Origin of the sequence: Colwellia maritima (genome assembly GCF_022669015.1) — a bacterium.
Classification (GTDB): domain Bacteria; phylum Pseudomonadota; class Gammaproteobacteria; order Enterobacterales; family Alteromonadaceae; genus Colwellia; species Colwellia maritima.
Genome location: NZ_JAKKSL010000007.1, coordinates 1 through 57160 on the forward strand (window position 1 = coordinate 1; position 57160 = coordinate 57160).

Annotated in this window: 72 protein-coding genes; 48 read left to right on the forward strand and 24 right to left on the reverse strand. The window is 38.3% G+C overall.

What is annotated here, in order from left to right; all coding sequences use genetic code 11:
• Positions 1 to 18: 18 nt before the first annotated feature.
• The 7 genes from orn to L3081_RS24035 all read right to left on the reverse strand — a co-directional run bounded on the left by orn (position 19) and on the right by L3081_RS24035 (position 4442).
• Complete coding sequence (gene orn, locus L3081_RS24005) at positions 19 to 615, reverse strand: oligoribonuclease (protein ID WP_242288898.1); 597 nt, start codon at positions 613 to 615, stop codon at positions 19 to 21.
• A gap of 10 nt (positions 616 to 625) precedes the next feature.
• Positions 626 to 859: a hypothetical protein gene (locus L3081_RS24010; RefSeq protein WP_242288901.1), complete on the reverse strand. Its 234-nt coding sequence runs from the start codon at positions 857 to 859 to the stop codon at positions 626 to 628.
• Positions 860 to 1049: 190 nt separating this feature from the next.
• Positions 1050 to 1253 carry a hypothetical protein gene (locus tag L3081_RS24015; RefSeq protein ID WP_242288903.1) on the reverse strand — a complete coding sequence of 68 codons (204 nt, stop codon included), beginning with the start codon at positions 1251 to 1253 and terminating at the stop codon, positions 1050 to 1052.
• Positions 1254 to 1372: 119 nt separating this feature from the next.
• Positions 1373 to 1690, reverse strand: coding sequence for a hypothetical protein (locus L3081_RS24020; protein ID WP_242288905.1), 318 nt, complete (start codon positions 1688 to 1690; stop codon positions 1373 to 1375).
• Positions 1691 to 1766: 76 nt separating this feature from the next.
• Positions 1767 to 3149, reverse strand: coding sequence for a hypothetical protein (locus L3081_RS24025; RefSeq protein ID WP_242288907.1), 1383 nt, complete (start codon positions 3147 to 3149; stop codon positions 1767 to 1769).
• A gap of 178 nt (positions 3150 to 3327) precedes the next feature.
• Positions 3328 to 4017, reverse strand: a complete 690-nt coding sequence (locus L3081_RS24030; protein ID WP_242288909.1) for an HNH endonuclease family protein — start codon at positions 4015 to 4017, stop codon at positions 3328 to 3330.
• 62 nt (positions 4018 to 4079) lie between these two features.
• The gene (locus L3081_RS24035) at positions 4080 to 4442 is read right to left on the reverse strand and encodes a hypothetical protein (protein WP_242288911.1); all 363 of its coding nucleotides are present in this window, start codon (positions 4440 to 4442) and stop codon (positions 4080 to 4082) included.
• A gap of 1270 nt (positions 4443 to 5712) precedes the next feature.
• On the opposite strand from L3081_RS24035, the gene L3081_RS24040 reads away from it, so the two are divergent.
• The 3 genes from L3081_RS24040 to L3081_RS24050 are packed head-to-tail and all read left to right on the forward strand — an operon-like array spanning position 5713 to position 7191.
• Positions 5713 to 5997 (forward strand): hypothetical protein, encoded by a 285-nt coding sequence (locus L3081_RS24040; protein WP_242288913.1) that lies wholly within the window; start codon positions 5713 to 5715, stop codon positions 5995 to 5997.
• A 50-nt stretch (positions 5998 to 6047) separates the two neighbouring features.
• A complete protein-coding gene (locus tag L3081_RS24045) occupies positions 6048 to 6536 on the forward strand; it encodes a hypothetical protein (RefSeq protein ID WP_242288915.1) in 489 nt (162 codons plus the stop codon).
• Positions 6537 to 6582: 46 nt separating this feature from the next.
• Positions 6583 to 7191: a hypothetical protein gene (locus L3081_RS24050; protein ID WP_242288917.1), complete on the forward strand. Its 609-nt coding sequence runs from the start codon at positions 6583 to 6585 to the stop codon at positions 7189 to 7191.
• Between the two features lie 36 nt (positions 7192 to 7227).
• Here the strand turns inward: L3081_RS24050 and L3081_RS24055 are convergent, their stop codons facing one another.
• The gene (locus L3081_RS24055) at positions 7228 to 8400 is read right to left on the reverse strand and encodes a transposase (RefSeq protein WP_242288919.1); all 1173 of its coding nucleotides are present in this window, start codon (positions 8398 to 8400) and stop codon (positions 7228 to 7230) included.
• Between the two features lie 81 nt (positions 8401 to 8481).
• Between L3081_RS24055 and tnpA the strand changes: the two genes are divergently transcribed.
• The 9 genes from tnpA to L3081_RS24100 all read left to right on the forward strand — a co-directional run bounded on the left by tnpA (position 8482) and on the right by L3081_RS24100 (position 15032).
• Positions 8482 to 8886, forward strand: coding sequence for an IS200/IS605 family transposase (tnpA, locus tag L3081_RS24060; RefSeq protein WP_242289486.1), 405 nt, complete (start codon positions 8482 to 8484; stop codon positions 8884 to 8886).
• A gap of 161 nt (positions 8887 to 9047) precedes the next feature.
• Positions 9048 to 9794, forward strand: a complete 747-nt coding sequence (locus L3081_RS24065) for a DsbC family protein (protein ID WP_242288921.1) — start codon at positions 9048 to 9050, stop codon at positions 9792 to 9794.
• Between the two features lie 2 nt (positions 9795 to 9796).
• Entirely contained in the window at positions 9797 to 10237 is a 441-nt protein-coding gene (locus tag L3081_RS24070; RefSeq protein WP_242288923.1) for a disulfide isomerase DsbC N-terminal domain-containing protein, read from the forward strand.
• A gap of 80 nt (positions 10238 to 10317) precedes the next feature.
• Positions 10318 to 10587, forward strand: a complete 270-nt coding sequence (locus L3081_RS24075; RefSeq protein WP_242288925.1) for a thioredoxin domain-containing protein — start codon at positions 10318 to 10320, stop codon at positions 10585 to 10587.
• 9 nt (positions 10588 to 10596) lie between these two features.
• A complete protein-coding gene (locus L3081_RS24080; protein ID WP_242288927.1) occupies positions 10597 to 11268 on the forward strand; it encodes a TraV family lipoprotein in 672 nt (223 codons plus the stop codon).
• A 35-nt stretch (positions 11269 to 11303) separates the two neighbouring features.
• Complete coding sequence (locus L3081_RS24085; RefSeq protein ID WP_242288929.1) at positions 11304 to 12722, forward strand: TraC family protein; 1419 nt, start codon at positions 11304 to 11306, stop codon at positions 12720 to 12722.
• Positions 12697 to 13839 carry a TraG/VirB4 family ATPase gene (locus L3081_RS24090; protein WP_242288931.1) on the forward strand — a complete coding sequence of 381 codons (1143 nt, stop codon included), beginning with the start codon at positions 12697 to 12699 and terminating at the stop codon, positions 13837 to 13839. Before L3081_RS24085 ends, L3081_RS24090 begins: the two co-directional genes overlap by 26 nt.
• Before the next feature lie 15 nt (positions 13840 to 13854).
• Positions 13855 to 14619 carry an HDOD domain-containing protein gene (locus L3081_RS24095; protein WP_242288933.1) on the forward strand — a complete coding sequence of 255 codons (765 nt, stop codon included), beginning with the start codon at positions 13855 to 13857 and terminating at the stop codon, positions 14617 to 14619.
• A complete protein-coding gene (locus L3081_RS24100) occupies positions 14619 to 15032 on the forward strand; it encodes a hypothetical protein (protein WP_242288934.1) in 414 nt (137 codons plus the stop codon). The genes L3081_RS24095 and L3081_RS24100 overlap by 1 nt, the downstream gene beginning before the upstream one ends.
• Before the next feature lie 127 nt (positions 15033 to 15159).
• Here L3081_RS24100 and L3081_RS24105 read toward each other — a convergent pair whose 3' ends face one another.
• The 7 genes from L3081_RS24105 to L3081_RS24135 are packed head-to-tail and all read right to left on the reverse strand — an operon-like array spanning position 15160 to position 17969.
• Positions 15160 to 15351 (reverse strand): hypothetical protein, encoded by a 192-nt coding sequence (locus tag L3081_RS24105; RefSeq protein WP_242288936.1) that lies wholly within the window; start codon positions 15349 to 15351, stop codon positions 15160 to 15162.
• Positions 15348 to 15638: a hypothetical protein gene (locus L3081_RS24110; protein ID WP_242288938.1), complete on the reverse strand. Its 291-nt coding sequence runs from the start codon at positions 15636 to 15638 to the stop codon at positions 15348 to 15350. The genes L3081_RS24105 and L3081_RS24110 overlap by 4 nt, the downstream gene beginning before the upstream one ends.
• Positions 15632 to 16234, reverse strand: a complete 603-nt coding sequence (locus L3081_RS24115) for a hypothetical protein (RefSeq protein ID WP_242288940.1) — start codon at positions 16232 to 16234, stop codon at positions 15632 to 15634. The genes L3081_RS24110 and L3081_RS24115 overlap by 7 nt, the downstream gene beginning before the upstream one ends.
• A gap of 2 nt (positions 16235 to 16236) precedes the next feature.
• Entirely contained in the window at positions 16237 to 16563 is a 327-nt protein-coding gene (locus tag L3081_RS24120) for a hypothetical protein (RefSeq protein WP_242288942.1), read from the reverse strand.
• On the reverse strand, positions 16532 to 17182 hold the full coding sequence (locus L3081_RS24125; protein ID WP_242288943.1) for a hypothetical protein: 651 nt from the start codon (positions 17180 to 17182) through the stop codon (positions 16532 to 16534). The genes L3081_RS24120 and L3081_RS24125 overlap by 32 nt, the downstream gene beginning before the upstream one ends.
• Entirely contained in the window at positions 17179 to 17466 is a 288-nt protein-coding gene (locus L3081_RS24130; protein ID WP_242288944.1) for a hypothetical protein, read from the reverse strand. The genes L3081_RS24125 and L3081_RS24130 overlap by 4 nt, the downstream gene beginning before the upstream one ends.
• A complete protein-coding gene (locus L3081_RS24135) occupies positions 17463 to 17969 on the reverse strand; it encodes a recombinase RecT (protein WP_242288946.1) in 507 nt (168 codons plus the stop codon). The genes L3081_RS24130 and L3081_RS24135 overlap by 4 nt, the downstream gene beginning before the upstream one ends.
• A gap of 170 nt (positions 17970 to 18139) precedes the next feature.
• Here L3081_RS24135 and L3081_RS24140 point away from each other — a divergent pair, with 170 nt between their 5' ends.
• The 5 genes from L3081_RS24140 (at position 18140) to L3081_RS24160 (ending at position 21130) form a co-directional block, all read left to right on the forward strand.
• Entirely contained in the window at positions 18140 to 19234 is a 1095-nt protein-coding gene (locus tag L3081_RS24140; protein WP_242288947.1) for a PD-(D/E)XK nuclease-like domain-containing protein, read from the forward strand.
• Between the two features lie 84 nt (positions 19235 to 19318).
• Positions 19319 to 20062 (forward strand): LPP20 family lipoprotein, encoded by a 744-nt coding sequence (locus L3081_RS24145; RefSeq protein WP_242288949.1) that lies wholly within the window; start codon positions 19319 to 19321, stop codon positions 20060 to 20062.
• Between the two features lie 12 nt (positions 20063 to 20074).
• Complete coding sequence (locus L3081_RS24150; RefSeq protein WP_242288951.1) at positions 20075 to 20479, forward strand: metal-dependent hydrolase; 405 nt, start codon at positions 20075 to 20077, stop codon at positions 20477 to 20479.
• An 89-nt stretch (positions 20480 to 20568) separates the two neighbouring features.
• Positions 20569 to 20739, forward strand: a complete 171-nt coding sequence (locus L3081_RS24155) for a hypothetical protein (protein ID WP_242288953.1) — start codon at positions 20569 to 20571, stop codon at positions 20737 to 20739.
• A 13-nt stretch (positions 20740 to 20752) separates the two neighbouring features.
• Entirely contained in the window at positions 20753 to 21130 is a 378-nt protein-coding gene (locus tag L3081_RS24160; RefSeq protein WP_242288955.1) for a YbjN domain-containing protein, read from the forward strand.
• A 115-nt stretch (positions 21131 to 21245) separates the two neighbouring features.
• On the opposite strand, the gene L3081_RS24165 is transcribed toward L3081_RS24160, so the two are convergent.
• The 6 genes from L3081_RS24165 to L3081_RS24190 form a co-directional block, all read right to left on the reverse strand.
• The gene (locus tag L3081_RS24165; protein ID WP_242288956.1) at positions 21246 to 21869 is read right to left on the reverse strand and encodes a hypothetical protein; all 624 of its coding nucleotides are present in this window, start codon (positions 21867 to 21869) and stop codon (positions 21246 to 21248) included.
• Positions 21847 to 22074 carry a ParB N-terminal domain-containing protein gene (locus L3081_RS24170; RefSeq protein ID WP_242288958.1) on the reverse strand — a complete coding sequence of 76 codons (228 nt, stop codon included), beginning with the start codon at positions 22072 to 22074 and terminating at the stop codon, positions 21847 to 21849. The genes L3081_RS24165 and L3081_RS24170 overlap by 23 nt, the downstream gene beginning before the upstream one ends.
• 204 nt (positions 22075 to 22278) lie before the next feature.
• Positions 22279 to 23448, reverse strand: coding sequence for an AAA family ATPase (locus L3081_RS24175; RefSeq protein ID WP_242288959.1), 1170 nt, complete (start codon positions 23446 to 23448; stop codon positions 22279 to 22281).
• 261 nt (positions 23449 to 23709) lie between these two features.
• Positions 23710 to 24450, reverse strand: a complete 741-nt coding sequence (gene ssb / locus L3081_RS24180) for a single-stranded DNA-binding protein (RefSeq protein WP_274620745.1) — start codon at positions 24448 to 24450, stop codon at positions 23710 to 23712.
• Positions 24451 to 24533: 83 nt separating this feature from the next.
• On the reverse strand, positions 24534 to 25436 hold the full coding sequence (locus tag L3081_RS24185; protein ID WP_242288960.1) for a ribonuclease HI family protein: 903 nt from the start codon (positions 25434 to 25436) through the stop codon (positions 24534 to 24536).
• Between the two features lie 77 nt (positions 25437 to 25513).
• On the reverse strand, positions 25514 to 26017 hold the full coding sequence (locus L3081_RS24190; RefSeq protein WP_242288961.1) for a hypothetical protein: 504 nt from the start codon (positions 26015 to 26017) through the stop codon (positions 25514 to 25516).
• 145 nt (positions 26018 to 26162) lie between these two features.
• Between L3081_RS24190 and L3081_RS24195 the strand changes: the two genes are divergently transcribed.
• The 5 genes from L3081_RS24195 to L3081_RS24215 are packed head-to-tail and all read left to right on the forward strand — an operon-like array spanning position 26163 to position 29700.
• Positions 26163 to 26495, forward strand: a complete 333-nt coding sequence (locus L3081_RS24195; protein ID WP_242288962.1) for a hypothetical protein — start codon at positions 26163 to 26165, stop codon at positions 26493 to 26495.
• Positions 26495 to 26938, forward strand: coding sequence for a hypothetical protein (locus L3081_RS24200; RefSeq protein WP_242288964.1), 444 nt, complete (start codon positions 26495 to 26497; stop codon positions 26936 to 26938). Before L3081_RS24195 ends, L3081_RS24200 begins: the two co-directional genes overlap by 1 nt.
• A 59-nt stretch (positions 26939 to 26997) precedes the next feature.
• Positions 26998 to 27933 (forward strand): ATP-dependent DNA helicase RecG, encoded by a 936-nt coding sequence (locus L3081_RS24205; RefSeq protein WP_242288966.1) that lies wholly within the window; start codon positions 26998 to 27000, stop codon positions 27931 to 27933.
• Positions 27920 to 28927, forward strand: a complete 1008-nt coding sequence (locus L3081_RS24210) for a helicase-related protein (protein ID WP_242288968.1) — start codon at positions 27920 to 27922, stop codon at positions 28925 to 28927. Before L3081_RS24205 ends, L3081_RS24210 begins: the two co-directional genes overlap by 14 nt.
• Positions 28924 to 29700 carry a hypothetical protein gene (locus L3081_RS24215; RefSeq protein ID WP_242288970.1) on the forward strand — a complete coding sequence of 259 codons (777 nt, stop codon included), beginning with the start codon at positions 28924 to 28926 and terminating at the stop codon, positions 29698 to 29700. The genes L3081_RS24210 and L3081_RS24215 overlap by 4 nt, the downstream gene beginning before the upstream one ends.
• Positions 29701 to 29810: 110 nt before the next feature.
• Here L3081_RS24215 and L3081_RS24220 read toward each other — a convergent pair whose 3' ends face one another.
• Entirely contained in the window at positions 29811 to 30554 is a 744-nt protein-coding gene (locus L3081_RS24220; protein WP_242288972.1) for a hypothetical protein, read from the reverse strand.
• A 168-nt stretch (positions 30555 to 30722) separates the two neighbouring features.
• Between L3081_RS24220 and L3081_RS24225 the strand changes: the two genes are divergently transcribed.
• The 17 genes from L3081_RS24225 to traN all read left to right on the forward strand — a co-directional run bounded on the left by L3081_RS24225 (position 30723) and on the right by traN (position 46320).
• Complete coding sequence (locus L3081_RS24225) at positions 30723 to 31943, forward strand: hypothetical protein (RefSeq protein ID WP_242288974.1); 1221 nt, start codon at positions 30723 to 30725, stop codon at positions 31941 to 31943.
• A gap of 274 nt (positions 31944 to 32217) precedes the next feature.
• Positions 32218 to 32412 (forward strand): hypothetical protein, encoded by a 195-nt coding sequence (locus L3081_RS24230; protein ID WP_242288976.1) that lies wholly within the window; start codon positions 32218 to 32220, stop codon positions 32410 to 32412.
• On the forward strand, positions 32390 to 32608 hold the full coding sequence (locus tag L3081_RS24235) for a hypothetical protein (protein WP_242288978.1): 219 nt from the start codon (positions 32390 to 32392) through the stop codon (positions 32606 to 32608). The genes L3081_RS24230 and L3081_RS24235 overlap by 23 nt, the downstream gene beginning before the upstream one ends.
• 292 nt (positions 32609 to 32900) lie before the next feature.
• On the forward strand, positions 32901 to 33407 hold the full coding sequence (locus L3081_RS24240; RefSeq protein ID WP_242288980.1) for a hypothetical protein: 507 nt from the start codon (positions 32901 to 32903) through the stop codon (positions 33405 to 33407).
• Positions 33391 to 33657: a hypothetical protein gene (locus tag L3081_RS24245; protein WP_242288983.1), complete on the forward strand. Its 267-nt coding sequence runs from the start codon at positions 33391 to 33393 to the stop codon at positions 33655 to 33657. The genes L3081_RS24240 and L3081_RS24245 overlap by 17 nt, the downstream gene beginning before the upstream one ends.
• A gap of 56 nt (positions 33658 to 33713) precedes the next feature.
• Complete coding sequence (locus L3081_RS24250) at positions 33714 to 34013, forward strand: hypothetical protein (RefSeq protein WP_242288985.1); 300 nt, start codon at positions 33714 to 33716, stop codon at positions 34011 to 34013.
• Positions 33964 to 34905 (forward strand): hypothetical protein, encoded by a 942-nt coding sequence (locus tag L3081_RS24255; protein ID WP_242288987.1) that lies wholly within the window; start codon positions 33964 to 33966, stop codon positions 34903 to 34905. Before L3081_RS24250 ends, L3081_RS24255 begins: the two co-directional genes overlap by 50 nt.
• Before the next feature lie 108 nt (positions 34906 to 35013).
• Entirely contained in the window at positions 35014 to 38193 is a 3180-nt protein-coding gene (locus tag L3081_RS24260; protein ID WP_242288989.1) for a hypothetical protein, read from the forward strand.
• Positions 38147 to 39166 (forward strand): hypothetical protein, encoded by a 1020-nt coding sequence (locus L3081_RS24265; RefSeq protein WP_242288990.1) that lies wholly within the window; start codon positions 38147 to 38149, stop codon positions 39164 to 39166. The genes L3081_RS24260 and L3081_RS24265 overlap by 47 nt, the downstream gene beginning before the upstream one ends.
• Before the next feature lie 219 nt (positions 39167 to 39385).
• Positions 39386 to 39886 (forward strand): signal peptidase I, encoded by a 501-nt coding sequence (gene lepB, locus L3081_RS24270; RefSeq protein ID WP_242288992.1) that lies wholly within the window; start codon positions 39386 to 39388, stop codon positions 39884 to 39886.
• Positions 39873 to 41120, forward strand: a complete 1248-nt coding sequence (locus L3081_RS24275) for a TrbC family F-type conjugative pilus assembly protein (protein ID WP_242288994.1) — start codon at positions 39873 to 39875, stop codon at positions 41118 to 41120. The genes lepB and L3081_RS24275 overlap by 14 nt, the downstream gene beginning before the upstream one ends.
• 36 nt (positions 41121 to 41156) lie before the next feature.
• On the forward strand, positions 41157 to 41303 hold the full coding sequence (locus tag L3081_RS24280; RefSeq protein ID WP_242288996.1) for a hypothetical protein: 147 nt from the start codon (positions 41157 to 41159) through the stop codon (positions 41301 to 41303).
• On the forward strand, positions 41304 to 41489 hold the full coding sequence (locus L3081_RS24285; protein ID WP_242288998.1) for a hypothetical protein: 186 nt from the start codon (positions 41304 to 41306) through the stop codon (positions 41487 to 41489).
• A gap of 5 nt (positions 41490 to 41494) precedes the next feature.
• A complete protein-coding gene (locus L3081_RS24290) occupies positions 41495 to 42433 on the forward strand; it encodes a TraU family protein (RefSeq protein ID WP_242289000.1) in 939 nt (312 codons plus the stop codon).
• 5 nt (positions 42434 to 42438) lie between these two features.
• Positions 42439 to 43512 carry a hypothetical protein gene (locus L3081_RS24295; RefSeq protein ID WP_242289002.1) on the forward strand — a complete coding sequence of 358 codons (1074 nt, stop codon included), beginning with the start codon at positions 42439 to 42441 and terminating at the stop codon, positions 43510 to 43512.
• A 14-nt stretch (positions 43513 to 43526) separates the two neighbouring features.
• Positions 43527 to 45011, forward strand: a complete 1485-nt coding sequence (locus tag L3081_RS24300; RefSeq protein ID WP_242289004.1) for a hypothetical protein — start codon at positions 43527 to 43529, stop codon at positions 45009 to 45011.
• Complete coding sequence (gene traN, locus L3081_RS24305; RefSeq protein WP_242289006.1) at positions 44974 to 46320, forward strand: conjugal transfer protein TraN; 1347 nt, start codon at positions 44974 to 44976, stop codon at positions 46318 to 46320. The genes L3081_RS24300 and traN overlap by 38 nt, the downstream gene beginning before the upstream one ends.
• 120 nt (positions 46321 to 46440) lie before the next feature.
• Here the strand turns inward: traN and L3081_RS24310 are convergent, their stop codons facing one another.
• Both L3081_RS24310 and L3081_RS24315 read right to left on the reverse strand, forming a co-directional pair.
• On the reverse strand, positions 46441 to 47382 hold the full coding sequence (locus L3081_RS24310) for a hypothetical protein (protein WP_242289008.1): 942 nt from the start codon (positions 47380 to 47382) through the stop codon (positions 46441 to 46443).
• Complete coding sequence (locus L3081_RS24315) at positions 47382 to 49166, reverse strand: PKD domain-containing protein (protein ID WP_242289010.1); 1785 nt, start codon at positions 49164 to 49166, stop codon at positions 47382 to 47384. Before L3081_RS24315 ends, L3081_RS24310 begins: the two co-directional genes overlap by 1 nt.
• Positions 49167 to 49421: 255 nt before the next feature.
• On the opposite strand from L3081_RS24315, the gene L3081_RS24320 reads away from it, so the two are divergent.
• From L3081_RS24320 to L3081_RS24360, 9 genes are all read left to right on the forward strand, one after another.
• Positions 49422 to 50339, forward strand: a complete 918-nt coding sequence (locus L3081_RS24320; protein ID WP_242289011.1) for a UvrD-helicase domain-containing protein — start codon at positions 49422 to 49424, stop codon at positions 50337 to 50339.
• Between the two features lie 154 nt (positions 50340 to 50493).
• Positions 50494 to 50763 (forward strand): hypothetical protein, encoded by a 270-nt coding sequence (locus L3081_RS24325; protein WP_242289014.1) that lies wholly within the window; start codon positions 50494 to 50496, stop codon positions 50761 to 50763.
• The gene (locus tag L3081_RS24330; RefSeq protein ID WP_242289016.1) at positions 50726 to 51238 is read left to right on the forward strand and encodes a 3'-5' exonuclease; all 513 of its coding nucleotides are present in this window, start codon (positions 50726 to 50728) and stop codon (positions 51236 to 51238) included. The genes L3081_RS24325 and L3081_RS24330 overlap by 38 nt, the downstream gene beginning before the upstream one ends.
• A 677-nt stretch (positions 51239 to 51915) precedes the next feature.
• A complete protein-coding gene (locus tag L3081_RS24335; RefSeq protein WP_242289018.1) occupies positions 51916 to 52848 on the forward strand; it encodes a hypothetical protein in 933 nt (310 codons plus the stop codon).
• 267 nt (positions 52849 to 53115) lie between these two features.
• Entirely contained in the window at positions 53116 to 53286 is a 171-nt protein-coding gene (locus L3081_RS24340) for a hypothetical protein (protein ID WP_242289019.1), read from the forward strand.
• Positions 53287 to 53427: 141 nt separating this feature from the next.
• Positions 53428 to 53634 (forward strand): hypothetical protein, encoded by a 207-nt coding sequence (locus L3081_RS24345; RefSeq protein WP_242289022.1) that lies wholly within the window; start codon positions 53428 to 53430, stop codon positions 53632 to 53634.
• A 365-nt stretch (positions 53635 to 53999) separates the two neighbouring features.
• Complete coding sequence (locus L3081_RS24350; protein WP_242289024.1) at positions 54000 to 55046, forward strand: AAA family ATPase; 1047 nt, start codon at positions 54000 to 54002, stop codon at positions 55044 to 55046.
• A 62-nt stretch (positions 55047 to 55108) separates the two neighbouring features.
• On the forward strand, positions 55109 to 55606 hold the full coding sequence (locus tag L3081_RS24355; RefSeq protein ID WP_242289026.1) for a hypothetical protein: 498 nt from the start codon (positions 55109 to 55111) through the stop codon (positions 55604 to 55606).
• 106 nt (positions 55607 to 55712) lie between these two features.
• Entirely contained in the window at positions 55713 to 56930 is a 1218-nt protein-coding gene (locus L3081_RS24360) for a DUF3150 domain-containing protein (protein ID WP_242289028.1), read from the forward strand.
• Positions 56931 to 57160: the final 230 nt, after the last annotated feature.

The following is a 57160-nucleotide window of genomic DNA, read 5'->3' on the forward strand; positions in this document are numbered from 1 at the left end:
AAATAGTTACTTACCCCCCTACTTAAACAAAAACTCTTTATAAACACGTAATTCTGCAATGGTTTCTCGAATATCAGGTAGTGCTTTATGTTCCAGTTTTTTATGCGCTATTGCTTGTTCTTCAAGTTCAGGCTTCCACATTCTACACACCAAAGCCAAGCTTGATACGTCTATTTGACGGTAATGAAAATAGTCGTTAAGTTTAGGTGTTTGCGCCATCATAAAACTTCTATCAAACGACACGGACGAGCCACAAACAATACCGCCTGATTTTGCCTTACGGTTGTATTGCTGAACCCCGATTGATGACAAATCCGTAATTAACTTATCTTCGATGCTCGACAAATCGCTGTTTACAATTTTTCTTTGATCAATGACTCGCTGTAATAACCCCGTTTTTTCGTGCATATCTCGGGCGTAATGATCACAACGATTGAGCATGTCATCATTTTGGCTAATAACATAATGAAACGTACCCACTTCATTAAGCTCAGTGTCAGTGACTATGACAGCGACCTCAAAAATAGGTAGATACTCACTACCAAGCTCACCATTAAGCAACCGCCCGTTTAAGCCACCTGTTTCCAAGTCAATAAATATTAAATGATTTTCCATGCTTTGCCCTTTACCTTTTGTCAAAAAGCTTTTTTAATTCACTAACTTCGTCGCGCCTTTTGATTAACGATCTACGTTGACTTTCTAGGTAATTATTCCACTTACCCTCAGCAGCCGCATTTTCTTTTAGTTGTTTGTCTACCACGCCTGACAAGTTGTTTAGCGCATTAAAGACGGTTCTTGCTTGCGCCTTGGTCAAGCTATATGATGTTTGTGTTTCGTTATTAACTGTTTTTTCAGTCATAATATCTGTCACTCTCTGTTAATTAATTATGAGTTATCTACCTAAATTTAGTTATATCATCTCAATATATGGTTTCAGCGACAACCAAGTTTAAAATTGTTGCTTTCTATTAAGTTTGAGATTGATATCATTTAATTCTTTGAGTAATAAGCTCTCTTTCGTGCGGATCTGACTTAGCAGGATTTTTATTTTATCTTTGGCGTAGTATTGCACTATTACGCATACTGGTTGCATCTTCTTTTTTAAGTTTTTTAGTATATTTAACAAGTTTTTCTCTACTAACAGAAATTCCTATAATGCTGCATTGGTAGTGAATAGAATCAATATTCCCGTATTTATTTTTACGAATGATAGCGTAAAACGCATCTCTTTTTTGTTTGTTTAGTGATGCCATAATCACATCTATTGTTTAAATATTTTCGCATAATATACAACGACTGATAAAAAGATAGGCCCATTAGACAACCCAATAAACTGCGCCTAATTTTTTATAAAGTAGGCGCAGATAGGAGATTAATGGTATACGGACGGCGTTTCGTGTGAGTTCTTCATATTTGCGGGTAGTTTTCTAACAAGATATTTGTCTGCAAGTAACTTTAATTCTTCTTGAAGCTCTATTGCAGTTTGATGATTTTCTGGTGTTTGAGATTGACCCACATCAACCGACTTTTTAACCACCAAATTCGCTAATTCATAAGCTTTAGATAAGTCAAACAAAGCCCCACGAAAAGCAAAGTATGCAAGCGGATCATCATTCATTTTAGCTGTACTTGTTTCAGAGAGGATGCCGGCAAGTAGATCGACGATAGTATTTGAATTGTTTTTTGACATAATTATATTCTTATAAATTAGTTAAGTTGTTGCCATGTTATATCGGTGGCTCAATATAGCCATAAACTAAAATGAATCAATCATGCCCACTCGTTAAAAAATTCTGGTGACTAAGTACGGCACGACCATGAATGAGTAAATTCGATAAATATGCCAATTGCCCTTTTTGCTTATTCAACCATACGCGCTGTGAGGGAGTAGATTCGCGTTCAAGTGCTTTTATATGTTCACCTTTAATATCAGCATATTTATTCATAGCAGCAAGCTTTTCTTTAACTTCTTGTCTCGTTAAACCATCAAGCTCTAAAAAAGGGACTTTGTTAAGAGTACTGTTATCGCATGGGTTGTTTTTATTCCAAATAGCGACTGCGCCATGACCTCTTGCTTGCCAATTACTCCGCTCCAGTGCATTCTCACACTTAACACACTCGACAGTCCATCGTGTTGAATTGTTATTATGCTTGATAGGTTTTATTTGTGATCGGCCTTGGCATTTTGAACACGGGTTCATTGGAATGTTTGTTTGTACTTTAGAGTCAAAAATTATAGAAATATCTTTATGAAAGGGGTATTTTACAAGCTGTTTCATAATAGAATCAGAGGACACAGATGAAATTTCATTCGCAGTATCAGGGTAAAGCTCTTTTATACGTTTTACCGCACTTTCGGTTGCCTTTTGATTAAGCATACTCATTTCTTTACTCGATATAAGCTGACTAAGATGATCTATCAGATAGTCTTTACGTAAATCTTCAAGTACCGGCTTTCTCCTGGTTCTCACTTTGGCTTGTTGTAAGTTACCAATGAAATAGCCAATGGTATGCAAATATGAATGTAATGTGTCTCTAAGCTGAGAGGACATGGGGTTTTTCATAAATTCTTCTATTCTAAACTTTGCGTAATTCGCTTGGCCTTTTAAGCGTTTAATATCTAGTGCGCTTTCTGGATCATCACAATCAACCACCCCCATTAGAGCGGTTAAGCTGTCAGGGACAGTGTTTGGTTGAGTCATAATAGTTTGTCGGTATTCTTCTCCGCGATAAAATTTCCAACATTGCTCACTTGAAAGTCTAAACTTATTTTCTTCTTCGTACTGAAAAATGATTGGGTTTTTAGCAAAACGAGAAAAATCTTTGAGTGTTGTGTGCTCATCCAGACGTATGCAAATGCGTGTTCCAATACGACGAAATAATACAAGTGAGGTATAACCATCGCTTCGAGAATTAAAGCGCTTATCATCATCGTCGGACAATGAATGAATAACTATCCCTTCAGGGTAAACCACACTGAACTCATAATCAGTCGGTGACACAGAGTAAATCAAAAACTCTATACCTGTATCATCAAGTGATTGGTAAAGTTCCTTTTCACATGCTTGAGAGGCAAGTTCTATTTGGATTTGATCAGTGTGTTTAGCTATATACTTGACGCCGATTTCAATTATTTTCTTGTTACTCATGTTTTCCTACCTTTTAAAAAGGAAATTAATACATAGCATTAAACTATGTCAGTGATTGACCTCCCAAAAACATTAAAAAATCATTTTGCTTTAAAGAATTATACAACCATATATGTAAAAAGTGCTTGCCTTGTATGTGCGAAGCACTATTGACACGGGAGGCAAGCCGATTTCGAAATTATTTACTAATGCAAGCTTGCGCCATTTTTCTTACTGTTCGTTGTTCAGCAGAATTCATTACGATAGATGGGTATTTTATTAACACTTGTTGCCATCGAGCAAGATATTGACATCTATAACTATGATTAGGTGGTAACCAGTTAGCAGGACCTTTTGCCGACTTTTCTCTATTTAAAGAAGCGCTAACAGCAATTAAGTTTATCGGATCGTTTGCAAATAGTTCTTTCTTTGATTTAGACCAGTTAGCACCACCATGTTTGTAAGCGTAATTCAGTGGAACTATGTGGTCAATATCGAGATCTCTTGGATTGACATACAAATCACCAGAATAATCATCAAGCCACTTACCCGTAGAAACAAAGCAACCATCACGACTCATAGTGACAGTCCTGGGCACTGCTTGCCTAACAAGAGTTTCGTGTCTAGTGTTAATACAATCATTAGGGTTTTGCCCCTCATTCCAATGCTTCCAGTTATGTCGATTATAAGATTTATTGCTGAATGACTGTATTGCTCTAGTAGATGATAATTCAACATTAGACGCGTTAGCCATGTGCTTAGGCACTCGTGAGCCTGGCACAGACAAACACGACTCTAATGAAGCGTACTTATCGTAGTGTTTCATCATACTAAATGAATGAGAACTTTTGTCGTGGCATAAACCAAAGACGGCTGCGCCTAACTTCATAGGAAAGAGAAACACTAGAAAATAATGTTATGCTAATTAGCAAACTACTGATCAGTGTCGTTTTAATTGTTAGCATAATAAACTTCTTTTTGAATTTGCTTTTTAGAATGTAACTCAACGAATGATCTGGTTAATCGTCTACCAACACTTTTATCATTAAATGTCAGCATACCTTCCGGGGAGTTCACAATGATACCATCATGATCAAGTGCCAAATCAAATCCATTAACAAGCATAGCGTTGATTAATATACCCCAATCTTTAACGTTGCCAATTGGGTCAAATACTTCACCCGAGTCTTTGAGTATCACAACTTCGTTTTTGCTTCTCGCTTCGCATATAGCTAGGCCGAGTAGGTTAGCACACTCAATTGTTAACTCTTTATCGTTATAGAGCGTCTTTACGTTAAGCATTGATTTTGGCATTGAGCCTCCTTTTACATAAATAATAAGGTATAGATAGATAAGCGCCCTCATGAATCAACTATACAGATAAATACAATAAGGACTACAAACCAGTGAATGCTATTTTACCTGAGCAAATTATCAAGCGAGATATTAGAGAAGTATAAAAACGTTATCTAATTATTATTAAAACAAGGAAAATAAGGAAAATAAGGAAAATAATTGAATACAAAAAAGTAAATAACTTTTTTTTGATACTTTTAATCCTCTTTTGAAATAACCAAATAACTTGCAGCAATAACATACGAACTAAAGAACATAAGACCCAAATAACATACAGCAATAACATACGGCTTATGATTGTTCGAAACACAAGCCTGCAATCCTATGAATTTAAAGGGTAAAATTAGAAAATATCATATTGCACGAAAACACGCTCATTGCAAAAACAGTATCTTTTAGAAAAACTTGCAAAAGAAACAACATTACCCAGTGTAGGAAATCACAGGGTTGTTTAAAAAACGAACAACTCATATAAAAAGGATCTGTTCATTAAAAAAAGATCTTTTTTTTGTTATTTTTAATAAAAACGTTAACTCATTGAATTGTAATAATATAATTTATCAATTGTCAGTTATTACGAAAACGTGTTTTTACGATCCCACCAAAGCACCCTACTTCGATCAAAGTAACAAAAAAGAAGCTCAAGTAAATCAATTGCATTTAAAACAGTTGGTTACGATGAAGCTGTTATTTGATTTATAAGTTTTCGTAATAACCCCCCAGTTGGTAACAATATGTGCATAACCATGTATTAGCTGTGCATAACTTAAAAAAGGACCATTTTTTTCGTAATAACTGACAATTTCAAGGCTAAATTTTTCGTAATAACTGACAATTTTTTCGTAATAACTGGCAGTTTTTAGGTCAGTTTTCGTAATAACCGACATTTTTTCAATATAATAATCATGTAAAACAATGAGATACGCGTATAGAAAGTATTAAGATCTTTAAAATCAAGATCAAAAGATCTAAAAGTTAATAACTTAGAGATTGAATAAATAGAAGATTTTCGCTTTGTTGCGAATTTAAAAAAAGTGATTACAATGACATCCATCAATTCACTGAGCTAAAAAAAATGACTGCTGACACTACCAACACAAAGTCAAAGAACAACACCTTAGTATTCTTGCGAAAAGATTATAGCTCAAATGCTCTCTTGGAAATAATTAAGTCCTTGGTTGAAAAAAAGCTTTTGAGAAAAAGTGATTTGTTAATTTGGGAGTCGGTGATGGTTAATATCGCCCCACAAAAAACAACAACGGTAAACAGTAAGCAAGGCGTGGCCGTTGATATTTATGATGTAATAGACGCGCTAAAAGGGTTTGATAATCCTGATTTTACTACAGGCAGAGTCTTTAACTACGATAGAAACAGCAAAAAAAACAAGCTGAAAAAATATCAAGAAATTGGTTTATTACGGTTGTTAAATGATTCCAATGTTGGTTATGAGATAAATTACCCAACGAATGCGAACCCGCAAAATTCTGCAAAAAAAGAAGTGGTACCTACCTAAAATCCAATAAAGAAGATTGGCAATTAATATCGACAGAAGCCATAGAAAAGATGGGTACAATTCAAGTCATATCAAACTATATTGGTCGTTGCGTGAGGCTCACAGATAAAATCAAAGCTGATGTTATCAAGGCTAATTTTATTGTAAAAGGCAGGACGATTGATGAACAAGATGGGGTGCTAGAGGTTGAAGCCACTTCATTGAAAAACTCAAGCATTGTAATTGCTGACGATCTCTTATTGGTAGATTATATTTACTCAATGATCAATGAAAAGCTAGAAGAGTGTGAAGATAAAAGTTGGGTGATTGAAAACAAGTTTACTTTCGATCTGGCCAACATAGCCCGTGACTTTGGTTGGCATGATTCTGGTAATGGAAGAAGTTTAATTTACAATAAAATATTGAGAATATCATCAACTGAATATTCGATATCTAGTAGCCAAAGCGCGTTATGGCTAATGTCACGCCTTGGTTTTGTTAGCGAGTCTGGTAGTGTTTTCACCAAAGCTAGATTAAGGTGGTTTCGTATAGGCCGGTGAGCAAAGTGAATATTCAACAGATAAAAGTAAAGAGAGTTCTCGGTATGTGACAATAAGCTTACCTGACTTTATCATTACTAATATAAATGATAAAAATAGAAAAGAGCCTTTCACCACACTCCCTATGTTTAAGCGCGATAAATCAATGCTTAAAGGGAAAAGCGCGGGTGTATTATGGACGCTCAACAACTATCTAATGACGATGCTTGCTGTGCCAGGATATATTCACGGTGCAGTTTTATTGGATAAGTTTCTAACAAGATGGCAACCTTATCTTGAAGATGTAGAGTTGATAAGAACAGCAAAACAAGTTTACCTCAAAGCTATCACTAACAAAGATACTTTATTGTATGCTCACGACATAAAAATAACAAAACGCAGAAAAATTAGTATTGGCCTAGCCTATTCATTAGTTGGCTATTTCCTTGTTAAAACAATAAACATTACGCCTTTTCACAAACAAATAAACTCAATTCAATACGAAACAACGGCTATTAGATTAAATGTTGCTGAAATAACGATGTGTAGAAAACGCATAGAAGAACTTAAAAAGACACCACTGTTTGTATCAGATGAATTTTTTAAGAAACAATTAGATGTAATATTCTCAACTGGCGGTAAGCATACAGTTGATAAAAAACGTACAAGCACGTGACTTCTCACCGCCCTTTAGGGCGATGCTTCTTGTTTCTTAGGCCGCAACTCGATAGTATTGAGATTGACGCAAGCCTCCACAAGCAGTAACGACTTGTCCACTCGCTTTTAAATCCAATATGCCCTTGTCACGAATATTAAGGGCTGCGTTAACATCCCTGTCTATATCCACAGCACCACACGAAGGGCAATCCCAACGTCGAACTGATAAAAGCATATCATTTACTTTGTCACCGCAACAATGGCACATTTTCGAGCTAGCAAACCATTGATCTATTTTAACCAAGTGCTTACCGCTTGCTTTGGCTTTATAAGCCAGTTTTAAAACAAAACTGTGCCACGAGGCATCAGCAATGTGTTTGGCCAATTTACGGTTTTTCATCATATTTGCTGATTTTAGTGTCTCGACAATAACCGCTTGGTTTTCGTCAATGATTGTTCGAGAGAGTTTATGTTGAAAATCAGCACGGGCATTAGCTACCTTTTCATGGCACTTAGCCACAATCAAGCGTGCTTTTGCACGGTTTTTACTGCGTTTAGCTTTACGTGATAATTGACGCTGCTTGCGCCTCAAGTTGTTTTGTGCGCGTTTGATAAAACGCGGGTTCGCTTCCTTTTTACCGTTTGATTGGATGGCAAAATGTGTTAACCCCAAGTCAATGCCTGTTACCTTGTCAATCGTTTGAAGTGGTTCGGGTTGTTCAACACCGTTATCAACCAAAATAGCGGCGTAATATTTACCTGTTTTAGTTAAGCTCACCGTAATGCTTTTTATTTTACCGATAATGTCTCGGTGGATATTGGCTTTAATGGGTTCCATTTTAGGTAGTTTGATGGCGCTATCAAGCACCTTTACGCCAACACAATGGTAGCTCGACTGTTTTCCATGTCTGCGTTTAAATTGTGGGAATTTAGCCCTTAATTTCGGGTTAAAGAAGTTATCAAACGCTTGATGCAAATGAATTACCGATTGCTGCAAAGCAATGGAATCATATTGCTTTAACCAAGCATATTTTCTGGATTTCTTGGCAATAGCCGGCAGTGGTTTTAAATCCTTTTTAGGGTTTAAATTAACGGCGTGTTTTCGATACGCATGAGACTTAATATGTAACGCTTTATTATACGCAAAACGCACAGCACCAAATTGAGCGTTTAAAAACTCAGCTTGTGTTAACGTGGGGTAAAGTCGGACTTTAATTGCGCTTAACATTTTCAGTGCTCTTGTATATGATTACTTAACTATATAACTTGAAGTGGGGATTGTAAAGTGAGTGAGCACAGTAAAAAAGCGTTGAATGGCTATCTCAAAAAACGTCATAGTGTAAGTAAACTGGTAGTACATCTGGTGTTTACAACCAAATACAGGCGAAAGCTGTTTACAGGTATTATGATTAATCAGTTAAGGGCAGCTTTTGAGTCTGCTTGTGTTAAGCTTGAATGTGAACTGATAGAAATGGATGGTGAAGCCGATCATGTTCATTTACTGGTAGCCTACCCGCCAAAATTATCAATCAGCGTGATGGTTAACAACCTTAAATCAGTATCATCAAGACTTTTACGGCTGCAAAACACGCACCTGACAAGGCAAAGTAAAAGCGCTGCTTTATGGTCACGCTCATACTTTGCCTGTACTGCGGGTGGCGCAACAATCGAGACATTAAAAACTTATGTGGACAGTCAATCAACACCTGAGTAAATAACGAGTATATCTACGCCTTATATCCCCGTCCGATTGGGCGAGGGTTTACGGCTAAATTGCTAACTTTTGTTAGAGGGCAAAATTAAGCCTCTCTAACAAATCCTCACTCCAGTAAAACATCATAAAATCACCGTAACTTTCAAAAATGGTGAATTAAAATGAACAAAACTCTTGTTACTACAATCATGGCTGCTGCCTTATCTTTTGGTGTTGCTGCTGATGAAATTAATAAATCAAATATCAGTAAAAAACTGCAAACAATCACTCCTTTCGCAGTGCAATCGGTAACTGACAGTGTAGTTGATGGTCTTTATGAAGTTGTGACAGGAAAAGGTATTTTCTACACAACCAAAGATGGTGAATATTTGTTTTCGGGTTCAATCCATGAATTTAAGCCAGGTTTAAGAAATATAACTAGCGAACGTAAAGCTGAAATTGCCTCTGTTGATATAGACAAACTACGCAGTTCATTTGTGACATACAAGGCACCAAATGAAAAACATGAAGTATTGGTATTCTTTGATACTACATGTGGTTATTGCCGTAAAATGCACAATGAAATGTCTCAATATAATGCGGCGGGTATCACGGTTCACTACGCAATGTATCCTAGAAACGGCATATCAAAATCCTCTGCCAATGGTGAAACTTTCACTCCTACCTATAACAGCATGATGAATGTTGTATGTAGTAATAACCCGACATCAACAATGGATATGGTGATGCGTGGCACTGACGTTGCACCTCAAGCGTGTGACAACTCAATTAAAGAACATTATGAATTAGGTTCAGCATTAGGTGTTCGTGGTACTCCTGCCGTTTACGCTATGGATGGTAAATCGGTGATGGGTGGTTATGCTCAAAGACAAGCCTTACTTAAAAAATTAAATGAGATTAAGGGGTAATCATGAAAAAGGCACTATTAGCGCTTATGGTATGTGCATCTTCTGTGATGGCTTTAGCTGAAGAAAAGCATGAATCTGTGTTACCTAACGACTTAATTAAAGCTGTGCAAAGTGAACCCACTGATGCGAAGGCGTTTCGTGAATCGATTAGAAATAATTTAACACGAAAAGGGGCCATACTTGGAATTCAAGAGTTACCAATGAAAAAACTGTTTTTCGTAGAAGCTGAACAAGGTACTTATATTGTTTCCTCTGACGGTAGGTTTGTATTTCAGGGAAAATTAACTGATGTTTGGCACAGAAAAACAATTACCGATCTAGCAAGTGCTGTGCAAGTGCAAAGAACACCAGTATCCAATATAGGATTTGAGCCTGAAGAACAGCTAGCAACATTTCAGGTGGGCAACCCAAAGCACTTCCAAGGCAAGGTGTTGCTTTTGTAGATCCAACATCAACTTATACTGAAAAATTCATTCAACATCTTTTAAGTACTCCTGAAAAATACAATTGGACAGTTATTTTAATGCCACTTGTCGGTGGTGAATCTGCAAAAAATAGGTCAAACCGTCTTTGGTGTGCTAAAGACCGTAAAGGTGCTTTGCTTGATTTGGCTTATGGCACCGATAAAGCTACAAATGATTTAAAAGAAGATTGTGACATTGAAAAAATAGTGGTGGCAACTATGTTGACGGAAATTTTTCAAATAACGAATCTTCCTCACATTATTAGAGAAGATGGCCTAAAAATATCTGGCTTCCCTGTAAAATTTGATAAATGGCTTGCACAGCCGTAAGGAATAATTATGAATATTAGTAAATTAGTATTGTTAGCTTCGGTTGCCTTATTTGCGCTGAGTGGTTGTGCTTTACAGCCCATAGGAAAAGAAGAATTTACTTGTGGTTCGCTTAAAAAAGGTGGCGTTTGTCTTGGCCCTAGAGACATTTACGAATTGACAAATAATCGTGAAAGTCTTGAAGAGTTGACGCAAGAAGAACTTAACTCGCAAAAATCTGGCGAGAAAATGATATCTTCAGGTTCGGCTAAAACAGTTAGTGCTACAACTTCAAGCGATAACAATGTGTATGAAGCTAGAACCAAAGAACAACACTCTTCTAATAGTTACCAATCAGCCAAAGTAATCCCGCAAACCCGCTTTGACAATGAAAATAGAGATGGCTTTATGGCTTGGCCAAATAACGGTGAGCCATTAGCGCCGGAAGCACTTGCGGTTATGACTGAACCCAAAGCAATGCGAGTCATGGTCACAGCATGGAAAGATAACAGTGGCTTCTTGAATTTACCCGGATATATCTATGTCGATGTTCAACCAAAAACATGGAAATACGGTGAAGATGCAAACTTGCGCCCTACCCGTGTAGTCCCATTGCAAATGCGTAAGGAAAGCCAACAAACTATTCGTGATAGAAAACATAAAAAAAGAGGCGTATCACCTCTTGAAGTTGCGGGGCAATAAGTATGAGAACACCTAAAAATAAGATAGTAAACTTAATGTCAAATGATAAATTTTCAGAGCTTCTTCCTGTTGTTGAATACTGGGATGAAGAAAAAATATTTATATTAGATGGACCTGCTATCGGTGCTATGTTTGTTTGTTCACCTACAGCGGGATGTAATGATGAAATACGAAATGCCCTTAATAACTTGTACAAAAGTGATTTCCCAAAGAATACCACTATTCAAGCAAGCTTAGTCTCAATGCCTGACATAGAAAACAACCTATATGGTTACAATGTTGTACGTGGTAATCGCATGATGAATAAAGATGAAGAACAGTGCGATACAATGGCTGATTCAATTCATGACTTCTATCGTAAAGGTGCAAAGGAAAGTATTAATGAAAGTGGCTTTCGTTTTAGAAATTTTGAATTTTGGTTTACCGTAAAATTTGATATAAAAAAAACCGTACCTTCATCAAAAGAAATCGCTAAATTTAACGAATCAATGAGAACAGTTCATTCGATGTTGACCTCATTTAGTCCTGTACGAGCAAATGAATTTGATTACAAGCGACGTATGAATGTATTGATGAATATGTACGGTGAAAGTAGTTGGGAAAATAAAGCTCATCATCAAGATAAAGCATTTGTTAACAAACCTCTGAGAGAAATGGTTTTAGATGTAGGTAAGTGTGTTGAAGTTAAGCACAACGGATTATCAGTCAAAGATGTGCATGGTGATGAAGCTCAATTTATCAAATCAATGTCAATCACTGACATGCCAGAGCAAATGATGTACGGCCAAATGTTAAATTTGGTAGGTGATTGGGAACTTGGTCATACAGGGCTTTTTGAACATTTCATGCTTACATTTAATGTTGTTTACCCTGATCAAGTAAAAGCTAAACGTGAAGTGCTTGGTAGAAAGAGTTTTATCACAAACCAAGCACGCGGACCAATTATACAATACCTTGATAAGCTAAGATTTCAAAAAAAAGATTATGATGCGATTAATCGTGAGATAGATCAAGAAAGTTCTAAAATAATCAAGTATTCTTTACAGGTTTTAACGTTTAATCGTAATGAAGCTGAAGCGGAAGCTTTTGCAGAAAAAATAAAAGGCACTTATTCAAGAAAAAACGTAAAGATAGTACAAGATAATTATTTTACACTTCCATTTGTACTTGGCGGGTTGCCGTTCGGTATGGATAATAACTACGTTAAGTTATCATCACGTTTTAATGATGCAACAAGTAAGGTTGGTGCCTTTTTTACGCCGCACATGGCTTCGTGGAAGGGAAACTCCGCGTATCCGACATTCATGATGGCATCAAGATTAGGTCAGGTCGTTAACCTAGACTTTTTTGAATCGGAAACGAACTACAATATTTATTGTGCGGCTACTTCGGGTGCGGGTAAGAGTTTTTTTACGGGTTATTTAACTAATGCAATCTTTGGGTTCGGGCATTAAAAAGGTAGATGTTGCAGACAGAGAAAAAGTTAAGCCAAATGACGGCTCTCAAGTGTTTATTATTGATGTTGGACGCTCTTATGAAGGTTTAGCGTCACAATATGAAGAATCTCAATTCCTCGTATTTGGGCGTGACTTTAAATATTCGCTTAACCCTTTTCCATCCATCGATGATTTTTATGGTAAAGAAGGGCAAGCCAATATGCTACGAACCTTGATAAAAACAATGGCAAGTCCATCGGGAGGGATTAGTGATTTACAAAATGCTGAAATTTTAGCTGTATTATCAGCTTTGTGGGATGCTAACGGCAAAAAGTCAACAATCACTCAGTTTTCTCAATTATGTTTAGATCATTCTATTATCGAAATGCAAAACATTGGTCGCCAATTGCGTCCATTTTGCGAAGGTGGTATTTACGGTGATTTTTTCAGTGATAAATACCCCCCCGTTGATTTCAATGGCAGACTAGTGGTTTGTGAGCTTGAAGAGCTCAAGTCGGATATACATTTACAAGTAACGGTATTGATGTCACTTGTGATGGGTATTCAACATGCTATGTATTTATCAGGAACAGATAGACGAAAAATGTTTATTCTTGATGAAGGTTGGCAGTATTTAAAAGAAGACGGTAGCGGTGTATCGATGATGGACTTCTTTGCTGAATTCTTAGAAACCGGTTGGCGACGTTTTCGTAAGTATAACGCGGCCGGAGCGCTTGTTACTCAGAGTGTTATGGATGCGTACAGTTCATCTGCGGGTCGTGCAATTATCGCTAACTCGGCTTGGTTGTTGTTGATGAAACAAAACCAAGAAGCGGTGAGCCAGTTAGAAGATGAAAAAGCTTATAGTGGTGACAAAGGAGATTTTAGTTTACTACGTTCACTAAGAACCGTAAAACCTCAACCTGGAGTAAGTAATGAGGCATTTTCAGAAGTATTCGTGCGTTATGAAGGACAAAAACAAGTGTGCAGGCTCTATACAGACAGGAGGTTACAATTAATACTTACAACAAATCCTATTGAGAAGGCTGCAAGACAAGAGTTTATAAATCAAGGAATGTCCCTAAGCCAAGCGATAGATGCATTATTAGAAAAGGAAAGGCTTGTAACTGGATAAATACAGGAATAACACGTGGAAATAAGTTTATATGGTGAACTTTTGATGGAAATCAGAAGGTTGCATGTGGCAGGAACGTCGTTCGGTGTTTCTAAACATAAAAAAATCAGGGAGGTAATAGCGGAATTAAATAGAACATCCCCTTCTCTTCATAAAATAATTACTATTGTAGAGTCAGATCCAGGGTTATCGGTTGCTGTAATAAAATTAGCTAACTGTACCATTGTTAATGGTGCATCATTAAAGAAAATTACGGTAAAACAAGCGATGATACGAATTGGTCTTGTCGGTATAGATTCGGCTTTAAAGGTGTATCAGGCTAGTATATTAAAACGAGTGGTATCCAACAAAAACTGGAGGGATTACATGGACAAAGCACTGGAACAAGCGCTAACTGCCGGCGCATTGAGTTATAATGTAGCCATGAAGTTAACTGGAAAAAGATCGGATGCAGAACAAGCATTAAATCTTGCTATATTATATTCTCTTGGTGTGTTTGCAAAAATAATTGCAGCAGATTCAATGGGTTTAGAAAATAATAAAAATATCCGTGAGGTTGTGCTTGAAAATAGTGCTATTGCTGCACAAGCCGTGTTAATAACCGCTAATGCTAGCTTTCAATTAATACAGTTTATTGAGAAAATAGAAAGCGAAAGTGTTAATGATGTATCTGTACTGGCGGCGCGTCGGATGGGGTTTTTTAAAAGGTACAATGGATACATTGTCATTCAACGACATCGAATTAAACAGAAAAAGTTTTTGAAAGGAAAATTAAAGTAATGCAATCACAAAGATTACTCTATCAAGATAATTATGGGAGTTTAAAAAGTACCGCACTGATTGAGTTTGTGACTCCTAATGAGTTGCTTTCTTTATTTGAACTAATAGCACCACAGTTCAACGCGACAAGCGAATTATTAATAAATAATAGAGGAAACCCATACATCGTATTCAACCTTAACAAAGAGCATCGAGTAGTGATCAAATCAATCAATCCGAGATGGTCTGAAGAAATGGCTTCAGATAAATTTGTATTATTAACGAGAATTTGCGAAAAGGGTTTACTAACTTTTAAAGATATTAACGCATTAAACCGCGATAATGTTGACGTTAAATTTACTGCCTACACACCTAAAGGCGAGAAAGAAACGTATTTAGGTGTGGACAAATTAATGGGATTGGTGGTGGTGTGACGGTTCAATCAATTATAATGATAGTAAATGAATTTATTTTTACCCAAAAAACATTACAACTCGCATTCAAACATAACAACAATGTATCATCAGACAACAAAAACACGAAATCTCCAAAAGATATTCACTAGAAAATCAATGCAAGTTCAGTGGTGTTAACAGCTCCAATAACACTCACTGACTTCAGCATCATTTTTGTTTCAAGTACTGGGTGTTTTATTTTAAAGGATTGCTTTGAATCTTGCTTACGTAATGTTGCTATATTCTTATCCACTTTTACACAATCAAAACAAGCCGGCACCTTTTCACCAATAATCACTGACGGTGTAGATTTGCCACCAAAGCGACAAAAACTACCCTGCTCAGTTTTTTTCTGACCATTAATCCTTTGATAAAACCATATCTTGAGGTTGCCCCCCACTGCTGTATAGGTAATTCTCGTGACTTAACAAGGCCACTGGCCCCATTATCTTCAGACAAAGGTAAGTGTTTACGTAACATTTTATATCGGTCGCAAAAAGGCATGTTAGATAAGTCCACGTTATGAAAATAACTCGCATCAGTAATAAATAGATTATCACCATCGAAAATAGCCTCTGCTAACATCCCTCTAAATCCATCTTGTTGTGCGGCTCTTTTACAAACAAACTAGCACGACCGGTAAACGCATAATCGTTAACAACGAACCCCGTCGGCGTTTCTAGATCACTAATGCTAATATTACCTTGTTCATCAATTAGTAGTACAATTTGCAGTCCTCCAGGTAAGTCTTGAAATAAAAAATCATTTGGTTTTTGCGCATTATTCTTGAAAAACTGTGTGTTTGTTTGAAAAGTTGGCCTAGAAAAACAACGAATATCTTTAAGGTCTTTACACAGTTCGCCATTAAATTCGTCCGTTACTTCATATTCTTCTTGCTCAAGTGCCGTAACTTCAATATTAACGCTTTTAAAGGCCAAATGTTTGTGTTTGGTTATGAATAGACGCGGCTCATGATCTACTGCGTTTTGCCAACCACGACAATTATAGGTTGTACGGGATACTACATAACTGCCATCACTTAACTCATGTATCATGAACTTTTGCAAGCGCAACTTGGTCGTGCGCTTCTCCAGTTCAATATAATGAATCACATTAGGTGAGTAATATTGCTGAATATATTTTCGCGCATGATTAATGTATTTATCTTCTTTTCTAAACATGATTAAAATCCACCCCACTCATCATTTACATACCCTTTGTCACAGACTGTTAATGCTTTTTCAACTGTTTTAGGTTCGGCTTTTTTAACTTTGGGTATTTGAGGGTTCGAGGCAACCACTTTTAAATCAGGTTTTCTACTGTTCTGACTTTTTCTTGCTGTCAATGCATTAAAGCGATTGGATTTCTTAGCAATCAACTGACCATAGCTAGAATAAACTAGACTTTCCTTTTCGGTATCAGAATCTTCATCATAATAAGTTAACATATTCTTTCTGGCTGCTTCGAATTTTATAAGTTTATCTTCTTTTAAAACATTTTCTATTTGCATAATAAATCTTTGGCTCATCATACAAGCGGTGATACAACGCAGAAAAAACGATATCATCCCATTCTTTTTTGTTAAAAGGATTAACGCCATTGTATTTTTTTTCAAAAATAGACTCACCTATTCCTTGTATCTCGGCTTCATTAAAGCCTACGCTAAATTGTTTGCTTTCATCAATAATAGTGCCATTAATAAAACAGTATTTTTGATGAGTCTTTTCAAGGTTTGGTTTATGAATAATATGCTTATCCGAGCCGTATCGCTCAAAACGTTCACCATGATAAGCAATAGCCATGTCATTGATTGCTATTTTTTTACCTACTGTAAGTTGGTGTTTGTAAAATCCGGGCATTATTTCCATCACAGCGATAAAAGACTGTAACCCTTTGTTTAGCGAAGGAACAACCAAACAATATCTAAATAGCTCTATAGGGGTTAAATCTAGCTGTGTCATTGTTGACATCACAACATTGACTACCTCACTTGGTTTTACATCATTTAAAGAAATTGCTTCTTGTCCATATTGTGAGATGCGGTTGTACTGCTTATTAACCCATTTGTTTATCTCTTTGTTGTGTTGCGATCCAAGTGATTTATTCAGACTTGTTATTAATTCTCTCATTGGTTAGCTCCTGCTAATGCTTCTTCAAATTGCTTACTTAAATCACACTCTTGATCACCTTCATTATCTGAAAACAACTCAGGCGAAATATCAAAAAAATCATGAAAATCACGAAATAATGCTCTTTGTGCTAATACGCGAAAACACTTTTCTCGCCAAGGACCACCATAAAGGCTGTCCTCCGCTCTTAACCCTAAACTTAGTTTCAGTTGTATATCCTTTTCTGCAGAGCTGTACAGTTGCTCTTTTGGTATTTTACACCCCATAAATGAGCCATCTTTCATAATATAACCAAGACAAAGGCACAAACAATATCATCATTTTCTCGACTAGAAGGGCTAGAAAAAAGAGGACGAGTATCGTTACCAAGCCAAGTAAAGGAGTCACTTTCAAAAACAACATCACAAAGAATGTTATCTACTAAGTCTGATTTAGCAGCGTGATACCGCATACCCCGATAGCCAAGAATAAACAGAGGTTCTAAAGCACCACTAGTTGATATTTGTGTGCTCAAGTAGAAATGCTTTTTCATTGGTTCAAAACTAAGTCCAGTTGAACTAATAGATAACAATATACGCTTTAGTTTATGACTAGATACTGAAGATAAAGCAGGAACCGTTGCAGTAGCGACACTGTTGTTAATCATTTTAAATGCCAATGTGTACTCGTTATCAATAGTAGTAAGACTCGCTCCATGCTTTAAATAGTTCTGTGTAAATTCAGCCTTAAATTCGCTGTCTTTATAAAGCTCAATAAGGCGAGTAACTAATGGGGTTGTGTTGCTCATGTTTATTCTCCGTCGTTTCAGTTGTTATCTATATTACGTCACATCATAAAGCCCGCAACAAACTAGAAAACCCAACAAAACCCAGTAAAAACGGTAATTCCCACTTTGTTGCGAGATGTAAAGCTTATGGTTAAATGGTTGGCATAGATACAAACGAAAGGTGAAACACAATGTCTCAAGCATTAATGATAGATGAATTTGAAGAAGACAATAAAGAGAATGAATTGTCGAATTGGATAGAGCGGGCTAAACCATCATACATCAATGGTAAGCCGACTTATCTTGATGATGCGGGAGAAATTATCGAAGGGATATATTTAGACATGCCTAACGATGTTTATCATGCCCTACCCGCACTGAGTTCATCAAAACTTAAAAAGTTCATTGATTCTCCTGCACATTATTATCGTGAGTACTTGTCGGGTATCACAAGAAAGAGAACAACGGCAATGCAAAACACGTTCGACGCCGGAACTCATTCACATAGCTTAGTCTTAGAGCCAGAAGGATACTACGATCGCTATTTTAGAGATGTTATGCCAATTGATTATCCAGATGCTTTACATACGGCTGTACAAATTGAAGAACAACTTGTGAAATTAGGTTTAAAGAAAAGCGGGACTAAAGCAGAAAAAATAGCGAGATTAATCGCCGCCGATCCCACAGCAGAAGTGTTTGAGGATATTCAACAACGTGAGTATGACAAGCAAGGCGTTAAAGGGACTATGGTGTTTGAAGGGGAAGATGTGACTACCTATGGTGGAAAAATCCCTGTTGATGGTCAAGTGTGGGACGATGCTCATAGAGCTGCTAGAACGACAAGACAACATAAAGAAGCTGATGCATATATTAGTAACGGTTTGCCAGAAGTTGCAATTTTTCATCGCTGCCCAAAAACAAACATGATGTTGAAAGTAAAATTTGACTGGTTGCGTTTTGATGATGAAGCAGTGGATTTGAAGACCACGTTATCTACACGACCAGAAAAATTTGCTCGTCAATTAAACGATTTACATTATGACGGTCAACAAGAATTCTATAAGTATGTAGCGTTATTGTCAGGAATAGAAATCAAAGAGTTTACGTTTGTGGCGACTGAATATGTCCATGCGGATATTTGTCAGCCATATAATTTACCACGAACTAGATCGATACGTGCGAGTGAGATGGTTCAAACAGGATTAAAGGAGATGGCTGAATGTCAAAAGACAGGTGTTTGGTACGGTTGGTCTAAAGACGACTGCACTATGACGCTAATGAAGTAGCAGTAGAGGCTTGATATAAGGCTCTCTACCAAAATAAAACCCAATATATTGTATTAAAATAACTATTTTTAAGAGGTGACTAAAATGAAAAAAATATTATTAGTTAGTGTTGTAGCAAGTGTTCTTTCCGGTTGTGCGAACAGTCCAGGAGAAGACGTTGCAGAGCGTATCGAGGCAATAAACGAAGCGGTGTTAGATCAAGAAGAATTAGAGCAAGAAAAACGTGAAAAGGAAATTGATGCCGCGCCTGATTGGGTCTTACAACCTCCTCATCCTGATGCTACGGGAATGTACGGTGTTGGTATTGCTCAATCTAAAAGATTAGGCCACGGGTTAAAATCAGCGCGTCTACAAGCAGAATTTGCGGCCAGTATGTATAAACAAGAATTGTCAGGCTCAGAGCGAGCATACGAGCAAGGGGGTAGTGATGGTGATGTGACAACACAAACCACTTTCTTGATAGATAAGATTGTTGATGCTGTGCCTGTTGTTGGATACCAAGTAATTGAACAAATAGTAAAACCTATTGCGGGCGTGAATAACGTTTACGTTTTATTAAAATTGCCTTACGACCAATTTAATAAGGTGTTAGCAGACGAGAAAGCCAAAGCGTTGAATAAGGATGTTCAAATTGCTTTTGATGATTTAGAGCGTCGTTTAGACAAACGTCGAACGCAAAAGCAAGAGGAGGCTGATGCTAAGTTTTCACGTGAACAAGAGGCCATTAAAACCCGTGCTGATATTTTAAAACAGCAGAGTGAAAGTGAAATAATTGAAACGAGTCAAGATGCTTCCAACCTGTCTCCACTTAATTCACTTATTAAATAAAGGTTATTAATTATGATGATTCTTGGGCATTTAACGGTAGCGACCGCAGCCTTCCTTGTTTACGTGGATGTTGTGACAAGTGGACAGTGGGGCTTAACATTAGATGTTGCGATCGGATGGCTACTAACAATGGTAGGCTCGCTTCTCCCTGATTTAGATCACCCTGATTCTACATTAGGGAAGCGATTTAAGTTTATTTCATATCCCATTAGTGCGCTATTTGGGCATAGAGGGATAACGCACAGTTTGATTGCTGTCGCCGGCGTTAGTTATGCGGCTTACACTTTCCAAAGCGTCGTGATCTCGTGGTTAGCAATGGGGTACTTGTTGCATTTGTTTGGGGGATTATTTAACACCTTCAGGTGTGCCTTTGCTCTACCCTTTTCGAAAAAATTATCGCGGTTTAATAACTGCTAAAACAGGTACAGTAGGAGAGACTATATTGGCTAGTTCAATACTTATTAGTGCAATAGTCTATGTTTTACTTTAAATAGGAATTTAAATAAATGTCAGATAAAGAGTGTAATTCGCAAAATATTTTTGAAGCCGACGAAGATGTTTTATCAGTATTGTCAAATGGTAATGCGTCCATTCATGATAATGATGATAGAATATTTGAAATGTCAGGTAGTAGTATGTTGCTGCACCGGCTTTTAGAATCTGTTAATCCAACTTGACCTAATAGAATTATTGGCATCAGTAACTAATGCCAAATTAGAAATTAGTTTAGAAAGTAAAAAAACAACCGTAATAATGACAACGGAATGTGGTGAGGTGGTGTTTTCAAATAAAGACAAATTTGCGACCTGGGATTGTATTGAGTCGGAAGAATCATTACTAATAGAAGTTGCTTATCGATTTTCCTTGCCTATGTATCTTGCTCCCAAAATACAAGCCAATCTAAACAGAGAGTTACTTTTTGGTCGGGTTATTGTCGATGAAAATGAAAATGTGGAATTTAGGACCACTATAAACTTTAAAGGTGGGCGCAGTGTTGAAAATGTATTGTGGAACATCCTTGATTTTAACAAAGAAGTGTTAGCAATTAAAAACTCGTTATTTAAGTGAGTTTCCACGAGAAACATACGGCAGGCTTTGTATTACAAGATATTTAGGGGTTACAATAAGTCACTTTTGAGAATAAAACTGACTTATTGTAATAAATTTTGATAAATAATATGTGTTATTTTAGTGCTGCTTGTACGCTAGAAAACAACGAAAAAATCTCATCGTTTGATAGTTCATTAAACGAATCAAATTCAATAGAAACTTTACCTTTCATATTTCTTTTAACTTTGCATTGTGTATCACCCACCTTTACCTTTTGGTTCACTTCCTGATACGTTTCTTTTTTGCTAACAACGACCGAATTTAACAATATATCCAAACACGCTTTACTTGATTTTTTTACTGACTGGCTTTTGAGATTTTTAGCTGCTTTGATTATAACTTTCTTATTCTCAGCGTTTGACATTAGGTTAGCCAAATTACCTAACGCTGATACAGATAGTACAGTAGGGTCTATTAGTGTATCCTTGATATGGGGTTCGATTAAGACTGAGGCTGCTTTAACGCCTTTGCTTACTTTGCTTTTTGATACACCCCAATGCGCGGCTAATTCATCATAAGTAGCATAAACGCCATATTGAATAAGTTGGTAATAACTAATGGCTTCTTCGGTAGGTGTCAGATCTTCCCTTTCTTGGTTTTCTATGTGCATTTCTAATGAGATAGCTTGATCATCACCCTCAATAATTTTTATATCAAGAGGTCTGCCTAATACCTCACATGCCCAACGTCTTCGCATACCAAACAATTATTTCGTATTCGTAATCGCTGTCTGAAATTTTTCTCGCCAATGCCGGGTTTTTTTGCCCGTTTGCTTTAATTGAATCTAATAGTGTTTTAGATCGCTCTTCTGTGAACCACACAGCATCACGATCATGCACTGCCCATGGACGACACACTCTGGGGTCAACACTAATAATAGCAATACGCCTTGCTTTGGTCATGGATTTACTTCGTTCGTCATTTACGACCTGCCCTATTACGTTTCCTGAACCTTGCTTGGTAGGTCCGGCTTATTGTTATCTGCTTTCTCTTTAGCGAGTTTTATTTTATCTGCTATTGAAGTCATATTTTTAGCTCCGAGTGACTTATTCGATATTCATTTGGCTATTGTTTATATAGGCTGCGTCCCGTTTCCAATGGAAACTTTATACAATAACACCCTTCTCTATTAGCTCTTTATGTTTACTTGGCCATGTTTTCAGTATTTCAGTTTCAATCTCTGAAAATGTAGTTTCCATTGCATCAACCACGCGCTTGTTTAATTTGTCATGATCATACGGGGTTCTAAAATCTGCAGCACTGTTGCCAATTTCATCGGATCTAAACAATGGTGTTTTTAATAACGAATCCATAAAACAGCCCTTTTGAACTTCTTGCATTTTTGCTTGACTACTATCGCGTGTATCATATAAAGAGGTAACAACTTTCATAAACTTATACGATTTTTCAGGCGATATTAATTGGATGTAATCCCTAAACATTCGGAAAAATTGTGCAGTAGAAGTGAAATCAGGCATTTTGGCGGCACAAGGTATAAGTAGAGCGTCAGCGGCCAACAACACACATATTGATATAATGCCTAATGATGGAGGAGAGTCAATTAAGATAATATCGTAATCGTCTTTAACCGTATCAAGACCATATTTAAGGGTGTAGAAAAAATCCACCTTATCTTGTTGATCATCCAATTCGGCAATATGTGAAACAGAACCTATTTCTGCATGATATAATTCAAGGCAGCTTGGAATGATGTCTACGTTGTCAATATGTGTTTTTAAAATAGCATATTTAAGATCGTCTTTTTCACCTTTAAAATATGGTAATACTGTGCTTTCTTGTGAGAAATCTAAATCAGGCATATATCCAAAAAAACTGGTTAAAGATGCTTGAGAATCCATATCAACAACGAGGACTTTATGCCCCTGGATTGCAAGATAATGAGATAAACTTGCAGTGGTGGTGGTTTTGCCACAACCACCTTTAAAATTCGCATTAACTAGTGTGATGGGTTCATCAGTGTCTTGGTTTCTTGATGGATTAATACCAAAGTACTTTCTCATTCCGTTGATTAGTTCAATCGTGTATCTTGGTCTGTTTTTACTATCTCTGATCGGGGGAGGTAGTGCGCCTGACAGCTCCAACTTACGAATAGTGGATCTATCTCTGCCAACAAGCTTGGCAGCTTCATTGATAGAAAAGTGTCTGAAACGTTTCTGGTGCTCTGGCTTGTTTGCTTCATGGTGTGAAACCTGTACATATGCGTCACATAAAGAGATTATTTCATCAAGGTCATGAAGTGCTTTATTCTTTTTCATGTTAAATCCACTTGTAATTTATATTCTTTAATATTCACATGAAATCACAATAAAAACAATAATTCCTGTGAATTATTGGGTAATTAATTTTATTTGATGTTTGATTGGATTGTAAAACTTTAGCAGGAAGTGACTTTTTGTGTTTCTTTAAAGCTATATTTATAAAGGGGTTTAGCGTGTTTCCAATGGAAACTTGGTGATTTATTTGTGCTGCAATTAAAAAAGGAGCGACAAACGCTCCTTTTAAACAAAAGTGATTGATTAAATACAGTGAATGTAGTGATGGCTTTGTGCTAGACCGATAGGAGCGAACGGAATATCATCATCAAAATCAATTGATGGTTCTTGTGGATTGATTTTAGGTTGTTGCTGTCCTTGCTGCGCATAACCGCCCTGCTGTTGTGTGTGTGGTGCTTGATTAGTTTGCTGTCCTTGCTGCGCATAACCGCCCTGCTGTTGTCTTTGTGGTGCTTGATTAGTTTGCTGTCCTTGCTGCGCATAACCGCCCTGCTGTTGTCTTTGTGGTGATTGATTAGTTTGCTGTCCCTGCTGCGCATAACCGCCCTGCTGTTGTGTGTGTGGTGCTTGATTAGTTTGCTGTCCTTGCTGCGCATAACCGCCCTGCTGTTGTGTGTGTGGTGCCTGATTAGATGATTTACCATCCAACATTTGCATTACACCATTAAAGCCTTGTAAAACAATTTCAGTGGTATATTGATCTTGTCCCTGTTGATTTTGCCATTTACGTGTTTGTAATGCACCTTCAAGATAGACCTTTGAGCCTTTTTTCAAAAATTCGCCCGCAATTTCAGCTAACTTACCGAACATTACCACACGATGCCATTCAGTTTTTTCTTTTTGTTCACCTGTTTGCTTGTCTTTCCATGCGTCCGAAGTGGCTACTGTGATATTTGCTACAGCACCGCCATTTGGCATGAAACGCACTTCAGGATCTTTACCTAAGTTACCAACTAAAATTACTTTATTAATTCCATTACTCATAATATCTTCTCCAGTTGTTATATTTGTCTAGTTTGTTAGTTACATCTATTAAACGCTATTTAGTACTTCTCGCAACAAAGTGGTTAAGCCTGTTGGTTGCACTGAATAAAAGTATTGGTATGCTTGCATTGATTATTAATAATAAAAACAGGGCAGTTGCATGACATTGTTTTTGTATTAACAATACAAGTTAGCGTATCTTCAACAACAAGATAATTACCGTTCTTTAATTGACGAACGATTGTTTTACTTTTTGTTTGTAAAGGAGTGACATTACTTACGGGTGCAGATTCTATAACTTCATTTGTTACTTTCTGTTTTTTTCTGTCACTATCTTTGTTATCTATGGCGATACGAGACAATTCATCTGCGCGAGAATTCTTGTTTCTGGCTATCCAAGTAAACGATATATGTTCAAATTTACTTGCAAGTTCAAGGGCTTTTTTATTCAACTTTTTCAGAGATTCAGCAGATACCGACCATTCGCCATTGATTTGCTTAATCACTATTTGAGAATCACCGTAACAGTCAAGCTTAGTGTACCCATGATGTAATGCTTGTCGCATGAGTAGGATAGCAGAGAGGTATTCTGCTTCATTGTTTGTGCCGTGCGGTTTATACGCATAACCCCAATCTATTTCACGTTGTTGATCATCAACAATGGATACTCCCATACCGAGTTCACCGGGATTTGGTCTAGCTGCTCCGTCGAAATAACCTGAATAAGCCATTATAATTCTCTTTTCACCGAAGCGATAAGTCGGGTGACGCGCAATACGCTTGTTTATTAATTCTATTACGTCAGCAACACATACTGATGGTTTGCCGTTGCCGGAGAGATAAATAGCTTCATTCGCGTTAAGATGGCTCAACTGATTTAATACGTCAGTAAGTTGCGAAAGGATGTTATTGCTTATGTTAGTTAGGCAATCTGAGTTAATGAGGTTTTGCCATACTGAACCTGCCGTAGTGTTTGCTAAAAGCATAAAGACTCCTATCAATAAGCTTGCTTTGGATGATGAACATTATGATTTCACACCTATGAAATGGCGCTACAAAACGATCAAATAGAATCAACTACTTGTAACGAAGACATATCTATACTATCTAGGCGTTGGAATAATAATACTTCGCTTTTGTTTGTTTGAATTAACAAATCTTCTTCGGGGTAATAAATAACAGAAAACTCTTTAAGAGGGTGTTTATAGTGAAACATAGTTGGTGTCGATTTAGGTTGTGATATTTTTTCACATATCGCAAAAACAGTGTCTATTTTTTCTTGTGCGAATTCTATTTGATCGCTATCTAGTTCAGATATACGGCCTTCATCAAGTACTATTTTATTTACAACAACTTCAGTGGGGTTCGTAGTAAAAATTGATACATCAAAAAATCCATTGCGGGGTAATTTTCCAATACAAGCACCAGGATTATGAAGCCATTTCCCTGTTATTAGAGGTTGAACATCATCAATTGGCATTGGTTGGGTCAAGATTAATGTTGTTGTGGCAGTGGCAGCAATAAGAGCTAGTGCGGCGACTTTTTTAAATGTATTTGATATTTTCAATGTGTTCTCCTTATGTTTTTCACTATTTTATCTGTAAAAAACATAAACAGAAAAATTAGACATCGTAAAAATGAGGCTCTAACAATTATAAAAAACACCTTCTTGTGTAAAATTGCGAATAAGAATTAAAGGGGTATCTATTTTGTTGACAAAAAATATTGATAATAGTCGCGTAACATCCGTTATCACTCAATCGGAAATGTTATTAAGTAATGCTATTAAGTTGGATGATGTAGAGCTAATTTTCAATGAAATAAAAGCACATAAGTGTTTTTTTGAAGATTGGTATGGTAAGCAATCTTTCGAGTATAAGTTGGCTAACGCATTACTGAATGTTGTGAACCTGATTATAAGAAGTAAGAATGATAAAATTGGGTATCCAAAAATCACCGTGAGCGAGTGGGGTAGTGGTATACCTATCAGACTAGAATGGTTAAGACAATTACGAGTTTTAGTGAACTCAAGGCAGGCTGCGTAGTGAATGTAATTACCATGCTCCCTTGGTGCCCGTTAATGATGGAAGTGCTAGGTGTAATGACGCAAAGGCGATACTTCACTTTGCTTCATACGCAAAGTGGCATTCATTTTTTTGATGGTCAGGATTCAAGTGTATTGCATTATCCGTCTGTGTTGAAAGCTTACAAAGAGTTTTCACGAAATCGTTCTATACTAAAGCCATTCGATTGGGAAGGTGCTTTCATTCAAAAAATACCGCATATTTTAATGTTTGATCAGGTATTGGAGAGAATTGTAGTAGCTAGCTATAGAGAGGCGTTTCAATACCTTACGGTTAGTAATGAAGAAATAAAAAATAAAGAGTCACACCATGCGTTTGTTAATAATGAAGAAAGGGCGTTCAATATAATGTTGAGTTGGTGGGAGGGGCTTGAGCTAAAAACACCAAACCTTCGTGTTTGCTGATTTGTTGCCGCATTGCTAGTAAGAGGTAAGATAAAGTAAGCAACAAGGAACTCTTTATCATGGCAAGTAAATTAGGTAGATTAAAATCAGTAGGAATCGAAGAATTATGGCAAGTCCCTTTGTATTGTCCTGTAATTTTTGAAGACAATTCTCACGTTTGGGGTGGTTTGCACCCTGAACAAATGCCACTGGGTCAGACGGCATTATTTAAAGTGTCGTTATTCAATAGTCCTGTCATTGAATGGAAGAACAAAAAACCACACACAAAGTTCACTGTCACTGATGGTCAATACAACACCATGTTTACGCTTTTTGGTGACACAAGAAAACTAGTAGAAACATTAAATGAGAAGCAAACATTTTACGTTAGCGGTGTTCCTACCGTTTTTAATGGTAAAATTTATTTAAACGAAGCTAAAATAGTGCCCGATGAATCAGTGGGTAGTATTATCCCTGTTTATCCCGGTAAAGCAGGAAAAATCACACCAGAGAATGTCAGAGTGAATATCAATAAACATTTAGATATTGCAATCCCTTTGGCTAGTATTGAGATCAGAAAGAAACTGATCAAGCACTTTAAAAGCACACAATCATTACGACAATACCTCCAATGTCAATCTATGACATTGGAAACCATACTGTTCCAATTACATAAGCCTGATAGTCTATCGATGGCATATACTGCATTAAGTATTATGACAAAAATAGCCAATGTGGTTGCGGCTGATACATTATTAAGTAGGGCAACCGAAGAAAATATTGTTACTGTTCCTGCCTTGTTTGGTGCTGATTACCGCGCTTTAGTTGAGAAAATCCCTTTTGAGTTAACTCAAGAGCAATCAGATATTGTGAATGAGTCTATTGCCACAATACGAAAAGGTGAGATGTTAAACGGGTTGATTTCTGGTGATGTAGGTACAGGCAAAACGGCTGTATATGCTGTGATAGCGGCTTACATTGCCGGCCGGAGGTCGCGTTGCTGTGTTATTGCCTAACTCCAATCTAGCGGCACAAATTTATGAGGAAATAGCCTCTTACTATGATCATTTTTGGTTTGGTGTAGGTGTTATTACAGGGGGCAAGAAAGTTAACCCCGATGCAGCTATAGTAGTTGGGACTACAGCACTTTTACATAGAGATATGGGAAAGATGGATTTAGTGGTATGTGATGAACAGCAAAAAATGGCAACAGGGCAGAGAGAGCAATTAAGGGGCGAACATACTCATTTAATTGAAGTGTCTGCAACACCGATACCACGAACAATGGCTCTGGCGATTTATGGCGCGGTTAAGATATTCAAAATAACAAAGTGTCATGCTCAAAAGACTATTCATACAAAAATATGGCATAAGACTGACAATGCTGTGATGATGAAAGGCGTAATGGACACGGTACGATCAGGTAAAAAAGTGTTGATTGTTTGTCCTAAACGAGAAACAAAAGATGATGAAGAAGAGGGCGGCTTAGTATCTGCTCAAGATCTGGCGAGAAAGTTCGAGCGCTTTGCACCTAACAGAATCGTTTTATCTCATGCTCAGTTATCTACAGAGCAAAATGAACAGGCCATTAAAGCTATCAAAGGTGGTGATGCTGATATTTTGATTTCAACAACAACCGTTGAGGTGGGGATCACGATACCAGATCTTGAAAGAGTGGTTGTTGTTCATGCCGAGCGTTTCGGTTTACAAGTACTTCATCAAATTAGAGGAAGGGTGGTTAGGCATGGCGGTGTTGGTTTTTGTGATCTGTACTTACCCAAAGAAATTAAAAACCCTGATTCAATGATACGTTTACAGTTACTTGAACAAATCAGTGATGGTTTTGAGCCGGCGCATCAGGATATGCGATTGCGAGGGATTGGGGATATAACGGCAAATGGAACAACACAGCATGGCTCAGTTGATGTCATGATCAAGAACATCAAATGTAATATTGATGATATAGATGCAACCGTAGAAGATATTTTAGCAAGGCGAGAGGCGGCATGATGCAGGAAATAATCAATGTGTTAATTGGGGCGTTTGGCCAATGGTTTGGTGTGGCTGCTTTTTTGTTTGTTATTTTAAAAATCCAACGTAGATACTTGTTAGAATTAAATCGTTTGGGTGGTCGCCCATTGATGTTATTTTCGGCTGCTGCCTTTGTGCCAATACATGAATTGTCACACGCACTGGTGGCGTTATTGTGTGGCCATAAGGTTGATAAAGTAGTGTTTTTTCAGGTAACGCAAGCCAATACGCTTGGGTATGTTGAACATCGCTACAAAAAGACGTTTTTGTCTCCTTTTGCTAATATGTTGATTGGGTTCGCGCCTTTACTTGGTGGTGGTGTTGTTTGCTACTGGGTAACTGTTCATCTCATGCCGTCACTGCTAAGTGTTAAATACATCCCCCAAGACAGTGAGTGGGTGAAACTGCCTGATATTGTAAGTACCGCTGACACGCTTTTTCATTTAACGAAGGTTCACTACAGTGATGGTGTTTTTTGGTTGTGGGCGTTTTTAATGGTTAATATGGCGATATTTAGTGTACCAAGCGGCGCTGATTTTAAAGGGGCAAGTGCAGGGGTTGTAATCACGCTAAGTCTTTATGTGCTACTTTCTGTTTATGCTCTTGGTGATAGAGTAACGATAGATGCTGAAATTGCCAGTGGTGTATTACTTGTCATGCCATTTCTGATCATGGTGATATTAACGAGTGGGTTATTGGTTGGATTACTGACTCTAACCAACAAGATATTAGGTAGAGCCAGTTGTCGATGAACCCATAGTTTGACATAAATACAATTAACATTTAATAAAAACAAATACTTAACGGGTTTTTAGTGTGTTTTTTAATAATTCAGAACAAAGCTTTGTATTTGGTAACACCATTAGGTTTTTGCTAATGGTGTTACACCCGACTTATTCATTTGTGATGCGAGCGATCTTATAGCGGTTAATGCACTGTCAGAGCTAAGTGAGGGGAAATTCGCTGTGTGTTGTGCGAGTGCTAATGTACCCATTAAATTTGCTTCAACCAACGGAACGGGGCATACGTACATACGCTTACGCTCACCAGGTTCAAAGATTTTAAAAAAAGCTTTTTCTTGATTGATTAACGCAAACCCTTTGTTGGTTTGACCGTGATTACCAAATTCACAAGATGGCATAAACCCAAGTAATACAGCGGCAATAACAGGAAGTTCACTTTTAGTAATTTGAATGGTTATTTTATTTTTCCAATCGTACTGCTTGGTGTTGTTGTTAAGTTTGGCTGCACCTTCGAGCCTGATTGTTGACCAACCATCTTTTGTTTTGTCAGGTGAGAATTCAAAGGCTGCTTTTCCTCCATGTGTTTTTACTTGTAAAAAACTTTTAGCTTCTTCTGTCTGCTGTTGAGGCGCTTGCTGTCTTTGTTGAGCATAGCCACCTTGTTGTTGAGGCGCTTGTTGTCTTTGCTGAGCATAGCCACCTTGTTGTTGAGGCGCTTGTTGTCTTTGCTGAGCATAGCCACTTTGTTGTTGAGGCGCTTGCTGTCTTTGTTGAGTATAACCACCTTGCTGTTGAGGTGCGTGTTGGTTGTAATTGTTTGGCATTGAACCCTGTTGCGGGTGATTGTATTGTGGTGATTGCATAATAAAGCCTCCAAAAGTAAGTGCCTCTATATTACATTTCTTGTTATTTCTCGCCACAAAACCAAAAAACAAATAATTAGACATTCAATATAATAGCCCCTAACAAATTCATGATACTTTTTTATCGGTAAAATCCACCTTAGTAATCTAGGATTAATAGGTGTGTATATGGGTAATTATAAAAACAAGTGGTTGTCACTATTGGTAGGATTAAGCCTGCTAAGTGGTGCGGCTATCAGTAGTGAAGTGGTATTGGAGCCAGTTAAGGCGCTCCCTGTTGACAAGGAATTATTGACAGTAACAGGTGATCCAGTATCAGTAATTGAAACGGGCATTATTACGGATGAAAATGGTGTTGCGGCGAGAGGGCCACATGAAATATCGTTTACGTTAGATGAGAATGCGCCTTATGGTGTAGTTGTGGGTGGAGAAACAGTCTTGCCCGGTGAAACTAAGGTATTAGTAAAAAACCTAACAACTTCTGATCACAAATTGACTTTACCTGTTTATCCAATGGTGCCAGGTATTGAAGGAGTGGCAAGTTACAGTATTGATATTCCTCAAATCAAGGTAGAAGCCTGTCCATCGGGTTTTACTGAAACACCTAATGATTGTTATAAGGTGACATATTCAACAATTGAGTATGAATGTCCAAGTAACTCTGAATATCAGGAAGATACACTTGATTGTCGTAAAACCGAAGAATCGGCTGTTGTAGAGTATTGTGATGCACCATTTGTTAAACAAAATGGTAAGTGTGTTCAAGAATTTACTGTTGCTGCAACGCAAACGTGTCCATCGGGAGCGGAATGGACGAAAGACGGTACCACTTGTCGTTATCTTGATTCTCAAGGTGTTGAAAATTGTCCGGCGGATTACGCATTGCAAAATGGTGAATGTCGTGCGTTGACGGTCAAGGTTCAGTCTTGTCCTGCAGGTTATGTTAATGATGGTGTTGGTGGATGTCATAAAGACGAAACCGAAAGCGCCACTGAAAACTGCCCTAGCGGTTATTCAGTTGATGGCACTGAATGTGTTTCTATTGATATAGAGGCTGTTGAATCATGCCCTAGCGGTTATCATTTTACGGATGGAATGTGTCACCTAATTGTTGCGAAGTCACCTTCTTGTCCAAGTGATTATACGCTCGTTGACGGATCGTGTGAAAAAGTAGAATCTGCGCCATTTTCAGAGGCTTGCGCTGATGGGTACGAGCTTACCGAAATAGTAAATGAATACAAGTGTAATAAAAGAAAAATGTGTTGGCACCGAAACCACGCCAATTATAACGGGTTGTCCTGTAGGTTTTACGCAAGATGGTGCTGCGTGTATTGCAACAAGAACCGCTTATCAAGGTTGTCCTACGGGATATACACAGTCAGGATCTAGCTGTAGCAAGCAGTCATCTAGTAACATTAGCGCTCCTAGTATCTCTAGTATCTCTAGTATCTCTAGTATCTCTAGTATCTCTAGTGCCTCTAGTGCCGCTCAAGCGCCTAGTTCCTCTGCTATCACTATGGGTAATGGCTTTCACTGTCCCGACGGTTATGCTTTGATTAGCAGTAGCACTAACAATGGTGGTAGCGGTGTTTGTGAAAAGTGGTTGATATACCTGAGTCAGGTACTTGTCCTGTAGGTTACACACAAGACGGTGCAGCGTGTATTGCCACTCAATCCGCTTATCAAGGTTGTCCAAAGAGGGTACGTCTATGATACTAGTAATGGCGATTGTGACAAAATCATTGAAGGTGATTACAACTCTACTATCGGTAGTGGCTTTCACTGCCCCGACGGTTATGCTTTGATTAGCAGTAGCACTAACAATGGTGGTAGCGGTGTTTGTGAAAAGTCTGGTTGATATACCTGAGTCAGGTACTTGTCCTGTAGGTTACACACAAGACGGTGCAGCGTGTATTGCCACTCAATCCGCTTATCAAGGTTGTCAACAGGATACGTCTATGACGGTAGTCGTAGCAAATGTGACAAAATCATTGAAGGTGATTACAACTCTACTATGGGTAATGGCTTTCACTGCCCCGACGGTTATGCTTTGATTAGCAGTAGCACTAACAATGGTGGTAGCGGTGTTTGTGAAAAGTGGTTGATATACCTGAGTCAGGTACTTGTCCTGTAGGTTACACACAAGACGGTGCAGCGTGTATTGCCACTCAATCCGCTTATCAAGGTTGTCCAAGCAGGGTACGTCTATGATACTAGTAATGGCGATTGTGACAAAATCATTGAAGGTGATTACAACTCTACTATCGGTAGTGGCTTTCACTGCCCCGACGGTTATGCTTTGATTAGCAGTAGCACTAACAATGGTGGTAGCGGTGTTTGTGAAAAGTGGTTGATATACCTGAGTCAGGTACTTGTCCTGTAGGTTACACACAAGACGGTGCAGCGTGTATTGCCACTCAATCCGCTTATCAAGGTTGTCCGGCAGGATACGTCTATGACGGTAGTCGTAGCAAATGTGACAAAATCATTGAAGGTGATTACAACTCTACTATGGGTAATGGCTTTCACTGTCCCGACGGTTATGCTTTGATTAGCAGTAGCACTAACAATGGTGGTAGCGGTGTTTGTGAAAAGTCGGTTGATATACCTGAGTCAGGTACTTGTCCTGTAGGTTACACACAAGACGGTGCAGCGTGTATTGCCACTCAATCCGCTTATCAAGGTTGTCCGGCAGGGTACGTCTATGATACTAGTAATGGCGATTGTGACAAAATCATTGAAGGTGATTACAACTCTACTATCGGTAGTGGCTTTCACTGCCCCGACGGTTATGCTTTGATTAGCAGTAGCACTAACAATGGTGGTAGCGGTGTTTGTGAAAAAGCCGGTTGATATACCTGAGTCAGGTACTTGTCCTGTAGGTTACACACAAGACGGTGCAGCGTGTATTGCCACTCAATCCGCTTATCAAGGTTGTCCAACAGGATACGTCTATGACGGTAGTCGTAGCAAATGTGACAAAATCATTGAAGGTGATTACAACTCTACTATGGGTAATGGCTTTCACTGCCCCGACGGTTATGCTTTGATTAGCAGTAGCACTAACAATGGTGGTAGCGGTGTTTGTGAAAAGTTTGGTTGATATACCTGAGTCAGGTACTTGTCCTGTAGGTTACACACAAGACGGTGCAGCGTGTATTGCCACTCAATCCGCTTATCAAGGTTGTCCAAGCAGGATACGTCTATGACGGTAGTCGTAGCAAATGTGACAAAATCATTGAAGGTGATTACAACTCTACTATGGGTAATGGCTTTCACTGCCCCGACGGTTATGCTTTGATTAGCAGTAGCACTAACAATGGTGGTAGCGGTGTTTGTGAAAAGTCGGTTGATATACCTGAGTCAGGTACTTGTCCTGTAGGTTACACACAAGACGGTGCAGCGTGTATTGCCACTCAATCCGCTTATCAAGGTTGTCCAAGCAGGATACGTCTATGACGGTAGTCGTAGCAAATGTGACAAAATCATTGAAGGTGATTACAACTCTACTATCGGTAGTGGCTTTCACTGCCCCGACAGTTATGCTTTGATTAGCAGTAGCACTAACAATGGTGGTAGCGGTGTTTGTGAAAGCTTTTTAAATTACCAACGATGCCCAACAGGTTACGATCAGTCAGGTATAACGTGTGGTATGTCCATGACTTTAGATCTCCAAGATGCTTGTCCTTTAGGTTATGAAGAGGTGACATTAGAAGATGGAAGTTTAAGTTGTAATAAAACGACTTTAGAGCAGGCTGTTTTTGAATGTGCTTCAGCAAGCACTGATTTGGATGCTTCACAGTGTTATATAAATGAAGCGAATCCATCGCAAGGTAATTGTAATGCAGATTTCACGTTAAGTGCTGATCCATACCAATGTGAAAACATTAAAATTGAAGATGTGGTTTATAGTTGTGATAGTGGGTGGGATTTATCAGGCAACCAGTGTGATAGAGTACTCAATGAAGCAGTGGATTATTATTGTAATAGCGATCAGGTTGTGTTTGATGAAACTCAATGTGTGAGTACGACACAAGCAACCAATGTTGGAACGTGTGGTGCGGGCTACTCGCTAAACTCGACTAACGGGAACTGTGAAGACGTTGACTCCCAAGAAGTTGATTGGTCATGCCCAGAAGGTGCTTATTCACTAACTAAGCCGGGGTGTGATTATTATGAAGAGGAAGCGGTTAAAACCACTTGTACGAGCGGTGGTGCGTCAATCGATGAAGATAGCTATTCATGCAAAGAATTGATTATTGATAGTGCTGATTTTGTCTGTGAACCAGGGTTTATTGCTGTGCCATCAGAGGGGCGTTGTATTAAGGAGGAGGTATCACCCTTCATATAAAACATGGCTTAAATAATTAGGTATCGAATAAAGGGCTCTCTAATAACTTAGAGAGCCTTTTTTTATGGTTAAATTCATCATAGTAAATTAGGCAAGTTAGGACTTATTATGAACAAATTGCGTATGAGTATACTGGCAGCATTAAGTGGAGTCACAGCCTTTGCTCATGGTGGTGTCACTTATACAGGTAAGGTTGAAACAGCATATCCAGTGGTCAAAGTTGAATCCACGGAGCAGCCCGTGGCACACGTGAAGGATTTCCGTCTTCAAATAGAAGAAAAAGGTGGGATATGTGATTTCACAACTGATCCAATAGCAGCAGAAACGTCATTTTATGGTGGTTCACCATTATGTTTGTTTGAATGGACAGGAGACACACACGGTCTAAAAATGTCGTGGTTAAAAGCTGAAGGAGTTCTTGAATCTGATGGACAAATAGGTTTTGATTACCAAATATCTATTATTAATCAGGGTGAAAAAACCATTTTATTAAAGGATACCTACATTGCGGATGCTGAGATGCCAGTGATACCTGCAATAACTGAAGTAAAAGCAAAGTGGCAAAGAGAATTGCGAGATGGTGCCGAGCAAATAACATACAAAAAGAGTGACAAATTGTTTGGTTGGGAAGTTGAGGTCGAGGAACGTCCTTACCCTCAATTATTAACACTCAATGAATTTGACTGTAAAGTTAAAACTGGTGAAACAACATGTTTAATTGCCATAGATGCTTTTTCTCCGGGTGCTGATAGTGATGAAGCACAAGGAGTAATTGCAAGTGGTTTATTAGCAACAGATCAGAAGTCTTATTTTACTGATGCTCATTCTACTGATTTAACAATTAATTGGGATTATCGAGGTCCAACAGCAGTAGGTTTTGCTTATAATGCTGACAATAAAAGTATTACTAAAACGGTAAATGTAGGTGGTGTTGATATAACACTTGAACCTGAAGAAGCGGTAATGGTCGTTTCTTCGCCTCACACCGACAAAGATGGAGACTGGTGGAAACCACAGCAGTCAAGAATCAAACTCGAAACCGAATTAGGATCAGAACATAGCGATATAATAGATATAGACGGTACTCGCATACGATTTGATGTTCCAAACTTTATGTATCGTACGGAGTTTTACCTTGAATCACTAGGAGATCCTGAAATATCAGGTGAAAACATGATTTATCGCTATAGCACAGCAAAAATTCCTGACGGTAAATATAATGTGGAAACTATTGTTGAAGATGATAATGAAAATGGTGGTGGGGAAATCTATTCAGACAATGTTGTGGATCGTTATGCACCTGATATAAAAGCACTCATTGGTGATATACAATTACGTGAAGAATCAGGGACGGATTTATATTTTTTAAACGATCTGACCTTTGTAGCTAATGGCGGTTGGCCAGATGGTACTAAAATCACCAGTGTTAAAGTGAATGAGATTGAAGCAGAAAGAGAAAATAGAGAACCGTATATTTCACAATTAAATAATACCGACGACATGATTCCTGGAACACCTGTAGAGGTCATAGTTACAGCGGTAGATGGGGCAGGTAATGAGGCAGTAAAATCATTTGAACTAGGCTATATGCCAGTTGAGTTTGAAATGTATAACAAGCCTGAGTCATTATATTCACGTGTTCAAGAAACCAGTATGTATTTAACGCAAACTGGTGGTATGAAATGTTTTATGAGTGGCACTAAAGAGTTGGCTGTCATGATTTCAGGGTCGGTAAAAAAAGGCTGTACGGTTAAATTCACTGAATTACCAGATGGATTAAGTCCTACATTTACAGGTTCTTTTTACAAGCTTGAAGGTGCGGTGAAAGATGTAGGGCAGGTGCCTATTAGTTATCAAGTGATCTATCACAATCACAATGGCTCAGAAGCAGTGGCTTATGAAAATAGTTTTACCATAGATGTAACAGCACCTACCCCGTTGAAATTAGATGTTACAGATTATAATCAAATCAGTGATGGGGTTTACTCTATTGCGCATAATGGCCGTTTAATAACACGATATGAAATGGACACAGTGCCGGCCCGTGTGAATATAGATATTGAAAATCCTTTTTACACTGAGCAAGAAGAAATCAGCCAACGTAGAATGAGTGCATCTTACACGGTGCGTAATACATTAAATAAAAAGACAGAGTTAAAGCCGCAAGTATGGGATGTGGTACCGTTTAAAATAAATGCGTATCACGTTATGGATGAATATAGCCAGGATAGTGCTGAATTTGATTTGGTTGTTACACCCAGTACTCGAACCCGCGCGTATGCAGAGCCTATGGTTGATGAAACCAACACACTAGATACAGTTACCATTAATGCACGAGTTGGTGTTTATGATCGCCGTGAAGGTGAATATGAATTTGATCATGAAAGTATGGGCGATTGGAAAATGCATCTTGCGTATAAAGAAGGTCGTGATTACATTATGATTACTGAAGAAAAGGACATTGATGGTAATGGTTTAACGTCATTTGATGTGCCGACTCAAGAATTATTTGATTTGAATAAAGCATACTACGCAGTAGCAAATGCTAAGTCTCATGTTGATGGTTTTGAGATGCAAATTGTGTCAACACCAAAATATACTCGTGTTTTAAAAGGTACAGCAGTTGAAGGCTCTGTTTCTGCTAGAACGGTAGAAGGCCCAATTCCACTTAGCTTAATGGCACGTTACGAGTTTGATAGTGTTGATGATATGCGTGTTCTTGGTACTGTAAAATGGGAAACATCAAATGACGGTATAACGTGGACAGAAGATCCGACATTTGAAGATGAAAGGATGTACCGAGAAAAATTAGAGCAACCGCAAGAAAAATTCTTACGTGTTCGCACTAATAACAAAATAACTGGTATTGAATCAGTTAGCGAAGCATTGAAAATAATAGCCTACGATGTTGCAACAATTAATATAGAAGGCCCTACGTCAGTTTATCCTGATCAAGATTCTGTCTTTACAGCAAAAATATCAGATATGTTGTCTGCTGAAAGTGATGGCGTGTTTGAGTGGTCAACAGATTTAGGTCAAACATGGGTTGAAGGGGATGAAACCTTTATTCACAGTGACGTTAAGAGTTATGAAATACAAGTGCGTCATAGATTGGCAAATACTTCGGATGATGTTGGTGAGGATGGTTATGCTGATGATTCACACAGAGTAACATTGTCTACACCGTCACCATTAATGGTTTCAATGTCAGTACCTAGACATGGTGAAGTAGATAAGGTGATTGAAATTCGGCAAAGCAACAAACAGAAACTCACGAATTATTGCTAATATTATTTCTGAAATTGTTACACCGTCAGGCGATGTTATTGATGGCAAAACGACAGAGTACTTATTAACTGAAGCAGATATATCAGAAGAAGGTACCAGTACCTTTATATACCGTGCATGGGTTGAAGGCTATAAAGAGTCAACTTATTCAGAGCGAACTGAGAAAGTAGCGATATGGAGTTATGAAATGCCAACACCTGTGATGGCCATTAACGTAACCGAGGCTATTGCACCGGCGCCAGTAACAGCCACCGTATCAATGGCATCTATTTATGCTCCAGGAGTTGAATTTAACTTTGATTGGGTTGTTGATGAAGATGCTATCGAGATAAGCAGTATTAGAGACAAGACGGCTAAGTTTATTGTTAATAAGCCGGGAATGCACCTTATTACAGTAACAGTGAGTGACAATAGAGGTAATTCAGTAGAGTTAACAGAGTTCATTGATGTTGTAGAAGCTGATCCAATGTTGGTTGAAGTGACTAAATATAGTAGTAACGATTATTTAAGAGCGCCGCTTGTCATGACGTATCGTGTATCGGTTGATCCCGGCCACCCAAGAGATTATTCAGGTTCGTATGAGTGGTTTGTTGATGGAGTTAGGGTACCTGATGCGGAATCTTCATTTAACAAAGTTGAGTTTGAAACAGCGGGTGAGTATGAAGTAAAAGTAATTGCTACATCACGCATGGGTCAAGTTGAAGAGTATATTGATACGGTTGAAGTTATGCCTAATCAGCCTCCAGTATGTGAGCCGGCATTAACTGAAACTAGCTCAAGTATTACTGTAAGTACTAACTGTAGCGATAGTGATGGTAAAATTATTAAAACACTTTACCAGTGGGGTGAAAACGAAGAAACATCGGGTAGCTCAACATTAAGATTCAGTAAGGTGCTTCATCCAACGCAGCAAGTCAATATTCGTGCAGTAGATGATTCGGGAGAAGAAGTTACTGCAACAATAGGTTGGTAATCCTTCCCTAACAAAATAAAAAGCCACTTAACCGGCCGGCTTTTTTGTTCTGGCTATTTGTTGTCATATAAAATGTTCAACAAGGCTATTGAAACATAAAAAATAAATCACGCAATAAAGCAAGGTAAACAACAGACAAGCTAAATAAGCCTCTCTATCAAATTAAAACGCTCAACATTCGCCATACAATAGTCATGTTTTTTAATATGTAGGACTTGTATGTTGATTTTTATTAAAAGAGAGCGCCCCATTCTCATTGTTTTTGTGCTGATAACGTTATTTTTCTCATTGTTCGCTAGTCGTTACACCTTTGGTTTTAACAACGCTAAATCGAATTGTTTGTATACATGGTTTTTCCTTGTTGATAAGTGGGATAAAGATATTAAACCCGGTGATTTAGCGGCTTTTTATATGAATAAAGAAAACAAATTTTATCCGGCAGCAGGTATGGCGTGGGTTAAGCGTGTAGTCGCAGAGGGTGGCGATCACCTTGTTATTCATAAAGACCAAACCATCATTAATAACACAGTCATTGTAAAGCACTCCCTTGATTATGTGCTTGTTCATGGTGAGTTTACGATGGACGACGTAATCCCTGAGATCACTGTACCAGTGAATGAATACTTTTTAATGGGTGAAACCCCGACCACGTATGATTCCCGTTTTTGGGGAACTGTTAAGCAAAAAGAAATCATAGGGAAAGCGTATGCAATTTTATAACTTAGTCAAAGCGGTGGTTGTTGTAGGAGTGTGTCTTGGCATAGCAGGCGCGAAAGCAGAGCCAACGTTAGAAGAAGAAAAAACAATTAACAAAGCCATAGCGTCTGGAGAAATTTCGTCAACTTGGTTGCAAAAAAATAATGAACGAATTGACGCAGCGACAAAAAATCTAAAGGCAAAAGGTCTATTGTCAGGCTATGACACTGAAAGTAAAAATGAGGCTATGCAAAAGTACAGAGATGCAGCCAAATTAATCGCTGAAAGCAGCCAAGACAAATTAGCATCTGCCCTACAAAAGCATGTGGGTTTAACTAAAGAGCAATCACAAGGGTTTAGCGGTAAAACGTTTAAAGAAAAAGAAACGGATTTAGCTATTTTTGTTAGTTTCTCAATGCCTAAGCCTATATTGATGGACGCATTCGCCACTGCAGCGAAAAATGGGGCAAATGTTTATTTTAATGGTATTCATCCAGATCATGAAGGTATCCATGACACGATGCGCTACTTAAGTCAACTAGGGGCAGAGTTAAAAGAAAAGCCTATGGTTAAGTTTAACCCGCGCGAATTTAAACAACAAAAAGTCACCTCGGTTCCGATGATTATGTATCGACATAATGGTGTCACTGTAACAGCTTCGGGCTTAATGAATTTTAATTGGATCAAAACAAAGCACTCAGACAGTAAGAGTGATATAGCACTAGGTAATTTCGGGCCTGTTTATGCCGTTCTTGAAGAAAACATTATAGATACGATGAAGCGACGTTTAGCCGGCATTGATATGGAAGGAAAAAAGAAAGCAGCCGTAGAAGATTTTTGGAAGAAGCAAGCTTTTGTTGATTTAAAACCTGCTGAGAAAGATGAACGTTGGCTTATCGACCCCACAGTAAAAGCTCTCGCTGACGTAGTAAATCCTGTTGCCGGTGATGTGTTGGCATACAAAGGACAAATTATCAATCCCCTCGCAACAGTCACTTTACCGTTAACTATGTACATCATAGATGCAAAAAATATCCAACAGCTTGAATGGCTAAGCAAGGATATGAACGATGGCAAACCTAAAGGTCGTATCAAGGTAATGACCACACGCATAGATAAAGACAAAGGTTGGGATCATTTATCTGCAATTAGAGAGCATCTAGGCAGAGAGGTTTATATTGCACCCAAAGAAGTAATAGAGCGTTTTAAGGTTAGTGGTACGCCACCAAAATATCAACAGATTTGGCGCGAAAAATGATGGCAGTTGAACAGTTTAGTTTAGGTGGAAAATAACATGAAATTACTTCCCATAGTTGTATTTATTGTAGTAGGGATTTGGATCGGCTCGGCTTACCCTGAAATTGGTGAAATGGTGTTATCCAACGTTAAATCAGGCATTGAATATATTTCACGACTTCTATCAAACACAAGGAGTCACTAAATGAAATTACACACCAAAATACTCGCGTTTTTAGTGGGAATACTGGTATTGGTTAATCTATCATCCATAGCAATGGCAGAAGAGGCCAGTATAGATGTTAATCCAATGTGTAAAGATGCCAATGTATTAAGCAATGTTTTTACTCAAGTGTCTTTCGGGATTGTTTTATTGATTCGATTAATTTGATGGGGATGAGTAGTGGTAATGCCCCTGCGGGTGCGGCTAGTGTTGGTCCTTTTTGCATGTGTTCGGACAATTTGGGGTGCCTTATCTTTGGTATACCAAAAGCTCACTGGCAACCAACACGATTAAATGAAGTGGTTACAACACCTTGGTGCTCACCATCATTAGGTGGAATTAAACTGCAAGATACTTTGACAGGACTTGGATATAACAATACCGAAGAAGACAATCCTACCGCTTTTTATCAATACCATTATTTTGCTTATCCAATCATGACTATGTTGGATATGTTAGTTATGCCTTCGTGCGGTGATGGTTATGTGGATTTTGATTTAATGTATTTGTCTGAGGTAGACCCCTTATGGAATGACGACCTAATGAGTTTAATGCTGAATCCTGAAGCCATTGTTTTTGGTAATCCGGCAGCAATTGCCTGGTGTATTACTGACTGTGTATTGACTACAGCAGATATGCAACAAGAAGAGTTTTATGGCTGTCTTGGTTGTGATGGGTTGCTGTATCCTTTAACTGGAAATATTAATCCTCAACCTGATCCTGTGGCGGGTTCTTCACTTATTACACAAAGAGTTTTGGCATCACTTCACAGAAAAGGACTAGCTAAAAAAACGATAGGTGAAGATGCTATGTGTAAACCAGAGTATTTCCCGACAATTCCTCGGTCACAATACCGATTTTCTATGCTTTACCCTGTACCAGAAGCTTCCTCTGAGCCTGTATCTATCGTTAACCCGTCAACGGACGGGACAAATGCGGGTTCTGCAGGAGGCGAACAAGAGGTTTATGATCAATGTTGTCACCCTATGGGGATGAGTACATCGAGATGGTGTACCCCAACGGGAGGAAGAACGAGGCCAGGAATGGATTCAGCCTATGTTTATCTGATCTGGAATTATCGGGATTGTTGTATTATCAGTAGTGGTGAGTAAGTAAGATGAAAATAAGAATTTTTTTATTAGATGCGGCACATAGAACACTGACCTACTTCATGATGTTTTTGATGACTACAGTGAACATCCAAAGACCTATCGCTATTACTGCTAGTATGACTGTATTGTCATCTCCTTTGTTCGCGCAAACTAGTGATTCATTGTTGCTCGATAGTTTGGTGCAAAAATATGATCTGAATAACCCTCAAAGAAATCATCAAGAAGGGGGGATTACACCAGAAATGCAAAAAGCGTTAGACAATAGGCAGCACAATGATTTAACCCAAGTTTTAAGTGATTCAATTAATAGTAGAGGTGCTTCAAAAACATATGATTTTTCAGGTTATACGCTTGATACGGCAGATTCGATAAGTAACGCTAATGGAATGGCCAATAATATCGGTAAATCGCACGGCTCGCCTCAAGAGGGTGTCTTTGGCGAAGTAAGAGTTGAATATACCAAAAAAGGGACCAGAAAATTTTCACATGATGCTAATGGCAAACTCATAATGTCAGCCGTTAGTGGTGGAGAACGAGTACTTGGCGTTGGTATTGGAAATGTGGTAGGTAGCGAGATAAACAACACTGAACATAATTTTCAGGCAGACACAATGCACGGCGATAATGATGGCATATTAAAAGAGGGCGCAAAAGCCAACGTTTCATTAAAAAGTGGAAAAACGGGATCAGCACGAGCGTATCAAGATATTACAAACACAATGAACAAGGCGATGAATACCCGGGTTGACGATGATGCAGCTTGGTTAAGTAACACATGGAATAGACTTGATGAAACAGAATCGAATCAAGGTGATTTTTTCCAAGCTTGTACAGATATTGTGACAAGTGAAACCCAAGAGTTTAAATCGGAAAGTAGTCGAATATATCACTGTCAGGATTTAACAAAGTCGTCACTTGATTACTGCGATGTGGAACGTATCGTTCGTGTACCAGTACTTTCAGTTAGTCCAGGACTTCGTGGTTGTGGGCTAGGCTGTTTTGAGTTCGATTTGCATGTTGATACATGGAAAACAAGTAGGTGTCGAGAAACATGGGCCGCACATGATCCTGTTGATTGACTACATTCAAGTTAATGCTAAATACCGAAGAATATGATTTGGTTAATGTTAACTTAAAAGGTAGGGCTTGGGATCACTTTAAAGTATCTGTTAACGGTGAATCTATTTGGGCCTCACAAGGTAGACCAGATAGACAAGGAACAACGGGTAACTGGGGGAGTAAGTGTAATCCTGATGGCGGTAGTAATGGTCAGGGTAATATGGATGTAAATGTCACGGACTCTGTTAAAGCAGCAATAGGAACCGGTGGTGGCATACAAGAAATTGATTTTTTAGGTGAGTTGAAATGGAAAAGAACGGGCGGTATGGATATTGTCGTACAGCTTATGGTAGAAGATAAGACAGGTAGAGGCTTAGAAAGTGAATACATTCAAACACCGGCAGGTTGTTATGATGCGCTTAATGAAGATGCAAGGGCAGCTAATCCTTTAGAGGGTGTTTATTCGCCAGAAGAAATATTAGGTATCACCAACGATCCTTATGTTAGTAGAGCATTTTGTACATCTCCTGTTGAAAAGCCTACATGTAAAGTCGGCGAGACTTTGTTTGGTAATGTAACACAAGAGGTTTGTCTCACCAATGCAAGACCTATTCAAAAATACTGTTCGCGCGGAATAATGGATGTAACACAAACTCATTGTGATGAAGATGCTAAATCGACGACAACAACAACACCACCAATAACAACAACACTTTCATGCCCTTTTGGTGGTACTTTGATAGGAAGCAAATGCCGTATACCTGTTTCGTATGTGCCGCGATGTAATGCTGATCAGGATTTCCGGGGCAATATGATTGTACGTGGTGTTAGAAAAGATAGATGTAGCAGGAGCCCAACCAGTTCTACATCACGGAGTTGGTCATGTACAAATGGTCAAACATTTGATAGTAGCTCTTGTAATGTTGAACCTGAAAATTATCAAACAGAAACGGGGGGGCTTATTCAAACAGTTGATTCAAATGGTTTCCCAGTCACACCATATGACAATGAAGGCTCTTTGATTACATTTAAGGATACTGCCGTGTGCACAACAACTCATACGATTGAAGTTGAGGATGAGCCTGTCAGTTTTTGTGTTTTTGATGGTTATGAAATTATGGAAGAAGGACCAGGTGATCATCATCCAAGTGTGCTTTCTGTGATACCTGATTTCTTTGTTGGTGACACAGGTGATAAAACATGGAAAGTGAATTTGGAAGGTTATAAATGTAATCCCACCTATGCAGATATTGTTGGTTTAGAGCGCTATACAGGTGAAGAAGTTACTTATACATGGGAAGAGATAAGGGAACTGGATAATCATTGTCAAGTTTATATAGATGATGCCAATTGTAGCGAAATTGGGAGAAGTTGTTCTATGGGGTGGCTTGAAAAACAAACAGATCGATGTATCGCTGACACGGTAGATTATGAGTGTATTACCGAGACAGCGCTTGACTTTGAATTGGAAACAACCAACAATGTTTGTGAGGCTTCAATTCCTTGTCTTTGGCGGTAATTGTGAATTTGGCGAAAATGAGGCTAACGGTAGGTTTGTTGAAGCAATGGTGCAAGCGTCTGTATTACAGGGTGTGGAAGGCGATAGATCCTGTGAGGTACATGACGACCCAACAACCTGCCATGTTTTTGAAGGAGAGTATGAGTATTGCAGTTGGGATGTAACAGGAATGGGCGGTGATTGCTGCGAAGAACCCGCCGGATTAAATGTTATGTCGTATGTCACGGCTGCGCTCGCTACCCAACGCGTCAATGCCATGACAGGTCAAGGAACATTCACTACGACTGTTTTAGGGGAAGTTGCGACTGGTGCATGGGATATAATGGCAGATACCGTTGTTGGTGAAGGTATGGAAGCTGCGTGGAATACAACCAAGCACGGCGTTTACCAGTGCAACAGAAAGTTTGTTTGGCACCGGAGTGGTGGCGCAAGCGCCACGACTAGTGCCGTTAACGCGGCCATTGCAGAGCTACAACAAATGGTTTTGAAAATGGTATATGACGCATTACCCGAAGAACTTGCTAAGATGATAATCACAAAAACAGCAGAAGATGCGGCGACGGATGCAGCTGCGGACCAAGCGGGTGAGTATGCTATGAATGGCGTTTTGAGTAATGTCATTGGCATGGTTGCCGGCGCATATGCCATTTATACATGGGTCAAATTGATCGTTTCATTATTGACCGCATGTGATGATTCAGAAATAGATATGGGAACTAAGTTAGGTCAACGACAATGTGTTAAATTCGGGGAAAGCTATTGCTCCAAAGAGGTGGCGGGGTTGTGTTACCAAAAAAGAAAAGACCATTGTTGTTATAGCTCTATTTTGTCACGCATCATCATGGAGCAAGCGCTTCCTCAATTAAATAAGCCTTTTGATAAAAATTGCGAAGGATTAACGCAAGAAGAATTAGGCTCTCTTGATTTTTCTCAAATTGACTTATCGGAATGGCAAACGTTGCTGATAGAGTCGGGCGAGGTACCAACAGAAACCAATGAGCAATCACTAACAGGCGGTGGTGAAATGGTTGATACGCATTGTGAGTACACTGAAACGTATGACCCCATTACTGAGACAATGATTGTAGAAGAAGATTGTTACGGCACACTTGAAAATGGACGAATTATCAATGCTGAGGAGCGGCAAACAGTCTCAGAAAGAACACTTGAAAGAACAAATAGTATTAATGGTGCTAGCAAGGCTGCTGAAAACTCTGCTTTAGACAAAATTAACAATCTTGATTGTTCAGAAATCCCAAGGCCGACCGTTTGTACGTTCGGCTTTGATCCAAGGGATGATATAGAATAGAGGTGTTATCAATCAGGGGTTGTTACCCCCTGATTGATTGTCTTTATCAGTACCGTCGAGAATACTCGGTACTTTAGTGCCGAGTAGTTCACTAGCGTTGCAGTGTTTTGTTGGTGTCGCTTACGTCAAATAGATGCTGTTTTCCTTGGTGTGAAACATACGGATAAAGGTTAGTCCATGAAACCTTCTTCGATGGCTTTCCATCACCATTACGTGCGTAAAAAGAAAAAATTTGGGATTAAGGATATGCCCAACATAATTTTTATTCAACGCTAATAAATAAAAGGTATTAACGCTCACTTTTGCTGTTCTAGATGTTATTATCCAATGTGCAATATTGTTAATCATCACCTTGCCCGTTATAGATGGCTCAAAAGTCAGGGCACAGTATGGTCTACCTTGCTCGTTCAAACTGCTTTTTTCAAAAAAAGGGGCTTTAAAATTCCAGTTCAACTTTTTATAAGGTGTGCTTTGATTACCTGTGTTGTAAGCATCATCACAGCTATCATCATAAAAAATAATTCCAGTGTTGGTACTTTGATATTTCGTTGTTGTAAAAACAGCTCCATCCCACTCCATATTAGGGTAGTTTGATGTCAGGGCTTGCTTAATATTTCCCTCAATTAAATTGCGTATCGTTAAGTAAGCGGTAGGTGATTTTGGATCGGGTAATTCACTAACGGGCATAAAATCAACTAAGATAGGACTCCACGCTCTACCTTTATCTGTATTGCTATCTAAAATACCAAAAGAAAGCGCACCAAATATGCCCGCCGAAGCAAACCCATTAACCATAGACAAAGTACTAGACAATGCGCCTTGACGATTGTTAGACGCTTTTAGCGGGTCTTTTTCATCATCAACACCAAAACCTAAACCTGATGGACGTACCATCATAGAGATATTCTTAGCATAGCTATAATTCTTATCCCACTCATATTCGTCGTCTGAATGTACAGTGACAAGTGGGTATTCAGTTGGTGGGACGTAAGGTGTTGAGCCACACGCAGTTAAGCCAATAAGCACAAGAGAAAGCAAACTGTTTTTCATAATGTTTTTCATTACAACGATACCTTTTTAATTAAGTTGCTGTAATTATCCACGAATCGAGAATTACAGCAACAAACTAGGATTGTTATTTTGGGTTGATGTTTTTCTAAGCAACAAAATCCAATCACACTAAGTAACACCCAACCAAACGAACCACCAGAGTCGTTTGGTGCTTGCTTGGTGTTTTCTTTATCCAAATCAAGAACCGAAACATCGATTATACTTGATACTTCATCTTCGCCATCAAAAACTGTTAACTTAAACACTAGATTACTATCTTGAGAAATTTCGGGTGCTATAAACATCAAATCCAATGTGTTCTCATCACTTAATTCAACTTTTGGGCCGCTTAACTGTACCCACGAGTGCGTTAAGTCGTCATTGTCTTCGTCATAACTCGAAGCAGAGATAGAGACTGTTTCGCCCTCGTTGACACGCATAGTATCACCTAATTCTATGCTCGGCGGGGTGTTTGGTTGAACAACAAACTCAATATCAAATAAGTTGTTACTACCATGAGAGTCAACATCAAAAGAAGTAGACGAAAGCTCACCTGATAGTTGATATTCACCAATATTACCGCTCAACGTGAAATGGACATCAAGTGACTCGTTAGCTCTTATTGTATTAACACTACATGACATTAATGTATCTTCAAGCACTGCACATTCACCATTTTCTAAAAATGCATCTGACAAGGTGATTGCTTCAGGGAATCGTGTCTCAAACTTAATATTATCTACGGCTGTGTTTGTGTTGTTGTGAATAACAAAATCAACGTTCAACAAACGTCCAGGTCGAGCTTTAAATTGTGTCCCTACAAGATCAAGCGCAATATCGATAACCTGTCCTGACTCACGGCACCAACCTATATCGCATAGAATATAAGCGGCAGCGCCAAAGTCCTGTACATTGGCGCCATCTGAAGCCATAAGTTGTGTGGGTTGGACATTAGGTGAAAAATGCGATATTTTTTGTCCGTCACTTTCGCCATCAGCGTGTAATTCAACAGCGCCATCATGAACACCACCTGTAAGTAATTTGGTTAATTTAGATTGTGTGGCTGCAGAGCCTAAAAACAACAAACCATCACTGGAGGATGCAACAGCTTCTTGCTCGTCAATTGATAGTTCGTCAAAAGCAACCAAAGGCTCGCCTTGAGCAAAAACGAATTTGGTAAAATGACTAGGTTTAGATATTGGTTTAGGCAGACAACTACTAAAGCAATTAATTTTAGCGAACCCCATTACATGAACCGGCTCATGTAATACAGTGGAAATAAAACTTCTTTCTTGACTGTTATTATCAAAACCAAGATAGAATGGTGTATCGAGTGAAAACATTGTTGTGCTTATTGTAGAGCTTTTAGTGATCGTACTCTGCAAAGTGGATATTAGGTTTGAAGGATACAATCGGCTTGATTCCAGTATTCCATATGGGTTTCCATTGTGTTGATTGTGAAAAATAAATGTAGGGCCGCTTGTGATTGCATCGAAGTTTTCAACATCACCACCTAACACTTTAAATTTGACGTTAATTGCAAAATTCGTCTTTATATTGACTTGGGACTCAACCATCCTTATTGCTCTATATAATACGTTTTTACGTGCTTCCCCGAGTGTGGTAGCGTTATTGCCACCGACAGGCGCGTATGATTCCTGACTATTAAAACCTACACCTGTGTCGTCCAAAAAAACGACCTCTATTTCCCCTGCGTTAGCATATGCAGATAAAGCGAAAGTTAACGATAATACTGCGTTTCTAATACTTTTATTCTTTGTTAAAAAGCCAATCATAAATACTACCTCTATTTTATGTGTGAAGATTTTTCTTAGAACCAATAGTATTTCATAAAATAAGTTAGCTGCAACAAAGCTGAATTGATCAAAGACTAAATTAATCAGCTTTGTATTATCCGCAATATTCGGGTTGTTATGATGTTTAGTGACAACTAAATCACTAGAAGTCAAAAATAAACGAGTCTATCAAATTAGTGTTGAAAATATTTAAGTAATATTCTTTGCGTATTTTATGACACAAAGAGTTTACTTATGTTGACAGAAGAACAAGCCGGAACTATTGAAAATGTAGATGAAAACAAGATGATTGTTGCACTTGCAGGATCAGGAAAAACACATACATTCATTAGTTTAGTTGAGCGGATTTTACAGGAAAACCCATATAGCACGATTGCAATGGTGACTTTCACCAACGCGGCGACCAGTGAAATGGAAGATCGCGTTAAAATGAAGGTGGGTTCGATGGCGAATCGCGTTAGCGTGAGTACCTTTGCTCGGTTAATGCGCGTTCAATTTGTTCCGTTAATGAATAAACGTCGCCTACTGATTGGTGGTGAGTATTACGGCTTTATCAAGCGAGCAATGATATCTCAGGGGGTTGATTTAGATGAATTGAGGGATTGCTTATCTGAGGTAGATAAGTTGGGTCGTGATTTAACGTTTGTTGATGATGGTTCAAGTTATTCACGGGTGTTTGCGGAATATTCAAACTTACTAAAGCGTTATGGCCGATACGATCTTAATTTGATGGCTAGAGAATTAATCCAAGCGCTTATTGAAGGAAAAATAAAACCTATCAAGCAGGATTTTATATTAATAGATGAATTTCAAGATACTGATATTTTGCAGTATGAGTGGTTAAAAGAAAACAGCCGAAATAAAAAGGTAGCGGTGGTTGGTGATGATGATCAATCTATCTACGCATGGAGGGGGGCACGGGCGTATGAGGCTTTCGTGGATTTTCAAGGTGATTTTAACGCTGAAGCTTATTTATTGAGTCAGTGTTTTCGCTGTGCACCAGAGATTTTAAGTACAGCAAAGGCGTTCATTGAACACAACCAAGACAGAATAGATAAAGATATGAGTTCACCAAAACCTCTTGGTGGCACGGTGAGCATAAGAACAATCCCAAAGAGGGTACGTTTCAGAGTTCACAAAGAAAAAAAGTGAGCGTGATGATATTGATATAGCCGGTGCTAAAGAATGCGGTTCGCCGCAATTAGAGCCTTATCGTTATGTCGCCGCCGAGCTAAAAGGAAAAGATTCTCATGGTTGGGCAGTACTGGCTAGGACGAACCTACAACTAGATGAACTTGAGCAGGCCATGTCAGAACAAGATATCAATGTGGTACGGGTGGGTGGAAAGTCCATCTTTGACAATGAGCATTCTGTTGGGATAAGTGCATTACTTTTAGGGATCGTGACAGCCAAAGGAAACAACCAACTATCAACAGGCCTTGGTTGGCTTGGCGAACAAGAAGCAGTATTACATCAAATATTTACAGCATCTAAAGGTATGGGGTTTTCCGCAGTATCAGTAGGCGGGGGTTCAGTGGTTGTCAGTAACTATTGCTATGCAAGAATTTGCTATTGAAGCGCAAAGAGTTAGTGGAGAAGAAAATATTAAGCAATTCATTAAATCATTTCACAAACGAATCGCAGCGCATATTAAAAAACAAGGTGACTTCGATCAGCAGCTTCAATCTGCCATATTAGATATTTTCATTAGGATACTTGTAAGTGGGGAAGGGAGCTTAGAAGAAAGAGCGTTTAGGCTCGCATCTAAACTTCAAAAGCCAAATAAGAAGCCAAGTCACCGTCAGACCAATGCCGTAGTGTTAACAACATTGAATTCATCTAAAGGGCTTGAGTGGCCAAACGTTTGGATATTGGGCCTGAACGAAGGCAATGTGCCATTGCTTAAGGGTGATGATGGTGTTGAGAAAGTAGAGGAAGAACGACGATTGCTGTACGTTGGTATGACAAGAGCAGAAGATAACTTGGTGTTAAGTTACAACGAAAAAACTCCATCTCCCTTTATTAATGAAATTACAGGGTTTGAGCCATAATTAGATCTGCTAAAAAGCGCCCTCTAATAAAACACACCTCATACTGAATGTCATAGAATGTGGTTGTAGCTATCAGCTACCTCCGCCGAAAGCTGATTTTCAGGCGAAAGCCTAATGATGACATTGCCCAAAGACAATGTGCGAAAGCATAGACCTCCTACCAAGTGGTTGGTAAGCAAAAAAGATAACATTTTTATTATCTAGCTTACCAACCGCGACTTTTCTGCATCTAAAATTTGAGTCGCTTTCCCCATGATGATTTATGGGAAAGGTGATTTAACCTGAAAAAATTACTACCAATGATGAATCTTTTCATCGACCGCCTGCTAGCGGAATACAAACCTCGCGGGATTTTCTTTACCGAATTATCCGACAGTCATTCATTTGCTTTGACTTTGTAATACAGGCGTAAGCCTTTTAACCCCTTTGGGAGATACATGTCATCCCATTGGGATAGGTGTATTTCTCATTAATTTAATTTTTTGGAGATATACCTATGGAATTTTTAATCATCGCTTGTTGTATTTTGGCTGCATTGCCAACCTATAAATTGTTTGTACGTCCTATCTGTTCATTGGTTGGGATTATATAAACATTTAGCGTATTTAACCTTTAAGGGCAGAATGTTTTCCCTTATAGGGTGCATGTCTGTTTTTATTAAATAGAGAGAAATAGATATGAATATAAACAATGCAATTGTTAAAGCTTTTGCTAATAATCTAGCTGAAATAGATACTGCTATTGTTACTAAGTGCTCTTTTGCTTACGTTGATTTTGTCAATGACATTGATCAACTGTTATGGACGGCACTAAATGAAGGCAACGTAGTTCCTGAGCTATATATTGAGATGATTAATCAAGCTTTAACTGATTTATCGTCTGAATATAAAGATAAGTACCTGAATGATTATGCTGCTGCTGTTGATATTTTTGAAAAAAATAGTGCTTGTGATATTGCTGCTGATTTTGTTTGCTCACCTGAATACATAGGAAGAAAAACAGAAGAAGCGTTTTATTATGAAAATAGCAACGAAGACGAGTACGAAATGAATATGGCTCTAGGGCAATATTCAAAGGTTACTAGACCTGAACGTGAGCATGAAGGCGCATTCGACTACTACTTGGGTTCTGATGTACCTCCTTGTCGATTGTATAAGCGTTTAAATTATAATGCTTTTTATGTTTGTAATGAAGGGGTTGGTAATCTTGTTAAATGGTTTGTGGAAATTGATGGTGATTATTATTCTTTTGTTGATCACTATAAACTAACGGACATTGACCTTATCACTAAAATGGAAACTTTTTTTCATGCTATTTGGGTAATTGATCCAATAGATATTGTTAAAGAGTCTGATTGGATAATCGATGAAAATCACACTGAGTATAAAATGCTTATTGGATGTTCACGAGCCGGTCATTACTTTGGCTATGTTAGCGGATATCCTGATTCAGAGCCCTACTGGATAGGAGATGCTTTTACTTCGATTGAAAAAGCTGAAGAAGGAAGAATAGCTTATGAGTTTAAAATTGAACAAGATATTTCAAATCAATTGGAAAAACAAGCTACTACTTCTACTTCTGATAGTGACTCATTGGCTTTGACCTTTTAATGCAGGTACAAGCCTTTTTACCCCCTATGGGAAGTACATTTTATCCCATAGGGATAGGTGTATTTCTCATTAATTTAATTTTTGGAGATGCATTATGGAATCAGTTTTTTTATTTTTAGGCATTTTAGGTTTGTCATTAATTTCACTTGGATTTTTTGGTTGGTTTTTATCCCTTTTTTTAACGACTCCTTCGAGTCAAAGTTAATAACAATGGGGTACAAAATCATACTAAGTGTTAAATCACAATTTAAGAGATAGGTGAAGATCATGACTGAACATTTGAACAAATTAAAAATAATTAAAGCTAAAGCGAACGCTATAGCAAATCGAATTGATGTAAATTGTGTCGATAGTGAAATGCAATACAGTGAACTAGCACAATTGGCTAACGAACTCGGCGGTATTATTAACGCAATTGAAGCATCTAACAACCAGTAAGCGCTATCTGCACCTTTGTTGATTTTAATCATTTTAGGTCTTGGTTTGCTTTCTGTTATTGACGTTTAAGGTGGTGTTACCACTTAACTACATTTTTTAAGTGTATTTAAGTGGTAACACCATCAAAAACTGGAGAAAATTATGCAACAATCAATACATTCGCCCAATCAATCAGCCCACTTCCTCGACCACCAAAAGGGTATCCTTTACCTAGAAAGTGGTAAAACCTTTAAAGTTGGTCGTTCACAGTCACTAGATGACGTCCACAAAACCATTGACCGTATAAAACACCGTTTTACACAGTCAGGAATAATGGGTAGTGACGATGAAATCACGGCTGCGCTGTAGAAATATGGCGAGTAATCAAATGTCGGGGTGTGTTATCACAGAAATGTGAGAGTCGCCCCGGTCAGTTGATCTTTTCTATTTCAATGTTAAGTCATTTTTCTCATGAGTATTTATGAGAAAGGTGATTTACCTGAAAAAATTACTACCAATGATGAATCTTTTCATCGACCGCTTGCATGCGGAATACAAACTTAGCGGGGTTTTCTTTACCGATTACCTGACAATTTATGATTTCCATAAATTACCGCGAAAGCGAAAAACAACGAGTCTTTTGACTCAATAATCGGCGAAAGCCACTTTAACCTATTAAGGGAAAATTACCCTTATAGGGCAGTTTCCCTTTGTTATTCCTTAAGGGGAAACTTATGAATGCAATTAATAACATCCAAACCACTACAACAATCAATTCAATCGACTTTAACGAGTTAGAAAGGGTTGATGCTTCTCTTCTTTTTCCTAGTGTTTATTCACCGGGCGAAAGTCAAGTTATACGTCGCAAAAACCGTCATGAAGACTGTATTGCCGGCAATGGTAATTATGTTCCTCAAGAAATGGTTTTACGTCGTTGTTTAGCTTGGTGGCATGGTCGTCAATCGCAACCTCTCGGTTTGCATGGCGAAACTGGAACAGGTAAAACGGAGATGTTGCTATTTATAGCGGATATGCTCAATGAACCTGTTTATATTATAAAAACACATCAAGGTTTGATGCCAGATGATTTGGAAGGCTCGAAAGAGTTAACTCAATCTCCTGGTGGTATTGTCACAACAGATAAACTTGGTCTTGCGGCTAAAGGTTACATGTGTGGTGGTTTAATCATCTTTGATGAAGTGGATAAAGGTAATGATGCTTTGCATTGTTCTATTCACGGTCTTGTTGAAGGCAAACCTTGGCCTATTGAGCAATTTGGAATTGTTTTGCAAAAACACAGCTTATGCCGTGTTGCTGCTACAGCCAATACAATGGGTGAAGGTGGTCATGATCGCTATCATACATCAAACAGAATGGATGCTGCTTTACGTAGTCGTTTCGGTTGGTTGAATGTTGGTTATCCTGATGCAGTAACGGAATTAGACATACTTACAGGTATGTTTCCTAAGTTACCTAAGCCAATGCTGAAAACAAAAATCAATCTTGCCAATCGCATTAGAGATGCCGTTTTAGGTACTGACAGAAAAGGTATTGATGATCCATTGGGAGCGGTTTTTTCAACGCGAACATTGGTTAATTGGTGCGAATCTGTAATGTGTTTTGGCTTATCTTGTCCTTGGTCTGAGTCATTAGCGTTTGCTTTTGATGGTTCGGTTGATCCTGAAAGTAGAGACTCTGTTGACGATATTATTCAACGTGTGTTGGGTGATTTAATCAACAAAGATTTACGTGATGTGTTAACTGAATACTCAAAAAAGTAACAACCTTAAATACAGTAAAATCAAATTCCTCTACCAACCCTCGTGTTGGTAAGGTTTTTGAAGTGTTTGAGGTGATAGGTACGAACAACAATACAGGAAAGGAGTTATCTCTTTGTCGTGAACTAGATGCTCATGGTGGATCGATTGCCGGAACTGAGTTCTTGTTAGATAAAAATAGTGCTTTTTCTGCTATTGGTAGTCATGGGGTTTCATTTCCTCTAAAACCTAACGCTTATCGTCATGTAACTGTTGTTGATGTTGATGGTGGTATATATGAATTAAAGGATATGCCTTATAAGTGTGAGCCTTTACCTGAAAAGTCAAGTGATTGGCTTTTGTTGAGACATCTCGACGGTAAAGATTGGGCTATCACAGAAAAAAGTGATGGGCAGCTTGTGTCTTTGTTCAGAAATGAACATACATCAGGTCGTTGGATTTGTAATGTGCTTGATAGTAGTACTTCTATGGCCAAGCGCGTTAAATCTAAAAGAGAAAAAGGTTACAAAGTAGCCTCTTCAAGTAAAAAAACATGGAAAAACGCTCAAAAAGCTTTTTCTTAATTATTAGTAAATAAACCTCAGTGGGTATGCAACAACTATCCATTGTGGGTAGTTGTGTCTGCATTCTCACATTCAAATTTAGGGCTTAGCCCCATAAGGAAAATGTATGAATTTCGATATAGCTACTGCTAAAAAAATTGCTGCTGATGCAGTAAATAACACCGACCTAGATATTAAATCAGGTGCTTGTCTTGTTTCGGTAAAGGTTCAAGGTTCTTGTGGTCAATCCACATTACCTAAATCTAAAACGATTATAGATGGTGCATCATTAGATTCAGATTTAGTAAAAGGCACAGCTTTACAATGGTTTCCTAAAGAGGAATTGCGATTTTCAAATCGTATTCTTCAGCAAGTTACTCGTTTGTTGGGAAGTTGTGGTGTTTCTTATGGTAAAGGAATGACTTTGGTGCCATTGGCTTCATTAGTTGACCTTAAACATGACCTAAACAGCTTAGAGAATGAGTTTGATGCTGAACTTCAAACACTTTGCGGCCGATACCAAGAAATAATCAGACAACATCAAATTAAAAACCCTGATGTTGCTGAGTTGATTGGTCGTCATGCTTTGACAGAAGGGGAGTTTAAATCCAGATTCATCTTTAGAGTGATGCCGCCAATGGCGATGTCACCGTTATTTGAAGAAGATGAAGGAGCAGTTGTAGCCGATGTGGTTTCAACATTATGGGATGAAGTTGCAGAAGACGCAGCTAAATTACATAAAAACTCTTTTGCTAGAAAAGAAAAAGTTTCGCAAAAAGCCGTTAGCGCTATTAAAAAGTTACGCCGCAAATTAGCTAATTTAGGTTTCTTAGAACCTAAAATAGACACTGTTGTGGATGCTTTTGATAAAGCTTTAGCAGCACTGCCTAAAACGGGTTATATCGTTGAGGAAAGTCTGCATAAGCTAGGGCATTTTGTGCTTCAAGCTGCAAACGTTGATACGCTTAAATCGATGGCCGGTATTGGTTCTTTACCTTCGGAAGAAGAAGAAGATAATGAAAATGCGGACTTAGTTTCTGATTTTGAAGGCTCTATGAGTACAACAACTGTTGTTACTGATAGCAAACCTGAAGTTGAAGAAGTTGAAGCTATCACGGATGCTGACATTGAGGGGGTTATGAGTACAACAACTGTTATTACTGATAGCAAACCTGAAGTTGAAGAAGTTAAAACTATCACGAATGCTGATATTAATGAAGTTTTTGAGAGTGTTGTACCTGATGAAGAAATTGAAGCATTAGCTGATACAGAATCGTTTGGTGATGCTTTTATTGCTTCTACTGTAGCTGTTGAAGACCAGTTTGCGGGGTTCGGAAACTTCTAAATTAAATTTAACCCATAGGGCATGTAAACATTAACCCTATGGGTAATTGTTTTTCATGCCCCTTTTGCTTTTATAGCGAGGAATATGTATGAAAAACGAAAAAAAGGTGATTAGAACTGCTTTTATAGGCGGTAAACAAATCGTAATCGGTGCTGTGTGGAAATGGGGGCCTTTGTTTAGCTCTTAATCTACATATTACTTATCCAGTAGGAAAATTCACCTACTGGGTG

Coding starts and splice junctions, on each gene's coding strand:
- orn (WP_242288898.1), bottom strand. CDS start 615: ATGGAAAATCATTTAATATTTATTGACTTGGAAACAGGTGGCTTAAAC.
- L3081_RS24010 (WP_242288901.1), bottom strand. CDS start 859: ATGACTGAAAAAACAGTTAATAACGAAACACAAACATCATATAGCTTG.
- L3081_RS24015 (WP_242288903.1), bottom strand. CDS start 1,253: ATGGCATCACTAAACAAACAAAAAAGAGATGCGTTTTACGCTATCATT.
- L3081_RS24020 (WP_242288905.1), bottom strand. CDS start 1,690: ATGTCAAAAAACAATTCAAATACTATCGTCGATCTACTTGCCGGCATC.
- L3081_RS24025 (WP_242288907.1), bottom strand. CDS start 3,149: ATGAGTAACAAGAAAATAATTGAAATCGGCGTCAAGTATATAGCTAAA.
- L3081_RS24030 (WP_242288909.1), bottom strand. CDS start 4,017: ATGAAGTTAGGCGCAGCCGTCTTTGGTTTATGCCACGACAAAAGTTCT.
- L3081_RS24035 (WP_242288911.1), bottom strand. CDS start 4,442: ATGCCAAAATCAATGCTTAACGTAAAGACGCTCTATAACGATAAAGAG.
- L3081_RS24040 (WP_242288913.1), top strand. CDS start 5,713: ATGGTTAATATCGCCCCACAAAAAACAACAACGGTAAACAGTAAGCAA.
- L3081_RS24045 (WP_242288915.1), top strand. CDS start 6,048: ATGGGTACAATTCAAGTCATATCAAACTATATTGGTCGTTGCGTGAGG.
- L3081_RS24055 (WP_242288919.1), bottom strand. CDS start 8,400: ATGTTAAGCGCAATTAAAGTCCGACTTTACCCCACGTTAACACAAGCT.
- L3081_RS24065 (WP_242288921.1), top strand. CDS start 9,048: ATGAACAAAACTCTTGTTACTACAATCATGGCTGCTGCCTTATCTTTT.
- L3081_RS24070 (WP_242288923.1), top strand. CDS start 9,797: ATGAAAAAGGCACTATTAGCGCTTATGGTATGTGCATCTTCTGTGATG.
- L3081_RS24075 (WP_242288925.1), top strand. CDS start 10,318: ATGCCACTTGTCGGTGGTGAATCTGCAAAAAATAGGTCAAACCGTCTT.
- L3081_RS24080 (WP_242288927.1), top strand. CDS start 10,597: ATGAATATTAGTAAATTAGTATTGTTAGCTTCGGTTGCCTTATTTGCG.
- L3081_RS24085 (WP_242288929.1), top strand. CDS start 11,304: ATGTCAAATGATAAATTTTCAGAGCTTCTTCCTGTTGTTGAATACTGG.
- L3081_RS24090 (WP_242288931.1), top strand. CDS start 12,697: ATGCAATCTTTGGGTTCGGGCATTAAAAAGGTAGATGTTGCAGACAGA.
- L3081_RS24100 (WP_242288934.1), top strand. CDS start 14,619: ATGCAATCACAAAGATTACTCTATCAAGATAATTATGGGAGTTTAAAA.
- L3081_RS24110 (WP_242288938.1), bottom strand. CDS start 15,638: ATGTTAGCAGAGGCTATTTTCGATGGTGATAATCTATTTATTACTGAT.
- L3081_RS24115 (WP_242288940.1), bottom strand. CDS start 16,234: ATGTTTAGAAAAGAAGATAAATACATTAATCATGCGCGAAAATATATT.
- L3081_RS24120 (WP_242288942.1), bottom strand. CDS start 16,563: ATGCAAATAGAAAATGTTTTAAAAGAAGATAAACTTATAAAATTCGAA.
- L3081_RS24125 (WP_242288943.1), bottom strand. CDS start 17,182: ATGAGAGAATTAATAACAAGTCTGAATAAATCACTTGGATCGCAACAC.
- L3081_RS24130 (WP_242288944.1), bottom strand. CDS start 17,466: ATGAAAGATGGCTCATTTATGGGGTGTAAAATACCAAAAGAGCAACTG.
- L3081_RS24135 (WP_242288946.1), bottom strand. CDS start 17,969: ATGAGCAACACAACCCCATTAGTTACTCGCCTTATTGAGCTTTATAAA.
- L3081_RS24140 (WP_242288947.1), top strand. CDS start 18,140: ATGTCTCAAGCATTAATGATAGATGAATTTGAAGAAGACAATAAAGAG.
- L3081_RS24145 (WP_242288949.1), top strand. CDS start 19,319: ATGAAAAAAATATTATTAGTTAGTGTTGTAGCAAGTGTTCTTTCCGGT.
- L3081_RS24150 (WP_242288951.1), top strand. CDS start 20,075: ATGATGATTCTTGGGCATTTAACGGTAGCGACCGCAGCCTTCCTTGTT.
- L3081_RS24155 (WP_242288953.1), top strand. CDS start 20,569: ATGTCAGATAAAGAGTGTAATTCGCAAAATATTTTTGAAGCCGACGAA.
- L3081_RS24165 (WP_242288956.1), bottom strand. CDS start 21,869: ATGCGAAGACGTTGGGCATGTGAGGTATTAGGCAGACCTCTTGATATA.
- L3081_RS24170 (WP_242288958.1), bottom strand. CDS start 22,074: ATGACCAAAGCAAGGCGTATTGCTATTATTAGTGTTGACCCCAGAGTG.
- L3081_RS24175 (WP_242288959.1), bottom strand. CDS start 23,448: ATGAAAAAGAATAAAGCACTTCATGACCTTGATGAAATAATCTCTTTA.
- ssb (WP_274620745.1), bottom strand. CDS start 24,450: ATGAGTAATGGAATTAATAAAGTAATTTTAGTTGGTAACTTAGGTAAA.
- L3081_RS24185 (WP_242288960.1), bottom strand. CDS start 25,436: ATGCTTTTAGCAAACACTACGGCAGGTTCAGTATGGCAAAACCTCATT.
- L3081_RS24205 (WP_242288966.1), top strand. CDS start 26,998: ATGGCAAGTAAATTAGGTAGATTAAAATCAGTAGGAATCGAAGAATTA.
- L3081_RS24215 (WP_242288970.1), top strand. CDS start 28,924: ATGATGCAGGAAATAATCAATGTGTTAATTGGGGCGTTTGGCCAATGG.
- L3081_RS24220 (WP_242288972.1), bottom strand. CDS start 30,554: ATGCAATCACCACAATACAATCACCCGCAACAGGGTTCAATGCCAAAC.
- L3081_RS24225 (WP_242288974.1), top strand. CDS start 30,723: ATGGGTAATTATAAAAACAAGTGGTTGTCACTATTGGTAGGATTAAGC.
- L3081_RS24260 (WP_242288989.1), top strand. CDS start 35,014: ATGAACAAATTGCGTATGAGTATACTGGCAGCATTAAGTGGAGTCACA.
- lepB (WP_242288992.1), top strand. CDS start 39,386: ATGTTGATTTTTATTAAAAGAGAGCGCCCCATTCTCATTGTTTTTGTG.
- L3081_RS24275 (WP_242288994.1), top strand. CDS start 39,873: ATGCAATTTTATAACTTAGTCAAAGCGGTGGTTGTTGTAGGAGTGTGT.
- L3081_RS24280 (WP_242288996.1), top strand. CDS start 41,157: ATGAAATTACTTCCCATAGTTGTATTTATTGTAGTAGGGATTTGGATC.
- L3081_RS24285 (WP_242288998.1), top strand. CDS start 41,304: ATGAAATTACACACCAAAATACTCGCGTTTTTAGTGGGAATACTGGTA.
- L3081_RS24290 (WP_242289000.1), top strand. CDS start 41,495: ATGAGTAGTGGTAATGCCCCTGCGGGTGCGGCTAGTGTTGGTCCTTTT.
- L3081_RS24295 (WP_242289002.1), top strand. CDS start 42,439: ATGAAAATAAGAATTTTTTTATTAGATGCGGCACATAGAACACTGACC.
- L3081_RS24300 (WP_242289004.1), top strand. CDS start 43,527: ATGCTAAATACCGAAGAATATGATTTGGTTAATGTTAACTTAAAAGGT.
- traN (WP_242289006.1), top strand. CDS start 44,974: ATGTTTGTGAGGCTTCAATTCCTTGTCTTTGGCGGTAATTGTGAATTT.
- L3081_RS24310 (WP_242289008.1), bottom strand. CDS start 47,382: ATGAAAAACATTATGAAAAACAGTTTGCTTTCTCTTGTGCTTATTGGC.
- L3081_RS24315 (WP_242289010.1), bottom strand. CDS start 49,166: ATGATTGGCTTTTTAACAAAGAATAAAAGTATTAGAAACGCAGTATTA.
- L3081_RS24320 (WP_242289011.1), top strand. CDS start 49,422: ATGTTGACAGAAGAACAAGCCGGAACTATTGAAAATGTAGATGAAAAC.
- L3081_RS24325 (WP_242289014.1), top strand. CDS start 50,494: ATGTCAGAACAAGATATCAATGTGGTACGGGTGGGTGGAAAGTCCATC.
- L3081_RS24335 (WP_242289018.1), top strand. CDS start 51,916: ATGAATATAAACAATGCAATTGTTAAAGCTTTTGCTAATAATCTAGCT.
- L3081_RS24340 (WP_242289019.1), top strand. CDS start 53,116: ATGACTGAACATTTGAACAAATTAAAAATAATTAAAGCTAAAGCGAAC.
- L3081_RS24345 (WP_242289022.1), top strand. CDS start 53,428: ATGCAACAATCAATACATTCGCCCAATCAATCAGCCCACTTCCTCGAC.
- L3081_RS24350 (WP_242289024.1), top strand. CDS start 54,000: ATGAATGCAATTAATAACATCCAAACCACTACAACAATCAATTCAATC.
- L3081_RS24360 (WP_242289028.1), top strand. CDS start 55,713: ATGAATTTCGATATAGCTACTGCTAAAAAAATTGCTGCTGATGCAGTA.